The sequence below is a fragment of the Sphingopyxis sp. H053 genome, assembly GCF_001468225.1.
GTDB lineage: Bacteria > Pseudomonadota > Alphaproteobacteria > Sphingomonadales > Sphingomonadaceae > Sphingopyxis.
Genome location: NZ_LNRU01000003.1, coordinates 114,461 through 171,133, shown reverse-complemented (window position 1 = coordinate 171,133; position 56,673 = coordinate 114,461). Strand labels below are relative to the sequence as shown.

Annotated in this window: 50 protein-coding genes, 1 tRNA gene and 3 pseudogenes (1 of these 54 running past the window's edge); 19 read left to right on the top strand and 35 right to left on the bottom strand. The window is 62.0% G+C overall.

What is annotated here, in order from left to right; all coding sequences use genetic code 11:
* The 3 genes from ATE70_RS06635 to ATE70_RS06625 form a co-directional block, all read right to left on the bottom strand.
* On the bottom strand, positions 1-1,341 hold the 5' portion of the coding sequence (locus ATE70_RS06635) for an NAD(P)-dependent oxidoreductase (RefSeq protein ID WP_058537161.1). Its footprint begins 102 nt before the window's first position; only the first 1,341 of its 1,443 coding nucleotides appear in the window; the start codon lies at positions 1,339-1,341; its stop codon lies beyond the left edge, outside the window.
* A gap of 158 nt (positions 1,342-1,499) precedes the next feature.
* Positions 1,500-2,300, bottom strand: a complete 801-nt coding sequence (locus tag ATE70_RS06630; RefSeq protein ID WP_058537160.1) for an undecaprenyl-diphosphate phosphatase — start codon at positions 2,298-2,300, stop codon at positions 1,500-1,502.
* Positions 2,300-3,238, bottom strand: coding sequence for a complex I NDUFA9 subunit family protein (locus ATE70_RS06625; RefSeq protein WP_058537159.1), 939 nt, complete (start codon positions 3,236-3,238; stop codon positions 2,300-2,302). Before ATE70_RS06625 ends, ATE70_RS06630 begins: the two co-directional genes overlap by 1 nt.
* Before the next feature lie 201 nt (positions 3,239-3,439).
* Here ATE70_RS06625 and ATE70_RS06620 point away from each other — a divergent pair.
* Both ATE70_RS06620 and ATE70_RS06615 read left to right on the top strand, forming a co-directional pair.
* Positions 3,440-3,526, top strand: a tRNA-Leu gene (locus ATE70_RS06620).
* A 174-nt stretch (positions 3,527-3,700) separates the two neighbouring features.
* The gene (locus ATE70_RS06615; protein ID WP_058537158.1) at positions 3,701-4,936 is read left to right on the top strand and encodes a tyrosine-type recombinase/integrase; all 1,236 of its coding nucleotides are present in this window, start codon (positions 3,701-3,703) and stop codon (positions 4,934-4,936) included.
* Here the strand turns inward: ATE70_RS06615 and ATE70_RS06610 are convergent.
* Entirely contained in the window at positions 4,933-5,133 is a 201-nt protein-coding gene (locus ATE70_RS06610; protein WP_058537157.1) for a helix-turn-helix domain-containing protein, read from the bottom strand. The genes ATE70_RS06615 and ATE70_RS06610 overlap by 4 nt on opposite strands.
* 250 nt (positions 5,134-5,383) lie before the next feature.
* Between ATE70_RS06610 and ATE70_RS06605 the strand changes: the two genes are divergently transcribed.
* Positions 5,384-5,845, top strand: coding sequence for an RNA polymerase sigma factor (locus ATE70_RS06605; RefSeq protein ID WP_058537156.1), 462 nt, complete (start codon positions 5,384-5,386; stop codon positions 5,843-5,845).
* Between the two features lie 29 nt (positions 5,846-5,874).
* A complete protein-coding gene (locus ATE70_RS06600; protein ID WP_058537155.1) occupies positions 5,875-6,078 on the top strand; it encodes a hypothetical protein in 204 nt (67 codons plus the stop codon).
* Between the two features lie 195 nt (positions 6,079-6,273).
* Here the strand turns inward: ATE70_RS06600 and ATE70_RS06595 are convergent, their stop codons facing one another.
* Positions 6,274-6,519: a hypothetical protein gene (locus ATE70_RS06595; RefSeq protein ID WP_058537154.1), complete on the bottom strand. Its 246-nt coding sequence runs from the start codon at positions 6,517-6,519 to the stop codon at positions 6,274-6,276.
* 475 nt (positions 6,520-6,994) lie between these two features.
* On the opposite strand from ATE70_RS06595, the gene ATE70_RS06590 reads away from it, so the two are divergent.
* From ATE70_RS06590 to ATE70_RS06575, 4 genes are all read left to right on the top strand, one after another.
* Positions 6,995-7,318, top strand: coding sequence for a hypothetical protein (locus ATE70_RS06590; protein WP_058537153.1), 324 nt, complete (start codon positions 6,995-6,997; stop codon positions 7,316-7,318).
* The gene (locus ATE70_RS06585; protein ID WP_058537152.1) at positions 7,315-9,336 is read left to right on the top strand and encodes a type IV secretion system DNA-binding domain-containing protein; all 2,022 of its coding nucleotides are present in this window, start codon (positions 7,315-7,317) and stop codon (positions 9,334-9,336) included. Before ATE70_RS06590 ends, ATE70_RS06585 begins: the two co-directional genes overlap by 4 nt.
* Positions 9,333-12,263 (top strand): MobF family relaxase, encoded by a 2,931-nt coding sequence (gene mobF / locus ATE70_RS06580; RefSeq protein ID WP_058537151.1) that lies wholly within the window; start codon positions 9,333-9,335, stop codon positions 12,261-12,263. The genes ATE70_RS06585 and mobF overlap by 4 nt, the downstream gene beginning before the upstream one ends.
* Positions 12,264-12,376: 113 nt before the next feature.
* Complete coding sequence (locus ATE70_RS06575; protein WP_231732609.1) at positions 12,377-12,859, top strand: lytic transglycosylase domain-containing protein; 483 nt, start codon at positions 12,377-12,379, stop codon at positions 12,857-12,859.
* Positions 12,860-12,900: 41 nt separating this feature from the next.
* On the opposite strand, the gene ATE70_RS24165 is transcribed toward ATE70_RS06575, so the two are convergent.
* Positions 12,901-13,731 carry a transcriptional regulator domain-containing protein gene (locus ATE70_RS24165; RefSeq protein WP_082639814.1) on the bottom strand — a complete coding sequence of 277 codons (831 nt, stop codon included), beginning with the start codon at positions 13,729-13,731 and terminating at the stop codon, positions 12,901-12,903.
* 529 nt (positions 13,732-14,260) lie between these two features.
* Between ATE70_RS24165 and ATE70_RS06570 the strand changes: the two genes are divergently transcribed.
* Positions 14,261-14,662: a MarR family transcriptional regulator gene (locus ATE70_RS06570; protein WP_058540028.1), complete on the top strand. Its 402-nt coding sequence runs from the start codon at positions 14,261-14,263 to the stop codon at positions 14,660-14,662.
* 11 nt (positions 14,663-14,673) lie between these two features.
* On the opposite strand, the gene ATE70_RS06565 is transcribed toward ATE70_RS06570, so the two are convergent.
* Complete coding sequence (locus ATE70_RS06565; RefSeq protein ID WP_058537148.1) at positions 14,674-15,726, bottom strand: nucleotidyl transferase AbiEii/AbiGii toxin family protein; 1,053 nt, start codon at positions 15,724-15,726, stop codon at positions 14,674-14,676.
* Positions 15,719-16,327, bottom strand: coding sequence for a DUF6088 family protein (locus ATE70_RS06560; protein WP_058537147.1), 609 nt, complete (start codon positions 16,325-16,327; stop codon positions 15,719-15,721). The genes ATE70_RS06565 and ATE70_RS06560 overlap by 8 nt, the downstream gene beginning before the upstream one ends.
* Positions 16,328-16,535: 208 nt before the next feature.
* Here ATE70_RS06560 and ATE70_RS06555 point away from each other — a divergent pair, with 208 nt between their 5' ends.
* The gene (locus ATE70_RS06555; protein WP_231732608.1) at positions 16,536-17,060 is read left to right on the top strand and encodes a hypothetical protein; all 525 of its coding nucleotides are present in this window, start codon (positions 16,536-16,538) and stop codon (positions 17,058-17,060) included.
* Here ATE70_RS06555 and ATE70_RS06550 read toward each other — a convergent pair.
* From ATE70_RS06550 to ATE70_RS06540, 3 genes are read right to left on the bottom strand one after another with little or no spacing between them, the layout of a single operon-like run.
* On the bottom strand, positions 17,057-20,797 hold the full coding sequence (locus ATE70_RS06550) for a conjugal transfer protein TraG N-terminal domain-containing protein (protein WP_058537145.1): 3,741 nt from the start codon (positions 20,795-20,797) through the stop codon (positions 17,057-17,059). The two genes, ATE70_RS06555 and ATE70_RS06550, sit on opposite strands and share 4 nt — an antisense overlap.
* Positions 20,798-20,802: 5 nt before the next feature.
* Positions 20,803-22,224, bottom strand: a complete 1,422-nt coding sequence (locus ATE70_RS06545; RefSeq protein ID WP_058537144.1) for a conjugal transfer protein TraH — start codon at positions 22,222-22,224, stop codon at positions 20,803-20,805.
* A 52-nt stretch (positions 22,225-22,276) separates the two neighbouring features.
* The gene (locus ATE70_RS06540) at positions 22,277-22,813 is read right to left on the bottom strand and encodes a hypothetical protein (RefSeq protein ID WP_058537143.1); all 537 of its coding nucleotides are present in this window, start codon (positions 22,811-22,813) and stop codon (positions 22,277-22,279) included.
* Between the two features lie 100 nt (positions 22,814-22,913).
* Between ATE70_RS06540 and ATE70_RS06535 the strand changes: the two genes are divergently transcribed.
* Both ATE70_RS06535 and ATE70_RS06530 read left to right on the top strand, forming a co-directional pair.
* On the top strand, positions 22,914-23,165 hold the full coding sequence (locus ATE70_RS06535; protein ID WP_058537142.1) for an AbrB/MazE/SpoVT family DNA-binding domain-containing protein: 252 nt from the start codon (positions 22,914-22,916) through the stop codon (positions 23,163-23,165).
* Complete coding sequence (locus ATE70_RS06530) at positions 23,162-23,560, top strand: type II toxin-antitoxin system VapC family toxin (protein WP_058537415.1); 399 nt, start codon at positions 23,162-23,164, stop codon at positions 23,558-23,560. Before ATE70_RS06535 ends, ATE70_RS06530 begins: the two co-directional genes overlap by 4 nt.
* 47 nt (positions 23,561-23,607) lie before the next feature.
* Here the strand turns inward: ATE70_RS06530 and ATE70_RS06525 are convergent, their stop codons facing one another.
* The 7 genes from ATE70_RS06525 to ATE70_RS25390 form a co-directional block, all read right to left on the bottom strand.
* On the bottom strand, positions 23,608-24,492 hold the full coding sequence (locus tag ATE70_RS06525) for a conjugal transfer protein TraF (RefSeq protein ID WP_058537141.1): 885 nt from the start codon (positions 24,490-24,492) through the stop codon (positions 23,608-23,610).
* A complete protein-coding gene (locus tag ATE70_RS06520) occupies positions 24,492-25,091 on the bottom strand; it encodes a S26 family signal peptidase (protein WP_058537140.1) in 600 nt (199 codons plus the stop codon). The genes ATE70_RS06525 and ATE70_RS06520 overlap by 1 nt, the downstream gene beginning before the upstream one ends.
* A complete protein-coding gene (locus ATE70_RS06515; protein WP_082639811.1) occupies positions 25,063-25,965 on the bottom strand; it encodes a type-F conjugative transfer system pilin assembly protein TrbC in 903 nt (300 codons plus the stop codon). Before ATE70_RS06515 ends, ATE70_RS06520 begins: the two co-directional genes overlap by 29 nt.
* Complete coding sequence (traN, locus tag ATE70_RS06510; protein ID WP_440861251.1) at positions 25,937-26,941, bottom strand: conjugal transfer protein TraN; 1,005 nt, start codon at positions 26,939-26,941, stop codon at positions 25,937-25,939. The genes ATE70_RS06515 and traN overlap by 29 nt, the downstream gene beginning before the upstream one ends.
* A 107-nt stretch (positions 26,942-27,048) precedes the next feature.
* The gene (locus tag ATE70_RS06505) at positions 27,049-28,992 is read right to left on the bottom strand and encodes a hypothetical protein (RefSeq protein WP_058537139.1); all 1,944 of its coding nucleotides are present in this window, start codon (positions 28,990-28,992) and stop codon (positions 27,049-27,051) included.
* A 339-nt stretch (positions 28,993-29,331) separates the two neighbouring features.
* Entirely contained in the window at positions 29,332-30,417 is a 1,086-nt protein-coding gene (locus ATE70_RS06500; RefSeq protein ID WP_082639808.1) for a TraU family protein, read from the bottom strand.
* A 1,195-nt stretch (positions 30,418-31,612) separates the two neighbouring features.
* Positions 31,613-32,017, bottom strand: a complete 405-nt coding sequence (locus tag ATE70_RS25390) for a plasmid pRiA4b ORF-3 family protein (RefSeq protein ID WP_058799894.1) — start codon at positions 32,015-32,017, stop codon at positions 31,613-31,615.
* A 30-nt stretch (positions 32,018-32,047) separates the two neighbouring features.
* On the opposite strand from ATE70_RS25390, the pseudogene ATE70_RS25385 reads away from it, so the two are divergent.
* Together ATE70_RS25385 and istB are read left to right on the top strand one after the other, a co-directional pair.
* Positions 32,048-32,329: pseudogene (locus ATE70_RS25385) on the top strand (IS21 family transposase); the annotation flags it as partial.
* The gene (gene istB, locus ATE70_RS06490) at positions 32,316-33,044 is read left to right on the top strand and encodes an IS21-like element helper ATPase IstB (RefSeq protein WP_058537412.1); all 729 of its coding nucleotides are present in this window, start codon (positions 32,316-32,318) and stop codon (positions 33,042-33,044) included. The pseudogene ATE70_RS25385 and the gene istB, both read left to right, overlap by 14 nt.
* Before the next feature lie 175 nt (positions 33,045-33,219).
* On the opposite strand, the gene ATE70_RS06485 is transcribed toward istB, so the two are convergent.
* From ATE70_RS06485 to ATE70_RS06435, 11 genes are all read right to left on the bottom strand, one after another.
* Positions 33,220-34,044: an IS3 family transposase gene (locus ATE70_RS06485; protein WP_137868132.1), complete on the bottom strand. Its 825-nt coding sequence runs from the start codon at positions 34,042-34,044 to the stop codon at positions 33,220-33,222.
* Entirely contained in the window at positions 34,017-34,367 is a 351-nt protein-coding gene (locus tag ATE70_RS06480; protein ID WP_058457711.1) for a transposase, read from the bottom strand. Before ATE70_RS06480 ends, ATE70_RS06485 begins: the two co-directional genes overlap by 28 nt.
* Positions 34,368-34,551: 184 nt before the next feature.
* A complete protein-coding gene (locus ATE70_RS06475; RefSeq protein ID WP_058537136.1) occupies positions 34,552-35,496 on the bottom strand; it encodes an electron transfer flavoprotein subunit alpha/FixB family protein in 945 nt (314 codons plus the stop codon).
* On the bottom strand, positions 35,496-36,242 hold the full coding sequence (locus ATE70_RS06470) for an electron transfer flavoprotein subunit beta/FixA family protein (protein ID WP_058537135.1): 747 nt from the start codon (positions 36,240-36,242) through the stop codon (positions 35,496-35,498). The genes ATE70_RS06475 and ATE70_RS06470 overlap by 1 nt, the downstream gene beginning before the upstream one ends.
* 66 nt (positions 36,243-36,308) lie before the next feature.
* The gene (gene ndpC / locus ATE70_RS06465) at positions 36,309-38,336 is read right to left on the bottom strand and encodes a 6-hydroxypseudooxynicotine oxidase (protein ID WP_082639800.1); all 2,028 of its coding nucleotides are present in this window, start codon (positions 38,334-38,336) and stop codon (positions 36,309-36,311) included.
* Positions 38,337-38,470: 134 nt separating this feature from the next.
* Positions 38,471-38,854, bottom strand: coding sequence for a nuclear transport factor 2 family protein (locus tag ATE70_RS06460; protein WP_058799892.1), 384 nt, complete (start codon positions 38,852-38,854; stop codon positions 38,471-38,473).
* Between the two features lie 136 nt (positions 38,855-38,990).
* The gene (locus ATE70_RS06455; protein WP_058537132.1) at positions 38,991-39,488 is read right to left on the bottom strand and encodes a c-type cytochrome; all 498 of its coding nucleotides are present in this window, start codon (positions 39,486-39,488) and stop codon (positions 38,991-38,993) included.
* Positions 39,481-40,926: a flavin monoamine oxidase family protein gene (locus tag ATE70_RS06450; protein ID WP_058537131.1), complete on the bottom strand. Its 1,446-nt coding sequence runs from the start codon at positions 40,924-40,926 to the stop codon at positions 39,481-39,483. The genes ATE70_RS06455 and ATE70_RS06450 overlap by 8 nt, the downstream gene beginning before the upstream one ends.
* A gap of 61 nt (positions 40,927-40,987) precedes the next feature.
* Entirely contained in the window at positions 40,988-42,388 is a 1,401-nt protein-coding gene (locus ATE70_RS06445) for an aldehyde dehydrogenase family protein (protein ID WP_058537130.1), read from the bottom strand.
* A gap of 108 nt (positions 42,389-42,496) precedes the next feature.
* Positions 42,497-42,913 (bottom strand): RidA family protein, encoded by a 417-nt coding sequence (locus ATE70_RS06440; protein WP_058537129.1) that lies wholly within the window; start codon positions 42,911-42,913, stop codon positions 42,497-42,499.
* Positions 42,898-44,106, bottom strand: a complete 1,209-nt coding sequence (locus ATE70_RS06435) for an MFS transporter (protein ID WP_156419691.1) — start codon at positions 44,104-44,106, stop codon at positions 42,898-42,900. Before ATE70_RS06435 ends, ATE70_RS06440 begins: the two co-directional genes overlap by 16 nt.
* Before the next feature lie 1,626 nt (positions 44,107-45,732).
* On the opposite strand from ATE70_RS06435, the gene ATE70_RS06430 reads away from it, so the two are divergent.
* The 4 genes from ATE70_RS06430 (at position 45,733) to ATE70_RS06415 (ending at position 50,848) form a co-directional block, all read left to right on the top strand.
* Positions 45,733-46,872, top strand: a complete 1,140-nt coding sequence (locus tag ATE70_RS06430; RefSeq protein WP_058537127.1) for a tyramine oxidase subunit B — start codon at positions 45,733-45,735, stop codon at positions 46,870-46,872.
* Between the two features lie 60 nt (positions 46,873-46,932).
* The gene (locus ATE70_RS06425) at positions 46,933-47,349 is read left to right on the top strand and encodes a RidA family protein (protein ID WP_058537126.1); all 417 of its coding nucleotides are present in this window, start codon (positions 46,933-46,935) and stop codon (positions 47,347-47,349) included.
* A 66-nt stretch (positions 47,350-47,415) separates the two neighbouring features.
* The gene (locus ATE70_RS06420) at positions 47,416-48,714 is read left to right on the top strand and encodes an NAD(P)/FAD-dependent oxidoreductase (protein WP_058537125.1); all 1,299 of its coding nucleotides are present in this window, start codon (positions 47,416-47,418) and stop codon (positions 48,712-48,714) included.
* 46 nt (positions 48,715-48,760) lie between these two features.
* Positions 48,761-50,848 carry an oxidoreductase gene (locus ATE70_RS06415; RefSeq protein ID WP_058537124.1) on the top strand — a complete coding sequence of 696 codons (2,088 nt, stop codon included), beginning with the start codon at positions 48,761-48,763 and terminating at the stop codon, positions 50,846-50,848.
* Between the two features lie 13 nt (positions 50,849-50,861).
* Here ATE70_RS06415 and ATE70_RS25810 read toward each other — a convergent pair.
* From ATE70_RS25810 to ATE70_RS24160, 3 genes and pseudogenes are all read right to left on the bottom strand, one after another.
* A pseudogene (locus tag ATE70_RS25810) lies at positions 50,862-51,149 on the bottom strand (integrase core domain-containing protein); the annotation flags it as partial.
* A 12-nt stretch (positions 51,150-51,161) separates the two neighbouring features.
* Positions 51,162-51,797: a plasmid pRiA4b ORF-3 family protein gene (locus ATE70_RS06405; RefSeq protein ID WP_231732918.1), complete on the bottom strand. Its 636-nt coding sequence runs from the start codon at positions 51,795-51,797 to the stop codon at positions 51,162-51,164.
* A pseudogene (locus tag ATE70_RS24160) lies at positions 51,758-51,964 on the bottom strand (transposase domain-containing protein); the annotation flags it as partial. The gene ATE70_RS06405 and the pseudogene ATE70_RS24160, both read right to left, overlap by 40 nt.
* 28 nt (positions 51,965-51,992) lie before the next feature.
* On the opposite strand from ATE70_RS24160, the gene ATE70_RS06400 reads away from it, so the two are divergent.
* A complete protein-coding gene (locus ATE70_RS06400) occupies positions 51,993-52,178 on the top strand; it encodes a transposase domain-containing protein (RefSeq protein ID WP_058537122.1) in 186 nt (61 codons plus the stop codon).
* A gap of 292 nt (positions 52,179-52,470) precedes the next feature.
* Here ATE70_RS06400 and ATE70_RS06395 read toward each other — a convergent pair whose 3' ends face one another.
* The 3 genes from ATE70_RS06395 to ATE70_RS06385 all read right to left on the bottom strand — a co-directional run bounded on the left by ATE70_RS06395 (position 52,471) and on the right by ATE70_RS06385 (position 56,591).
* The gene (locus ATE70_RS06395) at positions 52,471-53,580 is read right to left on the bottom strand and encodes an IS110 family transposase (RefSeq protein ID WP_058537121.1); all 1,110 of its coding nucleotides are present in this window, start codon (positions 53,578-53,580) and stop codon (positions 52,471-52,473) included.
* Positions 53,581-53,803: 223 nt separating this feature from the next.
* Entirely contained in the window at positions 53,804-55,234 is a 1,431-nt protein-coding gene (locus tag ATE70_RS06390) for an NAD(P)/FAD-dependent oxidoreductase (protein WP_058537120.1), read from the bottom strand.
* 166 nt (positions 55,235-55,400) lie between these two features.
* The gene (locus ATE70_RS06385; RefSeq protein ID WP_058537119.1) at positions 55,401-56,591 is read right to left on the bottom strand and encodes an MFS transporter; all 1,191 of its coding nucleotides are present in this window, start codon (positions 56,589-56,591) and stop codon (positions 55,401-55,403) included.
* Between the last annotated feature and the right edge of the window lie 82 nt (positions 56,592-56,673).

Below are 56,673 nucleotides of genomic sequence, written 5' to 3'. Positions count from 1 at the left end.
ACCGCGCACAATGTCGCCCGCCGCGAAAACGCCCGGCAGGCTGGTCATCATCGTCTGGTGATCGACGCGCAAAGTGCCCCAGCGCGTGACCGACAGGTCGGGCGAGCCGAACAGGTGCGGCAGCTCTTCGGGGTCGAAGCCCAGCGCCTTGATCACCATGTCGGCGGGCACGTCGAACTTGCGGCCGGGGTCGGCTTCGGGGCTGCGGCGCCCGCTCGCGTCGGGCGCGCCGAGGCGCATGCCCGCAACCGCGACCTCTTTCACATGCTTGTCGGCGGTGAAGCTTTCGGGTGCCGAGAGCCAGACGAATTCGACGCCTTCTTCTTCGGCGTTCGCGACCTCGCGCTGCGACCCCGGCATATTTTCGCGGTCGCGGCGGTAGAGGCATTTCACCGACTTCGCGCCCTGGCGCACCGCTGTGCGGACGCAGTCCATCGCGGTGTCGCCGCCGCCGATGACGACGACATGCTTGTCTTTCGCATCGAGGCGGCCGTCATCGAACGCCGGAACCGCGTCGCCAAAGCTCTTGCGGTTCGACGCGATCAGATAGTCGAGCGCCGCGATCACGCCGTCGGCGGCATTGCCCGGCACGTTGATCTCGCGCGCCTTGTAAACGCCCGTCGCGATCAGGATCGCGTCATGCTTCTGGCGCAGCGCATCGAGCGTCGCGTCTTCGCCGACCGCGAAGCCGAGGTGGAAATGAATGCCGCCCTCGACCAGCCGGTCGATGCGGCGCATCACGACATCCTTCTCCAGCTTGAAGCCGGGGATGCCATAAGTGAGCAGCCCGCCGGCGCGGTCGTGGCGATCATAGACATGGACCTCGTGCCCCGCGGCGCGCAGATATTCGGCGGCAGTGAGGCCCGCAGGCCCGGCGCCGATGACGCCGACCGACTGGCCGGTCGCGGCGCCCGCGTGCAGCGGCTCGACCCAGCCCTCGGCCCAGGCGGTGTCGGTGATATATTTCTCGACACTGCCGATCGTCACCGCGCCATGGCCCGAAAATTCGATGACGCAATTGCCTTCGCACAGGCGATCCTGCGGGCAGATGCGGCCGCAGATCTCGGGCATCGTCGAGGTCGCGTTGCTGAGCTCATAGGCTTCGCGCAGCCGCCCCTCGGCGGTCAGGCGCAGCCAGTCGGGAATATGATTGTGGAGCGGGCAATGCACCGAGCAATAGGGCACGCCGCACTGCGAGCAGCGCGCCGCCTGTGCGTCGGCGTCGGGCGCGGCGTAGCGCTCGGCGATCTCGCGAAAGTCGCGCGCGCGTTCTTCGGCGGAGCGCTTGTCCGGATAGGATTGTTCACGCTCCACAAACTGGAGCATGCGATCGGAAGCCATGCAATATCCCCTTCGTTGAGAGGCGAATTGCATGGGCGAAATTGGCCTGTCACGACCAAATTGCGAGTTAGGACAGTATTGCTAACCTAAAAGGAAGGTGATTTTTCCCCAAAACGGGTTCGCGCAATTATCTTTCGTCAATTGATACCGTATCGGCCCTATCTCATGCCGAGCCAGATCAACGCCGCGACGCCCGCGATGATTCGATACCAGGCGAAGGGGGCAAAGCCGTAACGCGTGACGACCGCGAGGAACGCCTTGATCACCGCCCAGGCGACGACGAACGAGACGAGCGAGCCCACCGCGATCAGGCTGAGGTCGTTGGTCGTGATCGCGTCGCGATGCTTGAACAGCTGGAGCACGGTTGCGCCGGTCAGCGTCGGGAGCGCGAGGAAGAAGCTGAACTCGGCGGCGGTCTTGCGGTCGACCCCGAACGACATCGCACCGAGGATCGTCGCGCCCGAGCGGCTGACGCCCGGGATCATCGCGATGCACTGGACCAGCCCGACGAGCATCGATTGCCGCGCCGACACATTCGCGACGCCGCCGACGTCCTTCGTCTTCGCGAAACGCTCGACGAGCAGGATGGCAAAGCCGCCGATGATCAGCGCCCAGGCGACGACGACGGCATTTTCGAGCAGCAGCTCGATATAATCGCCAAAGGCGAGGCCGAGGATCACTGCGGGGAAAAAGGCGAGCAGCAGGTTACGCACAAAGGCGATCGCCACCGGATCGCGCCGGAAAAACCCGGTGAACATCTCCCAGAACAGTTTCCGGTACAGGACGACGATCGCAAGAATCGCCCCCGGCTGGATCGCGATGTTGAAGATCGCCCAGCGCGCGGCGTCGTAGCCGAGCAATTCGGTAGCGAGGATGAGGTGGCCCGTCGAGGAGACGGGCAAAAACTCGGTCAAACCCTCGACGATGCCGAGGATGATTGCGGTCAGCCAGATGCCCATTATCGCGAAGCGACCGCGGCGAAACGCCCATGGCGGCGATATTGGACGAGCCAGCCCTCGGTGACCGAGGCGAGCGAGGTCGGCGTGACGCCGAGCTCGGCCAGCCCCACGGCGCCCTCGGCAACGATATTGTCACGCTGGAGCATCAGCCACTGATCCTTGGTGATCGGCGCGCCGGGCGCCCAGCCGAAGCCGCTCGCGAGCGACGACGCGACGAAATCGGGCACGTCGACGAACAAGGGCGAGCGGCCGGTCGCATCGGCGACCCAGCGCAGCAGCTCACCCATCGTCAGCACCTGTGGCCCGCCGAGTTCGAAAGTCTTGCCCGTGGCGCCATCGCCCAGCGCCGCGACCACCGCATCGGCGACGTCGCCGACATAGACCGGCTGGAACTTCGCATTCGGCGCGATAACCGGAACGACCGGCGCCATGCGCATCATCCCCGCGAAGCGGTTGATGAAATGGTCCTCGCGGCCGAACAGGATCGACGGGCGCAGGATTGCGGCGTCGGCGAAGCCCGCGCGAACCGCCGCTTCGCCGTCGCCCTTGCTGCGGCCGTACGCCGAGGCGCTTTCGGGATCGGCGCCGATCGCCGAAACATGGACCAGCGCGCCGGCGCCCGCAGCCTTGGCGGCCGCGGCAACATGGCCCGCGCCGTCGGCCTGCACCGCCTGCATGTCGCCGAACGCGCCGACGAGGTTGATGACGGCGTCGCTGCCCTGCACGGCGCGGAGGGCGCTGGCGGGATCGCGAACATCGCATGCCACGAACTGCGTCTGGCCGAGCCCGCCGAGCGGCTTCAGGAAGGTCGCGGCGCGCGGCTCGCGCTGCGCGATGCGGACACGCGCGCCGCGCGCGAGCAGGCGCTGCACGACATAGCGGCCGAGGAAGCCGCCGCCCCCCAATACCGTGATCAATTGCCCGTCGAGTTTCTGCATGTCGTCCGCCTGTGATCGATTCTCTGGATGGCGCGTGGCGCGCCGACGGCCTTCCCCATGCCGCGAAGCGGGGAGGGGAGCAAGGGGCGAGGACGGCATTGTGACGCGAAACCGACGGCTTTGCGATAAAATGCACCTCGGCTCGTCCGATGCGGTTGACAAGCCGACATACGCGCCGCTAAGCGCCCGCTCCTACCCCGTGCCCAGATGGCGGAATTGGTAGACGCACCAGCTTCAGGTGCTGGCGATCGCAAGGTCGTGGAGGTTCGAGTCCTCTTCTGGGCACCATTTGACCTTTCCGGCAACGTCCGGTAACGTCCAGTAAGCGGCTGGTTTTCCAACGCTTTTTAGCTGAGAATCGCTGAATGGAATCCGGGCTGATCCAGCCAGGACCATCAGCATACCATCAGCTTTGATGGTCTTTTTGATGGTTCTGGGCAGCCCCCAGAAGGCAGAACCATCATGTCACTCAGCTATGTTCAGATTTCCAACGCCAAGCCTCAGCCGAAGGCTTATAAGATGACCGACGCCGATGCGCTGTACCTCACGGTCCAGCCGAATGGCTCGAAACTGTGGCGAATGAACTATCGCCACCTCGGCCGTCAGAAGACCTTGTATTTCGGAGCGTGGCCCGAGGTCAGCCTCGCCGCAGCGCGCGAGCTGCGCGACGCGGCCCGCAAGAAGATCGTCGCCGGGATCGACCCCGCGGCGGAAAAGCGAGTGGTCCGTATCACGCGCAAGATTTCCGCCGATAATAGTTTCAAGGCTATCGCCGAAGAATGGTTCGCGAAGAACGAGCGCGAGGAAAGGGCACACGCAACGCTTCGCAAGATTCGCTGGCTGCTCGGCATCGCCTATCCCATGATCGGCAATCGGCCGATCGCCGATATCACGCCTCAGGAAGCCTTGGCCGTCCTCCGCAAGGTGGAAGCTACGGGGCGCTATGAGAGCGCGCGGCGTATGCGGAGCGTCCTCAGCAGGGTGTTCCGCTACGCCATCGCAACTGCTCGAACTGATCGGGATGTCGCCGTAGACCTTCGGGGTGCGCTGACGACCCCGAAAGTCAAACATCACGCAGCCGTGACGACGGCCAAGGAGGCCGGAGAGCTTCTGCGCGCGATCGATGGCTATACGGGACATGAGATCACCGCGCTCGCGCTTCGGCTATCGCCGCATGTGTTTGTCCGTCCCGGAGAATTGCGAAAGGCGGAATGGGCAGAGGTCGACGTGGATGCGGCGCTTTGGTCCATCCCGGCAGAGAAAATGAAGATGGGGCGGCCGCACCGGGTTCCCTTGTCGCGACAAGTCCTCGAAATCCTGGAAGAGCTTCATGCGCTGACCGGTCACGGGCGGTATCTTTTTCCCTCGTTTCGGACGATCCAGCGCTGCATGTCGGAAAACACGGTGAACGCGGCGCTGCGGCGACTCGGATATAGCCGTGACGAGATGACGGCCCACGGCTTTCGGGCGATGGCCGCCACGCTGCTCAATGAGATGGGTATCTGGAATGCCGACACGATCGAGAAACAACTGGCGCATCTCGATGCGTCCCAGGTGCGCCGAGCCTACACGCGCGGCGAGTATTGGGACGAACGGGTTCGCATGATGCAGCATTGGTCGGACTATCTCGATCAGTTGCGCGATGGCGCCCAGATTTTGCGGCCAGACTTCCGCCAAAGCGGGCACTCTGCGCGCTAGGTCCGAGTGAGCGTCTTGAGGCTCTTATAGGGAATCAATGTGGATCGGCCGACCTTGACGGTCTCGAGGTCGCCCGATTCTATCAGCTCATATATCCTGGACCGGCTGATGCCGGTGAGTTGGACCGCGGTAGAAATCCGGACCGTCAATGGCTCGATCACGACCGCTTCTGGCTGGTTGGGAGGGGGTTCTGGCATCGACCATGCCTTCGTTCGCTGGTTTCTTCGCGGTCGTGAACTCAGCCCCGCTCCGATCTGTGCATCCGACCGTGACAATATTTTCTCGGTTCCGTCACGCGATCAACGATGAGGGCATGATCTTGCCGCCGGGAGGCATCGACGTGCCGAGCGCTCAAGTCGAGATAGGTGGAGGGGAGGTGGATGGGCGGGGCTGAGGGAGGCGGGCAATGCGCCGCCGGACCCTCGGCTCCAGCCAAGGATATATCACATGGGAACCAACCATCTATACGCGCTGCTCGTCGATCTGCGCGACCAACTCATCGACTATGCCAGACTGGTTGGTGGCCTCGGCCGCCGACGGCGACGCCGCGATCTTATCGCGCGCGTGCAGGCGATACTCAGCGCCGAGGTCGACAGCACCGCGCCAGCAGAAATCATGGGGGCTGCTTCGCACAGCTGGGCGCATGACGGGCAATTGAGCATCCCCGATCGAATTTCATTGGAGATCGATCCCGAACGCCTCGCAGTCGCCATCGCCGAACTGCCGCTATTTGCTCGCGAGGTGTTCACATTGCACTGCCGCGATCGCCTCGATTATTCGTCGATTGCGGCACGGCTCGCTATTTCCGAGGATGCGGTGCGCCGCGAACTTGCCGCAGCACTCGTCGCTCTCGATCGGGCGCTATATCCCGATATCCAGCCGAACAATGATGCCTCGCCCATTGCCTGAGGTGCCCAGGTCATGCAGGAAGGATTGCCATGCGCACCGACATCTCCCACCTTCCCGCCCGTAAGCGCGCAGGGTTCGTCCGCAACGGACAGATTGCGCGATTGCAGCCCGTCGATGCGGTCGTCGCCGAAGGAACGGGGGTGCAGTCACAACTCGTGCGGGTGCTGAGGTCGGTGGGCGTTCAGCCCATGCTGCTATCACTTTACGATGGCCCGGCTCATTGGGCGAGCTGATCGAAGGGCGGGGCCGTTCCGGGATCACCCCCGGAGTGGCCCCGCCCATTTTCTTTTGTCGCGCTTTGTTTCGCCGCCCTCAAGGGACCGGGCCAAGGCCCGGTTCCGTCGGGCAGCGATGCGGCGCCCAGGGGCGCCGGCCTCCTGTGCGCGGCTCCGCCGTGCTCGTCGCAGGGACATCCCTTCGGGATGGCTTCATTTGTTCGGGGCTATTCCCGGCAGGGCTTTGAGGGCCGCAATGGACGCTGTTCCACCGGCGCGAATAGCAAGGTCGACGACATCCCGAAACTCGCGTTCCGTGAGTCCCTCGACGGGCAGCTCCATGACGATCAGGGAATATCTGCCGCGCAGGGCGCGGCGGGCATTTTTCACTTCTTCCGCGACCTTGCTCTGACGCAGTTCGAGATCCGCAAGGCGTTCGCGTTCACTCTTCTTGGGCATGACCAGTTTCCTTCACTTGGTCTGCCCACCGTCCGCTTTCCTATGAAGGGATCCCCCATGATGCAAACGGCAAATGATATGGTCGGCGTGCCGCCGACAAGTGAAGAGGCCCCCTATCGGGGAGCCCCGCGCCTTCCGGCACGAGGCCAATCGCAGCGACGGGTCGCTGCGGAGGGGCGGACGCACGCCTTTGGCGTTTGTAATGCACCCTACGCACGGGTGCTGCGGCTCGGGTTTCCACGGTAAAACAACGCTTTGAAGCCGCCCTGCCAAGGTGGCTCGGTCGGCGTCACTTGGCGGCCGCGGCAGCCAGAACCGGCAGCATCCGGCTACCAGCCTCGCCAAGGCGCTGATAAGGCTTGGCATCTTCCGGCAGCCGCGACAGCCAGCTTAAGCTATTGGAAAATAGCCCTCTCTCGGCTATAGTAGCTCTGCTTCATGTCCTCTTGCCGAAGCTCCAACCCAGGAGCTTGCCGTGGCAAGATTGACCATACGTCTCGACGACGCCTTCTATGATCGGCTGGTCGCCGATGCCGATTCCGCTGGCATGCCGACCGCGACCTATGTCCGCGATGCGCTCGAGCAGCTCGATGGCGCCGACCCCTTCGGCTTCCATGCCCGCTTCGACGAACTCCATTCGACGGTCATCCAGATGCTGGCGATCGTTGCAAGCGATGTCGGCGCCCGCGCGCCCGAGAGCCTCGCGAAAGGGATGGAGGACACGCGCCGCCTGCTCCTCGATCGGGGGCTGGTTGCGGCTGAAGATCTCCCCGGTGCGGGGGGAGGGAGGCGGGCATGAGCATCTTCCGCAACGACACGCTTGGGAGTTGGACGCGGGGCGGCCAGGCGATCGTCCACAATGTCCGCATGACCACCCAGGTTTTCTTCCAGACGGTGCTTGCGGGGCTCGCCATCTGGGTCATCGGCGCCGCTTGGTATGCGTTTGAGAAGTCGGATGAGTATCAGCGCTTCGTGTTGATGAAGCTCGTAGAAGCCAGCTTCAAGGCAGACGCTGCTCCGGGGACCAACGACCCGGTCCTCTTCCGAACCCCCTCTGGGCAAGAATATTGGACCTCGGCCGACTGGCTGCTCGAATCTATGGTCGCCAAGGAAGCGCTGAAGAAGCTCGAAGCCGATCTCATCGGCGGCGCTGTGTTGGCGGGCCTGTTCGCCCTCGCGGCGCTCATCGTCGCCTGGTTCTATTTCACCCGGATGGGCAGGGGGCTCGGTTCCAACGAATATATCCGCGGCGCCCGTTTCGGGACTGCCTGGCAGGTGCGCCGGGCGCTCTGGGGTGAGGACAAGGGCAGCTTCACGATCGGCGGCATCGATGTCCCGCACGCGTTCGAGCCTGAGCATGTTCTGATCTGCGGCGCCCCCGGAACGGGCAAGACCAACATGATCGTCAAGATGCTCGAAGGCATCCGCGCCAAGGGCAAGCGTGCGATCGTCTATGATACCGCGGGGACCTTCGTCGAGAAATTCTACCGGGAGAAGAAGGACATTCTCCTCAATCCGCTCGACGAACGCAGCGCGGTCTGGTCGCCCTGGGTCGATGTCCCGAAGGACTATCATTACGACCAGATTGCGGAATCGACGATCCCCGACAAGCATGGCGATCCCTTCTGGCCAAAGGCGGCGCGCGGCACCCTGGTCGCGGTGTTGCGCAAGCTCGCGGCGCAGGGGCGCACCTATGTGTCGATCTTGCTGCGCACCGTCGTGCGCTCCCCGCTCAAGGAGCTCTCGGCCTTCGCCGCGGGAACCGATGCGGCGGCGTTCATCTCGACCGAGGGCGAGCGCACCTCGGCGGGCGTCCAGGCCGAACTTGCTTCGGTCATGCGTAGCTTCGCCTATCTTGACGATACCGAGGACGGGCTTTCGATCCGCGACTGGGTAACCACCGAGGGCGATGACAGCTGGCTGTTCATCACGGTCAAGGCCGACCAGCTTCCTTCGCTTCGGCCCCTGATCACCGTGTGGCTCGACATTGCGATCAGCGCGATCATGAGTCTGAAGCCCAATCGCGATCGCCGCCTCTACTGCGTGATCGACGAACTCCCCAGCCTGCAGAAGCTTCCCTCGCTATCGGATTTTCTCGCCCGCGCCCGTAAATATGGCGGTTGCGGCATATTGGGGTTCCAGTCCTATCCCCAGCTCCGGGCGACTTACGGCAAGGAGGATGCCGCCGCCATCACCGGCTATTGCTCGACCTGGGTGGCGCTCCGGGCGAACGACACCGACACGGCGGAGCATGTCTCGAAGAACCTCGGCCAGGTCGAGCAGGTCGAGGCCAATGAGGGGATGAGCTACGGCGTCAATGACATGCGCGACGGGGTCAATCTCAGCCGCATCCAGGTGACGCGGCCGCTCGTCATGCACACCGAGGTCACCAACCTCCCGAACCTCGCGGGCTATCTCCGATTCGGCCGCAATCTGCCGGTGATCCGCTTCGCCGACAAATATAACAGGGTGCCCTCGATCTGCGACGCGTTCATCGAGCGAACCCGCCCACCGCTCCGTTTCGCCGCGCCGCAGGAAGCGCCGGCTGCGGAAACGAACAAACCTGTCGCGCCCCGAAAACGGTCCGGCAAGCAGGTGGATAATAGTGCGAACCCAGAACTGCCGCTCAAGTTGCAGACGGGGCCGGGTCGGGGCCGGGAATCGGGCGACAAGGGCAGTAGGGGTGCGGAAGGGCAGGGCGCCACGCCGCCCGCATCGCCGCCGGCAGCCTTCGAAATCATCGCGCCGCCCTGGACGCATAATCTCCGCCAGCATGGCCGCCCGGGCGGTCGCCGCAGACCGGCGAAGCCGGCATGATCCATCCGGTCCGCCTCTACGGCAAGCCCGGCAATATCGCGCGCTATTATGCGATAGGCGATTATTACACCAAGGGCGGTGACGAGCACTCGGAATGGGGTGGCAAGATCGCCGCCGACCTCGGGCTCGAGGGTGCGGTCGACCGCAAGACATTACAGAGGCTGCTCGCAGGCAAGGTCGGTGAGCAGCAGCTCGGTCGCCACCGCGAGGACGGCGAAATCCAGCATCACCCCGGCTGGGACTTCGCGGTCAATGCCCCCAAGTCGATATCGATCATGGCGCTGGTCGCGGGCGACGAGCGTATCATCGCCGCGCACGAACGCGCCGTCGGCACGGCGCTCGGCTGGCTCGAGGAGCATGCCGAGCTTCGCCGCCGGATGGACGGCAAGGTCACGCACGAGACGACCGGGCGGCTGCTGTTCGCGCGCTTCACGGAACATGCCTCGCGCGAACTCGACCCGCATCTCCATACCCATGTCGTGGTCCTCAATATGACGAACTGCAGAGACGATGCGCAGATGGTCAGCCTCGAGACGCGCGCGATGTTCGCCGAACAGATGACCGCGGGACAAATCTACCGGAACGAGCTCGCGTATCGGCTTCGGGACCTCGGCTATGCGATCGACTTCGATCCGCGCAGGGGCCTGTTCGAGATCAGGGGCGTGCCGCCTGATCTCATCACCGAGATGTCGCAGCGGGCGGAGCAGATCAATGCCCATGCGAAGGAGCATGGGCTCGAAGGCCAGGCGGCGCGGACGGCGGCCTTCTATCAAACCCGCCCGGCCAAGCAGAAGGTCGGTCTTGAAGCGCTGCACGCGCAGTGGAACGCCCGCGCGCACTCGCAGGCACCAGAGCTGGACGCGCTGCGCCAGGCTGCGGATGAACGAGGGGAGCGCGAGCATTCCGCCGACCTTGCAGTCGCGCGGCGCGCGACGCTGTTCGGACTTCGCCAATCCGAGACCCGCGAGGCGGTCAACAATCTCGGACGCCTTCTGCGTACGGGACTCGCGTCGCACGTCGGCGAGGTGCGTCTCGGCGACGTGTTGCCACTGCTCGCGCAGCATGAGGAACGGCGCAAGCTGCTGAAGACGCGGAATCAAACCGGCGATGCGGTCCTGACCCGCGGTCGAACCTCGGTCCGCACTGCGCGGCTCGAGATCGCGCTTTCGACCCATCTCTCGCTCAGTCTGGACGATGCGGTGCCGCTCGCGGACCGCGATCGCATTGGCGCTGCGCTAGATGGCTCGATCCTCAACGACGATCAGCGCCGCGTGCTATCCGAACTCGCCTTGTCGCGCGACCGCATCGTCGGTGTCCACGGCGTGGCGGGCTCGGGCAAATCGACGCTCGTCAGGGAACTGAAGGACGCCGCAGGCGCCAGCTGGACCTTCATCGGGCTCGCACCGACCTCGTCCGCCGCGGCGAAGCTCGGTCAGGATGCCGCCATCGATTCCCGGACCGTCGCGATGCTGCTCGCCGGTGGCGGCCATGACATCGACGGTCGTCATGTGCTCGTCGTCGACGAGGCGGGCCAGCTCGGGAATCGCCAGGCGCTGCGCCTGCTCCAGATCAGCCATGACACCGGCGCCCGGATTATCCTCCTCGGCGACAACAAGCAGACCGGCGCGATCGAACAGGGCAAGGCCTTCTGGCTGATGCAGCAGCTCGGCCTCCCAACGAGCGAGCTTCTCCAGGCCGTACGCCAGCAAACCCGGACGATGAAGGATGCCGTCGCCGCGGCGCGCGCCGGCGACTATGCCCGTTCGCTTAGCCATCTCGACAAGGTGGTAAGCGGGGAGGGCGGGGCCGAGCTTGCGAAGAATTTGGTCGCCGAATGGACACGCCTCAAACCCGAAAGCAGGGCAAAGACGAACATCCTCGTCCTCGACAACGCGACCCGACTGATCGTCAACACGCGCATTCGCGAGGCCCTGCGGAAAGAAGGTGTCGTCGCGGCCGAGGATACGCGCCTCCAGATGCTCGCCCCGTCGGGCATGACCGATCAGGAAAAGCGGTTCGCGCGCTTCTATTCGGGCGGGCAGGTGGTGACCTTCGCGCGCGATGATGCGGGTCTCGGTATCTCGCGCGGTGCCGAATATCGCGTCGACGGGATCGAACGCGATGCCCGGGGTCGGCAGCTTGTCCGGCTGGTCGACGAGAATGGCCGCACCATCCGCTGGAATCCGCGCACGGGCCGCGCCGCCCAGGTCAATGTGTTCGTCGCCGACACGCGCGACCTTGCGGTCGGCGACCGCATCCAGTGGCGCCTCGCGGCGAAGGAGCTCGACCTCAAGAATGCTGAGCGCGGGACGGTCGAGCGGATCGACGGTAACCTCGCGACGATCCGGTGGGATCGCAAGGCAGAGGCGCAGACCATCGACCTGTCGGCCCACAAGACTTGGGACCATGGCTATGCCGAAACCGTCTATTCGTCGCAGTCGAAGACCTATGACCGCGTCTATGTGCTCGCGCCGGTGAACTCGGGTCTCGTCAATGGTCACAATTTTTATACCGCCATCACCCGCGCTCGGTTCGGGGTGAAGCTTTGGACCGAAGACCCCGAACGTCTCGCCGAGAAACTAGCCCTTCGGTCCGGCGAAAAGACGTCAGCCCTAGAAGGCCTCGGGCGACTTCTGCGCGACAGTCAGAAGGCGTGCAGCGAGCGGCACGGCATCCGGCTCGACGGCGCGCGTGACGAGATGATGCGCCGCCGCGTTGAACGCGCCGAGCAACGCGCTGCACGCGAGCGAGGGTGGGAAGAGATACTCCGGCCAGCGAGCCTAGCCGAGCGGCTGGCGGGACGCGCCCATAAGATCGCCGACCGTTTCGACGGCTATCTCCGCGGGGTGCTCGCGGACCGCCCACCGGCTGAGCCTGAGAAAACGCCGTCGCCATCGCGCGAACCCTCCCGAGGACATGACCGATGAACGGCCAGGTGCTTGTCGTGACTGACGCGACTACGGCCGCAATCGCATGGCTCGCAACAGCCGTGCGACCAGGTGCTGCGCGCGGATACCGCACTGGGGGAGGCGTAAGGAAAATGCGGACTTGTCTTCTCCTGCTTTCTGCGCTCGGAACGGCGAACAGCGCCTTGGCGGGTTTGCCCAACGCCGCACGCGAAGCCGATGTTGCTGTCTGCATCCGTCAGGCGGCCAAGGGGCATAAATGGCTTGAGCGTACCCTTTGGGGACTGCGCGATCAGGAGGGCGGCTGGATCGGGGCAGCAGTCGCCAACACTAACGGCACGCATGATCTCGGGCCGTTGCAGGTGAACAGCTGGTGGGTTCCGAAAATTGCGGCGCTGGTGAAGCGACCGGAAGCGCATGTCCGATATTGGCTTCAGAATGATGCCTGCTTCAACGCCGAAGCCGCGCGCTGGATCTTCCTGTCCGGGCTTGCCGTCACCGGCGACTATTGGAAGGCGATCGGCGCCTATCATAGTCCAACGGCCTGGCGGCAGGCGCGCTACGCCAAAGGTGTCGCTCTGCATCTCCGAAAACGGTATGGAGACGCGGTGTGGTGAACTCTTGCTCCATGTCAGCGATACGGCTTCGTCCGGGCTCTTCACTCGAACCAAGGGCCGCTGAGCGGGTGGGCGAGGCGATGACGGGCAATCCGCACCAGCCGCTGCACGCGAAGCCGATAGGACGCATTTTCTCGTCGCCAACGCTTCGGCGCGATGGCATCCTTGAACAATTCTCGCGCTATATCCTGCTCGGTCGCACCGGTCAGGATTGCATCTCCAACCCGTAATTCCAATATCCATCGGGAAGCGCGGCGCTCGCGTGGAACCAGCGAGGCGGGAAGTCGGCCTTGTTCTGAAAGAGCCAGGAACTGGCGAAGCGCGTCCAGCTTGGATCTTGCCGATTCCACTCCGTGTAACTGATACTCGATCAAGGCTGGGCCGCCGAGCAGCGTTCCCCCATAGACATCGAGTCTGATGGCCCAGCGACCATCGCTGAACAGCCAGTGTTCGGCACGATCTGCGTCGATTTCGACGGACACGAAAGGTGCAATCGCGCGGATGTCGAAGAGGTCGGCGGAGGGCGCGCTTCTGGTTGCGAGGCGTCCCTTGAGTACTTTCGGGTCCATTCTGGTGCTCCAGATCGGCCTTGCCTGGGGGGAGGCGAGAGCTGGATCGACCCAGCCGAGGAGGCCAATGTCTTTCGGTGCATCGATGGGTAGGGATTCACGCGCGGCCCAGAGTGAGCGATAGATTTGGTTTCGCCTGAGCCATTCCCAGGCGAAGGCGCGGCGATCACAGCGCAGCAGCGCGTCATATCCATCGGATGCGCGCCAATCGGAGGCCGGCAAGTTGCAGGAGAATGGAAATGCGCGCTTGGGCCGGTTGATATATAGAGCATCGCGACGCTGTGGAGGTGCCTCCAACCCCATCACGCCTCATCCGCCTCGGGCGAACTGGTCGTGATGACGGATGGATGGCGGATATATCGCCGGCGCAAGACGAAAATCGAGCGACGAAGCGCGCGTGTTCGCCGAGGCGGACCTATGGTTTGGATGGCGTGAATTCACGATCGACCCCGAATAGGCAGCGCATCTAGCGCCTTTGACCTATCTCATGGGTCATCGATATCGTTCGCCGCTACCCCCGGAGTTTCCGGTGCGAATTTCCGGGGGCAATCAAATTTTGTTCACCGTCGTCAAGCAGTTCGGCGCATCACTTCCATTGAAGCACCAACCCGCAACTCGCCCATTTCATCATTCGATTGTTTGTGAAGGCCAAGCCTGCCGCTCAATACTCGTGCGGCCCCGCAATTTTTTGCTTCATATTCGAACCGAGAGGGGATCGATTTTTGACAGTCGCATTTTCGAGCCTCTTCAAGCCCCGTCCCTCGTCCCAGCTTGTCTACCGCGCTGAACCTTCGGTTTTTCGCGCAGCCAATACCGGGATTTGTTCGGGCGCATGTCGATCGAAGAGGCACATCCAGATGGCGCGATGCAGGATGTCACATTCCGGCGGCTTTGCTTTTGTCGCATGCTTCTTGCCGAACGACGGATCATTGCCCGATATCTCAAGAAATGCGACTGGAGCCACGCGGAATGGATCATGTTGCTGGAACTCTATATCGCGGATGCGGCCGACAAGCCGCTGTCGGTTTCGAGTCTGGGATATGCCAGCGGTGTTTCGCTCCCGACGGCAACGCGGCTTGCCGTCGGTCTGGAATCAAAGGAATTTGTCGATCGTGACCGCGACGCGTTCGATGGGCGCCGGATCAATGTAACACTTGCTGCTCGCGGACGAGCTACAATGCGATGCATCCTTGATGATTGCGGAAAACTTCGAGCGTTAGCGCCCGAAAATTAGCTTTCAATCCTTCAGGCGCTAGCGTTGATGGTGGCTTCAATCGCTTCCAGCCCTCCGAGGAGATCATCGAAACGGGGCGGCGCGTTCATGAACATCTCGGACATCGCGTCATAATCTTCCGCGAGCCTATCGCGAACGAGACCGGTTGCGGCAATCCGTAAGGTCCCCAGTCGCGCGGTCTCATACGAGGCTGACTTGTCGGCAAACATCAGGCTTTTGTTGCGCACCACCTGTGGGAGCAGTTCGGGACGGGCGAGAGCCGCTTTTGTAACGCCGGCCCGATCGAGCATCAGCACGTCATAATAATGGCGCGACATTCCATCGCGTAATTTGCCGTTGTGGTGAAGGGCATGGAGGATCGTGATCTTCTCCCAATAGGTTCGTTCGACCGCCAGCGTCGGCACCTCGGTAACTGCATCGGGCAGCTCTTCGGGAAAGTCTTCGGCAAGATAGGGTGAAATCGGACGCAGTTCGAATGGCTCGGTTTCTCCCCGCGCCCCGAACTCGAGCTTGATGCGAGGCTTGATATAGCCGCTCCCATTCGCGCCGCCATAATTCTCTCCGTAGGCAAGACCATACCCCGATGTCGGAGGATAAGTGAAGAGCAAGGTCTGCCCGTCCTTGTCTTCTGGATCGAGCTCAAGCCTCCAACCTTCCGCCGTTCCCAGCCCCACCTCGATTTCGCGCGCCAGCAACGGGTGCGCGAGCGTCTGTACAAAAGCTTGCGCCGCGGCCTTCAATGCCTTTGTGCGACGGTCTCGCTCCTTTCCGCTGATATCATCCTGCATGGGGGAGAGAACATCGTCGAGCTTGGGGGCCGAGCGACTAATGGTTAGATCGACATCTTCGGAAAACCGCTCGATGATACCGTAGGCCTTCGATAGCGATGTCCCTCCCTTGAAGGTCAACTGGCCGGCAAGATCGGGGCAGGCCACCAGGCGCCGGAGAATCCAGCAAACCCAGAAGTCCTTTTCGATGATGATGGCGGTGAGATCGCGCCGTGCCGCCGCTTCTGCGATGAAGGCCCGCCGGTTAGCGACATCGCTGCGCGCGAACTCATCCATGACGCGCTGCTTCGATCTTGAGTACGATATCCGCCATCCAGCCGGACATCTCGGGCCGGGCTTGAACAAGACGCTTCATGGAATTGTCGTCCAGGCGTGCCGCGAAGTAGCGAACCTTGTCGTCATCGACACCGCCCTTCCCGAGATGAGCAAGCGCCTGCAGAACCGTGTTGGCGGCGTCGGAGCCATTGTCGAGAACCGGCGCCCTGCTGTGCTTGAGGGTGAGGCTGCGCCCGCCAGCGCGTTTGACTCGGGTCCGACCTGTTGTGGCATAGCTTGCTTTGGCGGGAACTTGCGTCGAAAACCCGAGACTGTTCGCGGCCGAAGCGCCGGAGGGCGCCAGCTTGTCGCCACTTTGGACAGCAAGCGCGTCGGCGACGCGTGCCGGATCGGGACTGAGAAGGCCGAGCTTGTCATGTTGGCGGGGATAGTCATAAAGACCGCGGCCGATACGGCGAATATTACCGGCATGCGCAAGGCGCGAAAGCGCCATGTCGACCGACCCGCGAGTGCCGAAGTCGATGAAATGTCTGGGCGTAAAGACCCAGCCGCGGCCTTTGCCGCGCACGCGCTTCATGATCCGATCAGCCATGGCAGGCATTGAGCCCACTCCTTTCTGTTAGAAAATAGCATATAAGTTTCTAACAAGCTATAGTCGATTAGTTCCGCAATTTTCACCGTTCCAAACGCTGCGCGTGGTCAAGCATCCATTCCGCTCAATGTCAGGCCCATAAGGAGAGAGGGTGATGTGTTGGCGTTCGGAGGGGCAGCGAAAGAGGGGCATGCTCTGCCCGACAAGGAGGACGCAATTGTTCAACCTCAACGCCACTTTGGATTCCGTTGCGCGGCCACGCATGGTAAGCTCGCCAGAGAGGAGTGCTATGCAGGCCAATCTGTCTTCCGAGCCCTCAAAGGCCGAAATGCCACCGCCAGTGCTTGGTGATTGGCTTTGGAAGCCTTGGTACGCCAAAATCTGGTGGGCAGCGATTCCGCTTTACTGGGCAATCACGATGGCCTCGCTCAAGATTCCAGCGCTGGCGTCGTTTTTTGAGACCGCGCTTGTCGGCTATCTCAATGTTCTGTTCTTCCCGATGACGGCGCTGCTCGTGCTTGGCTTCGGATTTGTCCGTGCCCGGCTCGATGCACCTACGGCGGATCGCGGAGATCCTTTAACCGATGAGGAAATCGACGAACTGGAGCGCCTGAGGGTCGAACAAGAGATGCTGTGGAATCCACCCGATCACTTGCGCCCCGTCGGCGACATTTACGACCCATTTTCGGGAACAAGCTATATCGGCAACCCCCTCAGCCCCAACAACGGGTCGCGAATTTAGCGTCTCTTATAGCTGCTATCGCCGTCGAACGGACCGTTTGCCAAGTCAGTTGAAAATCGCCCTTTGTCGAGGATCGTTGATTGTTCCAAGGACGTCATGGGGCCGGTGATGTCGGCCGTCCCACGCGCGGAGTCTGCCTGACCAAGATAGCGATTTCGCAGACCTGTTTCTCCGAGCACTTGGCGGTTTAATTCCCGCGTAAAGGAGGCTTCCGGATTTGCAGAGCGCGCTGCGGCGCGCTCGGCGTTTGCGATCGCTGTGCGTACATCATAGTTCATGATGTCCAGCGATGCCTGAGCACTCTCGTTGCTGATTCCCACGTCGCGGCTCGTAAATCCAACGCTTGCGCCAACCTTCCCCGATCGTCCGGTCTGCGACCGCGCACTTCCTTTCTGCCCGCCGCCGCGGGAGGCATAGTCGCTGCTATGTGCGCTTGCCCCCATATCGCCGCCCACTGTCGTTCCCATTGAGACCTGATCCTGCGCAGATCGTGATATTGACCGCTGCCACCCCGTCTGCGCGACGATCGCCGACACATCGCGCTGCAGCGTGTCGGCGACCTGCGGATTGAGGCGCCATTCGCCCTTGCTATCCATCTCGAATCCGCCCTTCAGCCAGTTGGCCATCATCGCCTGACCCTCGTCTCCACTGCTCAGCATATGCTCGATCGTATCGGGTCCGGCCTGCTTGCCAGCCTCATACTTGGTGCTGGTGTCGCTCCGCGCCGATTGCGCGAACCCGGTGCTGCTCGACACAAGGAGGTCGTTATCGGCAAAGCTGAACCGCGCGCGGCCGCCTGCGGCGATCGCGCCATATTGGCTGTCGTTGATCAGCCCGGCCCGGTGAAGTTGCGCGGCAACCTCCGGCGAAACGTTGAGATTAAGGTCGCCATTCTGCGACATTGCGAGCTGACGCTTCGTCATCGTGATGCCCTCGGCGCGCAGCAGGCCCTGCATGCGCGACAATCGCTCATTGTCGACGATGCGCGTCAGCCGCTCGTTGCGTGCGCGGTCGGCGATGCCCGCAGCGCCGCTTTCGGCCATATCGACCTGATTGCCCGCTGTGCGGCTGAGCGCCCCGATGAACGCATCGAGCTTCGCTGCCTCGCGCGTCGACACGCCGGCGGCCGCTGCGCCTTCGGCATAGCCGAAATTGTCGCTCTGCCTCCGCTGCTCGCCGATGCGGGCCGCGCCGCGGACACCGCCATGGCCGACCTCGCGCTGGGCATCGAGCTTGCCCGACCGCTCGGCAAAGTCATAGCCCGCCGCCTCTCGCGTCCGGCCATAGACGCTCGTGCCTTCGCGACCGGCCTCGGCGGTCGCGCCGTCGGCTGTGCCGAGCTGCACCGACGCGTTGTACATTTCGAGGGCGCGCATGACATGGGCCTCGTTGCGGCCCGTCGAGCGCGAGAGTGAGGAGATCGCCGTCGAGCGCGCCTCGCCCGACAACGTGTTGATGAACCCGATGCGTCGCGAGGTTTCGTCGACGGAGAGGCCGAGCATGGCTGCCGCGTTCCGTTGACCTTCATTGTTGCCGGTGCGCCATGCCTGTTCGGTCTTGACATTGCGCCGCTCGATCCCTGCGACATTATCGCCGGCGTAATCGCGGCGGCCTTCCATCGCGCCGACATTGACCTGTGCACCGGTGAGGTCGTTTCGCAGCATCTGTTCCTGCTCGAAGCTGTTGGCGATGAGCTTGGCGAAAGTCGGGTCGGCCGACGCCTGTGCGATCACGGACGACGCCTTGAGATCGGCGTCCTTGCCAACATAGCCATGGCGCTCGAAGTGCCGCCGCGCCCCCTGGAACATCATGTCGTAGGCGCGGGTGTCGCCGAATGCCTTCCATTGCACCATGTTCTGCGTGAAAGCCGCGAACGCCCGCTCACCCGATTGCCTCTCACCGAAATAACTGGTGCCGAGGCCGCGGAGCGCATCCTTCTCGGCAAAATTGTGAATCGCGGAGGTGGTCGCGTTGGCGCGCACGGCTGCGGCGGTGGCAGGGTGCGAGAGGTCGCGGCCGACGAGGGCAGGGGCGAGGCCGCCAAGCTCGCGCGCGGCATCGGTCGCGCCGAGCGCGAAGCCCGTCGTTCCCGCTGCGCCGGGCGTGCGATCAGCCAGATAGCCGCCGGCGGCGCCGAACGCGCGGTTGCTGCCGAGCGTCGACCGTTCCCCGAAGTCCCCGAAGCTCGATACCGCGCTGCGCCGCGCCATCGTGCCGGTCGCGGAGGCCTGCGCTTCGAGCGCCTGCGCGCGGCCTTCGTGCGTCATGATCGGCGTCGCCGCCGCAGTCCCCTGGCCCTGGGCGCCGAGCGCGCCGCTGGTGAAGGAGGTGAAGACATTGCCCGAGAAGCGGAACACGGTGAACACGAAGGCGCCGGCCAGCCCCGCCGCCGCGGTGCGAAAGCTGCCGAAGATCGCGAGCGCCTTCATCGCAGAGGAGGGCGCGAGCATCCAGGCGTTGGCGGCGACATGGTTGGAGCGCATCTCGGCGAGCACGTCCATCGCGCGGCCGAGGGTGAGTTGGTAGATACCGGCGTCAATCACGCCCCACATGGCGACGAATACGAACAGGCCGAGCGCGAAGCTCGCCACGCGCAGGTTGATCGGGGTCAGGATGAAGAGCAGCGCGATCGGCATCATGAACAGCATGATCCCGAACACGGTCGCCCGGATCGTCGGCATCCACTCGTTGGCGGTCGACATGGTCGCAAGACCGCTCGAGACGACCGCGCGGTTGGCCATGACCCTTGCCGCGGTCGCCGGGCTGTCCTCGAACAGCACGTCGCCGACCGCGTTCCCGAGATTGATGTTGGACATCAACTGCTGGAGCGTCAGCGGCGTGCCGAGCATCTTGTCGCCGAGCGCGCCGAGGTTCGAGCGGCAGCGCTGAAGCTGGCCCGCGTTGCTCACATCATAGCCCGTTCGCTCGCACACCTGCCGACTGTAATCCTCGAACAGCGCGGGATCGGATAGCCGGTCCGAGATATAGGTCCAGGCTTCGGTGCAGCTCACGGTCGTGCCGCCCTTGTCGGTCGCGGTGAAGACGGTGCTGAAGGTCGCCGGTCCCGCCATCGCGGCGAATGCTGCGGGAAGATCGTTCGTGGTCCGGAAGAGCTGGTCGTCGTCGATGCCATAGGCGGGCGACACGCGCGCGACCGGATAGCATTGCCGCACATAGTCCTTGATCGTCGCATCAAGGAAGCTGTCGGTCATGGGACCGCGCGGGGAGACGGCGTTCAGGAACAGGTCGAAGCTGTGCCCCCCCGCGCCGAATTCCAGCTTGGCATTGGGATCGATCGTGTTGTCGTCGATCGTCTCTGCGATCGCTCGCTCCATCATGTTGGTGACGCCCGCGACCAGCACGATCAGGTTCGGGACGTCGCCGACGGGCTGATAGGCGTTGCGGACCCGGTCGTAGACATGGACGGTGCCCGTCGTCGCGACGAGGCCGACGAAGAGCCCGACGCCGACAAGCGTCTGGAAGCCGAAAGCCACGATGCCCATGCCGTTGCCGCGGACGCTCGCGAGCAGCGCGCCGAGCGCGATCCCGGCAACCGCGATGATGAAGACGAGCGTCTCGTAGCGCGGGTCGGCGAAGATCATCGAGACGAGGCGGAAGGCGTCGACCGTCTCGTTGAACCCGTCATAGGTGTGGAAGCTCGTTTCGAGGGCGAACGCCGCGGTCGGCGCCAGAGCGGTGAAGGCGGCGAGGAGCGCGGAAAGGGTGTGGGCGCGCATGGCGGTCAGCGATTGCGGTTGGCGGCGGCGCCGGCGGCGTCGCGCGCGTCACGGTCGCGCTGTCGGACGAGACCGGAGTAATTGGCGGAGAGGTTGGTCTGTTCGAGGGCCGCCATGTAGGATTGGCGCATCTGTGCGCGTTGGCGCAGCACCTCGTCGCGCAGACCCTGCAACTGCTCGATCCCCTTGGTGAGAATACGCGTCTGGCAGATATTGGCATTTCCGGCGTCGGCCGCGCCCGCGGCCGTGGTGCCGCGCTCGGCGTTCGATAGCGCGAAGTCGATCGAGCGGGTGAGGTCGTTGAGCATCTGGTAGGCGAGGGTGAGCGCGACCAGTTCATCGGTATCACCGATCACGCTGTCCTCGACGCCTTCGCGCACACCCCATTCGAGCATCCGGTAGACCGGTAGCGTCTTCACATTGGCGACGAACTGGCGTTCCTCGGCCGTCAGCGCCGAGCGCGTGCGGATCTTCGTCGCGATCGCCTGCATGCGCTCGCGCGCGAGGATCAGCGCGCCGCGGCCCGGCCCGTCGATCTGGCAGTCGGCGCCGGTCGGCGGCATGTTGAGCGCGCGCGACTGGACGCGCCCGGTCAGGAAATCGTCGACGCCTTCGGTCTCCTGGCGCGGGCAGGCGGGGATCGCCGAGAAGAGCGGCACCTTGTCGGTCGTATCCCAGCGCATATAGACGTCGCCGACCCGCGCCCGCATGACGCCGGTCCACTCGCCGGCGCCGACGCGCGCCGTGGCGTGGGCGAGGAGCGAGCCGGTACGGAAGATGTCGGTGACCTCCCACGGGCAGTTGGCGAGTGCGCCCTTCAAATCCTCGGTCGGGTTGTTCTGGTTCGCCTGGATCTTCTCGCGGCTCTGCTGATAACTCTTCGCATAGCCTTCCTTGATCGACTTGTAGCCGGTCATCTCCTCGATGATGCCCGACATATTGTCGTCGCCCTTGGCGATCTGGACCATGCGGTTGGCGAGGCGGCAGTCGTTGACCTGGATCGAGTTCAGGAAGTTCGTCGCCGCCTCCATCTTCGAGATGATGTTGCCCATCTTCTCGTCGAGGGTCTCGAGGAGATACTGGAACGCCACCGCGGGCGCGGCCTGCAATATGCTCTCGAGTTTCTGGACGAGGTAGTCGGGATCGAGGAAGGACATGCCGCCGAGGAACATGTCGATTCCGCCGCAACCCGCCTTCACCTTGGGGAGAGTCAGACTCATCAGATAATCGTTGTGGACGTCGACGCGGCCCGAGAGGCCGCCGGCTGTCACATAACCGCGCGCCTGGTCCTCGAAGCTGCCGGGCGACGTATAGGTGACATTGTCGAACCAATGCTCCGCCCAGCTCTGCGCCGCAGCGGGCGTCGCGGCGCTTGCCGAGGAAAGGGCTAGGGCGATCAGCGGCAGGCGAAAGCGGGCGGTCGGCATGTTCGACGTCCTTTGGTCTGGTGCAGGTAAGGGAAGAGCTGAGTTGCCATGCTCAGCGCCTCGGGCGGTTGGGCGGGACGGCGCCAACGATCCCCGTGAATTTCGAGAGCGCGCGAACGCCGACGGCAGGGCGAACCCCGGTCAGCATCTTGGCGGCCAAGTATAGGTTACGCGCGAGGTTCGGCGCATGGTCGGTCCCGATGGCGATAGGAATAATGCGGTTCTGATCGGCCGCCGGGCGCACCCAGGTGACGGGATGACCGATCCACGGCAGCCCGAGTCGGCCCGAGCGCAGCATTGCTTCCTGTTCGCCGATCGCGCGTACCTCCCAGCCATAGCGAGCGCGAAGACCGGCGAGTTTCGCCCAGAGGTCCGCGCAAGGCGCACAGCCGGGCGCCGTGCTCATCTCGATGACGAAGATGCCGCGTTGGCCTCGCAGCGTCTCGGCGAGGTCCGGGGGGAAGGCGCGTGTTATGGGCACTCGGCCCAGCCAGTTCCGCATCTCCGCCATCGTCGCGACCGGGTGGACCGCAGCTCGTGCAGCAATCTCGCGACTGACCATTTGGGCGCCTGCGGGCGAGCCGAGCATGATCGCCACACTTGCTGCCAGGAGGATGTTAGTCCGCCAGAACCCGCCTTGCAGGTAAGGGTAATTTACCTTACATTGAAAGGCGGAAAGGGTATTACGTATGAACGCAGTCACGATCACGACGAAGGGGCAGATCACGCTGAGGAAGGAGTTGCTCAGGCATCTCGGCGTCCACCCCGGCGACAAGATCAGCCTCGAGAAACTGCCCGACGGTCGGATCGCAATTCGGCCGATGATGAAAGCCGGCAAGATTTCGGAGGTTTTCGGGATGCTCAAGCGGGACGGCCAAAAGCCGCTCTCGATCGACGAGATGAACGAGATTATCGCAAAAGGATGGGCTGGCGAACGGTGAATATCATTGCCGACACCAACATCCTCGTTCGCGCAATTGCGGATGACGACAAAATTCAAAGCCCGATCGCCAAGGCGCAACTCGATGGGGCTGAACTCGTCGCGCTTACGCTGCCGGCGCTTTGCGAACTCTGCTGGGTATTCCTTCGCGGGTACAAGGTGAGCCGAGAGGACTTGGCCGGATCGATCCGGGTCCTGATTTCTGCGGACAATGTGAAAGTGGACGTGCAAGCCGTCGAAGCCGGGCTCGCCATGCTGGATGCGGGCGGAGACTTTGCCGATGGCGTCATCGCCCACGATGGCCAATGGCTCGGCGGTGAAACCTTCGTCAGCTTTGACCGAGGCGCCGTTGGTTTGCTGCAGAAGCACGGACAGACCGCAATAATCCCCAAATGATTGCATGTCCGCGCTGGGTGCGTTGCAAACTGTTGTAATAGCCCCCGTCATCGCCGCGGCTCCATTCCGATCCCAACGAGATCGCCCCTGAGCACGCGCGGGTCGGTCGCTGACACTGGCCCATTCGACAGCGCGTCGAAGAAGCCGTCTTCCTCGCCCGCGCCGGTCAGGAACTGCTCGGGCCGAATGTCGCCGAGCAACAGCCGGACCGCCTGGTAGGTCGTCTGGGTGAGATTGGGATAGGATTCGACGCCGCTCGCGATCACCATGCGCTGCGCGCTGCCGCGACGGATCACCATCGTCGTCGGAGTAACCTCGACCCCAAAGCGCTGGCCGAGTTCGGGGCGCTGGTCGATGTCCATCTGCGTTACCTGCCAGCCGGTCTCTTCGCGGAACCGCTCGAGGATCGGCCATTGCACGCGGCAATAGCCGCACGAGGCGCGCGAGAACATCACCAGCGCAAACTGTCCGGCATTGGCGCGCAGATAGTGGCGCCGGATCGCGTCTTTCTCGGCTCCCATTGCCGAACGTGCGTCGCCGACCATGGGGTTGGCCGACTTGGAATTAAGCTCGGGATTCTGAAGCAGGGCGATCTGCGTGACGCCCGCGAACGCCCGCGCTTTCCTCCGCGCGAAGTCCTGCAACCGCCAGAAGTCCGCGACCGCATCGACGGAGAGCACCGTCGCGGCATAGTCGCGCTGCTGTTCGATCAGCTTGCGGATCTTCGGTGGCGTCCAGGTCGCGAGCTCCGCCATTGGCGGGATCGTGGGTTTTACGAGCGCGTCGGGATCGGGCTCGCTCGGCTCCGGCGGCGGCGCTTGGTACCACCAATAGCCCTGTTTCAGCTCGGGCGCGCGGGAGGAGGATGGGTTTTGCGCGAGCGCGGCGGTTGTGGTGGAGAGGGCGATGCTGGCGAGAAGGAGCGCCCGCATCACAGCACCTTCACCACGCGAGAGAGCCGCGCGATCGAAACCGGGCCATAATAGCGGCTGTCGAACCCGCTCGGATGCGAGGAGCCGACATAGATGGTGCCGGGCTTGATCAGCCCATTGTCCGGGCGCCAGTAATCGAGCTTCTGGCCATTCCGCCCATAGGGCTTGGTCACTCCCAGCAATTTGCCGTCGCAATAATACCAACCATCCATTGCGTCCGGCGCGATCATGGAGGGTTTCTCGATCAGCGAGATGCGCTCGCTTGGCATGCAGAGCGCGCGCTTCGTCACGTTGATCGGCTCGGGACCGGCCAGCGGATGCGACAGCTTGAACATGACGAGGTCGCCCTTCGTGATCGGGCCGGGGTTCGACCGCACCGCCCAGGCGTCGATCGACGGCGACATGACGAGCGTGATTTGCTGGACGGCCCAGCTGGCAAACAAGCCGAGCGGGATCACGAGCGCACAGGCTTTCCACAGCCGGTCGGGCCGCGTCGGCTCGCCGAGGCCTTCGGCACCGAGCGCCACGGCCGTGCGCCGCGGCAAATTCTTGAGGCCGATGGCCAGCTGCTTACCGGCCTTCCAGGCGAGACTGAGCATCGCGCACCTCCTCCTTTCCACCAAGACGGGCGATTCCTTCGAGCAAGCCAGAGAGCGCGGCGTCGCCGTAAACGACGCGGCCCGCGCGGGGGCTTTCGTCCTCGCGCTCGCAATAAGGGAGCACGGGATCGCCGGGGATCATCGCAAGCGCGGGAACGCGCGTGACGCCATGCTGCCGGAACACGAGCGGATCGACGATGAGCTGGACGTCGCGCATCGCGCAGGCCGGGCCTTCGCAGCCGGGATCGAGCCGGAGGATTTCGGCGGTCAGCTTCGCCATCGGCGCGACCTTGGTCATCCCGCCCGGCATTCCGCGGAACGCGATCACGCCGCGCGCCTTCTCGAGCTGAGCGGCATAGGTGCGCAGCGTCGCCGTGGGCATAGAGGAGGAGGCGAACAGCACCGGCACCCACCCCGTCGCCGCTGGTGCAGGACCGGCGTCGGCGACGGCCTTCATGTCGGGCGCTTCGAGGCCCAGCGCCTGTTCGAGGCGCTTCGCCATCGCTGCGCGCTCAGCGGCGAACCGGTCCTTGCCCGCTTCCATCGCCTTGCGGGCGCGGGATTCCATCGCGGGAGAGGGCGCCTGGCTCCGCAGCACTTCGAAGGCGCGGCGGCGCTCGGCTTCGGTCGGCTTGGGCAGTTCGGACGGCCCCGCCTGCGGTTCCGCCTTGCGCCGTTCGATGGCTCTGCGCAGCCGGTCCATCGCGGCATCGCCCTCCATCTCTATTCCGACGCGCGCTGATGGAGGAGCCTTTTGGTCGGGTGCCCCCGGCGATATCTGCGCTGCCGCGAGGCTCGCGAAACCCATCGCGCCGCCGATCGTCAGCGCGATCGCGAAGCGCACGTCAGCGGCCGATGGCCTGGTAATAGGCATCGATACGTTCCTTCATGTCGATTTGAATGTCAGCCTGCGCGCGGGCCTCGATCTCGGAATAATATTCGGACAGGTCCATCTTGGAGAAGTCGAGCGCCTGGAACTCCTCGGGCGTGAAGCCGCGGCAGTTCGGCGTTTTCACCGGACCCCAGCCATCGGGAAATGACTTCAATTGCGGGCGGCCCTGTTCCTGGATGATGCGGCCGAGCTTGGTGTTGAAGCAGCAATGGCTCTTCGACTTCTGGATGCAGATGCCGAGAATCTTCGACGAGCAATAGCTGCCGACCTCGACGCACATGCCCGAGCTGCGCAACATGCCGACTTCCATGTCCTGCTGGTCGCAGGACGAGAGCAGGAACTCCATCATCACGTTGATCGCGAGGCTGATCGCAATCGACGTCGGATCGATGCCGATGACGAGGGCATTGGCCCCGGCGCTCGCCGCCTGGCTCGCTGTCGCGCCCGCCTGGAATGCGGCATAGGCAGCCTTGGCGCCGGTGAACACGCCTTTCGCGATCGCGATCTTGGTCTGAGTCGACGCAATCGACGAGCCCATGCCGTCCTTGACGATCTTGCCCTTGTCCTTGCAACAGTTCGAGAAAGTCGTCTTGAGACCCGCGGGACGGCAGCGAAGCGCGCGTCCGCCGAAGATCTCTATATTGCCAAGACAATTGCCCTCGGCGTCGACGGGACCATCGGCGGGCGCGCCGGGATCGTCGATCACCGGCTCATCCTCGATCGGGCTCGCCGCGGTGTCGATGCAGGCGTTCGGGGTGCAGGCGGGAACGCCGCCGCTCGCGGGCGTCTCGCACGGATATTGCGTACCGAGCGGGCACGACCACGCGCCGCCGGGCTCGGGCGCGCACCAAGTACGCTCAAGTGGGCATTGGTAGCCGCCGTCTGTGGTGCCTACGCAGATCGCAGTTTCGCCGGGGCCGTCGGCTTCGCCACTGCCGTCGAGATCGACGGCGCACATATGCTGCGCGTACGCCGGCGGCGCGGCGAAGGCGCTGCCGATCAGGACGCCCACGATCACCAAGGCGATCAGCACCGCGCGGTGCGGCCAGAGGATATCGCGCCAACTCATCGCGCGGTCGCCGTGCAGGCGAGGTCGGCCCCGGCGAGCCGGACCGCCTGCATCATTACCACCGCTTCGGGGAAATCATCGAGACAGCCGCAGGCCGAAACGATCTGTTCGCCGGGGCCTGCCGGGCAGACATTGTCACTCGCGCAGGCGTGATAGAAGGTGTCCCAGCCGGTCGGGTTCGTCTGCTGCGCGCCGACGACGCCTGCCGGAGCAGCGTCGGTGTTGGCCTTCGGCTTGCGCGTCTTGCAGATCGCCTCGCAGCGCGGGACCGACCCACGGTCGGGGAGGGCGAAGGGGCGGGTAGAAGCGGCCATGCCGCCGTCCGCTGTCCGCACGCGGTCGGCGAGAATCGTCTCGGTCGAATGGTCGATGATATAGGCGCCGCGCGACAAGTCCGGCTCGGACAGCGCGCCATTGTCGACGACGCATTTATAGGTGCGCTCGCGGCGGAAGAAGTCGCGGGTCAGCTGAACGGTGCAGGACCCGGTGCCGAACAGGCGTGTTTGCGGCAGCGGCCTGAGACCGGTGCCGACGCCATTGCGGAAGGTCTGAACCGCGTCGACCGTCTCGCTATCGAGGCGGCATTTGGGATCGGCGCCATAGCCTGCGCAGAGATCGACCAACCGCTCGCGCGGCTCGCAACCGGGCGAGACGCGGATCTCGACGTCGACGAGACCCCATTGGGTGGTGAGCGGCCCGCCACCGCCACCGCCCCGGACGCGCGCCGACACGGTCGTCGGGCCTGCCCTGAGATCGGCCGTGAAATCATAGGGCGTATAATTGCGCGCCGCGCCGCCATCGGTTCGGCAGTCGCCAGAAGGAAGGCCCGTCGTCAGCCATGGGCGCGGCCCGGCGGAGCCGACGATCCGGCCGTTGATACGGCCCTGGACCCAGTCGTCGGCGCCCATTTCGACGATCCGCGCGGAGACGAGCTTCGCGGGATCGCTGACTTCGAAGCGTGCTGTGAAGATCGGCGGCGAGCTGCTGCAATCGCCATCGCCGATGATGCGATAGCGGCGGCATCCCTCGCCGCAGTCGCGTACCGAGTAAATGGAGCCCGACGCCGAGACGATGTCGTCGTATGTCAGGGGCAGGAAGCTAATCTCGCGCTCGATCGTGCAGGCGCGGACCTGTTCTGCGCGGCCCGTTCCCGCGGGCGAACCGGCGAGCGACTGGAACAGGCTGTTCGCCTCGGAGGCGGCAAAGGCATCGCCCTGGATCGCCGTGGGGTTGGCGCGATAGGCCGTCTGGGGAAGGGTGGGGTCGGGGCTGCATGCCGTCGACTGCGCACCGACATATTGGATGAGCGGACCGTTGACGCGCGCGTCGGCGACGCCGATGCGCGGGTCGTGTGTCGAGAGCGCGCCGATCGCGCCGCCGCCGAGATCCTTCAGCACCGACGGCAGATTGCCCATGACGAGGTTCGCCCCGCAGCTATTGTTGATGCAATAACAGCCGGCGAGTTCGGGCATCTCGACTTCGGTCAGCTTGAGGTTGCCTCCGGCATCGACATCCCACTGGAAGGTGCGGCAACCGTTCCAGCTTCCGGGCTGGCACGAGATCACGCCGTTGGCGCAGATGCCCGACACCGCGACCGGCAGCGTCGAGACGCTGTCGAAATTGCCGTCGATATCCTTGTCGCGCGCGATGCGGACATTGGCGATGTCGCCGCCCGCGCCGGGCTGGATCAGGAGTTCGAGGAAGTTCGCTGTCTTCTGGCAGGCGAGGTTCGGTGTGAAGGTCCGGCTCTTGTCGACGGTCGCGATCAGCCGTCCGCCGAGGCCCGGGTTGATGTAGTTTTCAAGGATCGCTTCGCTGTCGCCGCTCTTTGCGCGCGCTGCTTCTGCCACGGCGCGTGCGCGATCTTCGACCGTTTGCGCCGATGCAAGGCCGGGGAGTATCACCGAAACGGGCAGCAGGATAAGGCACCGCGAGCTCATGAGCGGCCCTTCTCGACCGTGCGCGAACCCAGGGGCACGCGGAAGAGGTCTCCCGTCCGGAACGCGGCGGATCCGGGCGGGAGTAGCCGAAAGGCAGCCTGGCCTTCGAAGGACGTCAGCACGGCCTTCGCCCGGGGACGCTGCGGGACCTGATCGTGATGATCCGCCAGCGAAGGCGCTACGGCCGCTTCGGCGGAAGTTGGAGCGGCGCCCGAGAGGGGGCAGGGCGCCGCTCCCGCCTCGCGCGCCTGCCGGCAGCCACCGGGGCTGTGGCGGGCAGACCGGGCCGATTCCCGGCTGCGCGTGGGGCGATCGGTGTGCGCCGGAACCGACGCGGGATCAGGGCGTCGAGATGCCGGCACAGCAAATCGCTTTCTCGAAGAGCATGAACTGGGCGTTGTCCTTGCCGGGCGCGTGCTTGGCGCTCGTCCAGAGCGCGCCAGGCCGGCCGATGTTGACGCACTTGCCGCCCTTCACCGGCTCCATCAGCTGGAGCTTGTAGCGGCTCTTGGTCCAGATCGGCTGCGGCTTGAACGAGCAGCCGTCCGCCGAGTGGATCGTCAGCGCGCCGAGCCGCCCCATCATGAAGGTGCCGCGCGCGGCGAGGCCGGCCCAGGCTTCTATGCGGTCGCCCATGTGGATGTCGCCCGCGATCGGATAGGTCGATCCCCAGCTTCCCATGCACCAGAAGAGCGGATCAACCACCTTGCCAGCGGCGGCCGCGGCGCTGTCCGCCATGCAGGCGAGTCCTGCGGCGGGATTGCCGAAGAGAATGCCCTCGGGCTGGATGATCGCGCCGAACGTTCCCGACTGCCAGGTCGGCAGAAGCTCGGTCATCATCGCGACGTCGAAGCCGTCATCCTCGATGCAGGGCAGGTCGGTGAACATGTCGAGCATCTGCCAGACCGGAGCCTTGTAATAGTGCATCTGCGCGAAAAGCTTGGTGGTGTTGGTGCCGTCCGCGATTGACGACTGGCTACCCTGCAGGCGCCCGCCGGTCGGCATGATGTCGGCGCCGAGCGCCATCATGCAGCCAGGCTCGGTCACGATGTCGATCATCCGGTTCGGCGTCCAGAAGCTCACCTTCACGCCGAACCAGAAGGTTGCGCCCTTGCGGCAGGCACATAAGGGTTTCGAGGCCGATTGGGCGTCGAGTTCCTTGCTGAGCTTGTCGTGGCTGCCGATCCGCACCCCGCCGATGGTGATCGGGAAGATGCAGTTCCAGCGCACCTTGGTGATCGGATTGAAGATGGTGTCGCTCGGGCATTTGGAGGCATGGGCCGGAACCGCCGAAAGCGCGATTCCGGCGACGAGGGCTGCCGAGAGCGCTGCCAACCGAGTGCGGCTGGACCGCTGCTGCGCCGCGACCGCTGCGAGCCGCGCCTCGCTGGGTAATGGTGTGGCATGCGCGCGGCGAGCAGGCATAGGATCTCCGTTGCGCCGCGAACGGGCGCCTGAAGGTCGGCGAAGACGGATGGACGGCGTTTGGCCTGGCTATCCCGCCGGGAACTCGACGCCGTCCGATCTAAGGGATGCCCAGGGTTGATTGAGCGTGCAACGCGTGGGGCACGAGAGTGCCGAGGGAAGGCAAGGATGTTCCGCTGGCCGTTACCGAGCACGCCAAGAGCTTCCCCTAAAATAAAAGGCTTAGCTGTTATGGATGCGATGACGTTTGAACTCGATTTAAGCGTCCGGGACCCGCGCCACGATCGTCAGGTCGGGATACTGCCTACCTAATCGGACTTAAGTCTTCCGGGAACAGGCAGCGCTGCGCTTCCGTGCGCGCCGGCACCTCTTCGCTGAGGAAATCAAAACTGCGCAGGCGCCCGACCAGGCGGCGGGGCTGAACGTCTCGCTATAGGGCGACATCGCCGATCCGAGCGACGCGCAGCCCGCAACGAGCAACGGGAGAATGCATAAAGCTCCCAACCCTCCTTGCCGGAGGATGCGGGCGTTGGACATGCCTTGGGTCATCGTTCCTCCATCCCACGGCAGCGCAGGAGCAATAGCTGCGCAAAGCGCAGGAAAATGGGATTCAACCGCTCTCGAAGCCGGGGCGGTGACTTGGACATGGGACTATCGCCGGCGCGTGGGCAAGGCGGGGGGTACGAACCTTCCGCTCGGAGGCATGCGCCTGCCTATGCACGGGTTTCGTTATCTCGTTCAGGCTACGCCAGCAGGCGTCAACTGCTGACCGCTCTATAAGAAACGCCATCCATCACTGATCGCAATTGAAAAAAATCTTTCGTTCGCATTTGCAGCATAAGCGGGAGATTCCCGTATCTTTTCTGCCTTTTAGGCATCCTCTCCCAAACTTTAGGGGGCCAGCGCAAGCTGACCCTTCTTTTATGGAATATCGGGGATCGCTCCATCAGACTGCTTTGCGCCTCTGCACGACCACCCCCCCTTTCGCGGGACTGGAGCCAAAACTGAGGTATCGGAAGATACACGGACATTGAGCAAGACCGCGCGGTAGGTCGATCATGGAGCTGCTTCAACGAAGAGCATGCCATGACTATTGTTACGACCGACGCCCCTGTCACCCCTTTCCGCCAGCGCATGCAGCATGATATGATGATGCGCGGCTTGGGTGTAAGCGTGGTCAGGAAACCGCCATCGATTAGCTGTCGCGGGATTTAGCGCCGGCGTAGGCGGCTATTCCCTGCGCCCGTCGCTTGGCGAGCTTCGCCGTGCGTGCGTTGATCTCGTCGAGGCTGATATCGGTAGGATCGAAGACGCTGCCATACCATTGCACCATGGACGCGCGCTCGGGATGGCGCGGCTTGGCCATGGCATTGAGGAACTCTTCGAACCCCGGGGTTCCGCCGACGTCTTCGGGTGGGGCACGGCGTTCGCCATCGACAAACCGCGGGTAATCGATGCCGGGAATTGCGGGCGTGATCTCTTCGATCTCGATGCGATGGCGCCAGTCGTCCCCGAAATCATAGGTGTAGGTGAAGCTGGTTATGCCGCGCTCGATGAGCTTGCCGATGCGCATATTGGCGGCGTCGCGGGTGCGGATCATGAAAGCATCGTCATCGTCGAAGCGGATGCCATACGGCGAAGGCTCGGTACCGGGGACGAGGCGGATCGCAGGTTCGTGCGGGTCCTCTCGGCGGTGCTCACCGATGGCCTGGAACCGGTTGAGGCTGCCGTGCGCGAAGCGCTGGCAAGCGGCACGGCCAGCGACGAGCTGATCCTCAACATCCTCTCCCGGCGCCGCGAGCCGGCGATGCCCCACAGCATCGTTACCTCGGAAGACCGGATGCTGCGGCATCCTCCGCTTGCCGACTGCGCGCGCTATGATCTGCTGCGAGGCTATGATGCAGCGGCATGATATGATCGGCACGATGCGCGGCCTCGGGCTCAAGGGCATGGCGGCTGCGTTCGACGAGGCCGTCACCACCGGCCTCCAGCGCAAGCGCACCACCATGGAGATACTGACCGATCTGCTTCGCGCCGAGGCGACCCACCGGGATGCCGCTTCCATCCGTTATCGCATGACGGCCGCCAGGCTGCCCGTGGTGAAGGACCTGGAGCGGTTCAGCTTCGAGGGCACGCCGATCAATGAGGAGCTGATCCGCTCCCTTCATGACGGTTCCTTCCTCCCGCCTCGCCGCAATATCGTGCTGGTCGGCGGCACGGGGACAGGAAAGACCCACCTCGCCATCGCGATCACCGCCAATGTCGTGCGAAGGGGCGCTCGCGCCCGCTACTTCAACACCGTCGATCTGGTGACACGCCTCGAAGAGGAGACCCGGATCGGCAAGGGCGGGACCCTGGCGGCGCAGCTGTCGCGGCTCGATCTGATCGTGCTCGACGAGCTTGGATATCTACCGTTCGCACGCTCGGGAGGGCAGTTGCTGTTCCACCTCATCAGCAAGCTCTATGAACGCACCAGCGTCATCATCACCACCAACCTCGCCTTCGGCGAGTGGCCAACCGTCTTCGGCGATCCCAAGATGACCACGGCGCTGCTCGACCGCGTCACCCATCACTGCGATATCGTCGAGACCGGCAACGATAGCTGGCGCTTCAAAAACCGCAGCTGACCGCCACCTTCGGCGCCTTCAAAAATCTATCTTGCGCTGCGTGCGCCTCCGGTCGGGCTACGCCCGCCCTCCGCCGCACGCAGCGCAAGGCCATCCTCAACAAACCATCATCATATCCCAAAAGGGGGTCCCTCTTCGACGCCGATCTGGAGTGGGCCCCTCGGGCCGGACAGGGTCACGCAGCTGATTTGACCATGGGCCGGGAGTGTTGCTGCTCGAACTGCGCAGGGCTGACATAGCCGAGCGCGGAATGTAATCTGCGTTGATTATAGATGTCGTCGATGAACCTGGGAAGCTGGCCGGCGACATCATCGAAGGTTTCGAACGCCATGGGGTAAACCGCCTCGACCTTGAGCGTCTTCATGAAGCTTTCCGCCTTGGCATTGTCATAGGGGTTGCCCCGCCGGCTCATCGAGCCGACCATCCCATGATCGGCGAGCATCGCTCGATAGATGCGGGATGCGTATTGGCTCCCGCGGTCAGAATGATGCACGCATCCTGATCGCGGGCGCCGTCGTTCGATCGCCACTTTCAGCGCCGCCACGGCGAGCCGGGCGTCAATCGACCTCCCGATGGCATAGCCGACCACGCGGCGCGACCAGGCGTCCAGGATGATCGCGACATAAGCAAAACCACCGATGATGGCGACATAGGTCAGGTCCGCCACCCAGAGCTGATCGGGGCCATCGAGGATCATGTCCTTCGAGTGATCCGGAAAGACTGGCAGGTCATGGTCGCTGTCGGTGGTTGCGGTATAGCGCCTGCGGCGGCGCGGTTGCAGGCCATGCTCGCGCATCAATCGCTTGATCCGCTTGTGGTTGGCGATCACGCCCTGATGGCGAAGCGCGGCCTGCACGCGGCGCCAGCCATAGGCTTCGAACTCATCGCAGATCGCCGCGATAGCAGTCAGGAGTTCAGCATCGCCGATCCGCTCGGTCGGCACGTGGTAGAATGTCGATCTTGCGATGCCCATCAGCCGACATCCTCGCGCGATCGACATCCCGCCGGGCCGGTGATCACGGATGTACTGGCGCTTCTCGGCCGCGGTGCGTCGCGAAGAGCCCCCTTTAAAAACTCCAGTTCCAGCGCCTGTTTGCCGACAAGGCGTTCGAGTGCGGCAATCCGGGCCTCATATTCCTGGATCAGATCTGCCGCTCGCGCATCTTCATCAAGGGCGCCGGCCTCGTACTTCTCCACCCAGATGCGGATCAACTGCCGGGAAATATCGTGCCGCTTGGCAAGGGCGTGAAGCGTCTCGCCGCTCAGAAACTCCTGCGCGACCTGACGCTTGAACTCGACGCTATGGGATCGGTGTCTTGCCATGGGCTCTTCTCCAAAAGCCCGGCTACACGGTCAATCCAACTATGCTTCCTTGTCCGGCCCGAGGGGCCCACTCCAATCGGGGGTCCCTTTTGCGCGCCGATTGACAGACATGGCAGCCCTTTCCGATCCGAACGCAGCTTGCAGTGCTAGACGCGATCCCCGAAATTCGCGGATCGCGGCCAGATCACTTCTTTTCCTGGAGTGTATGCGTCAAACGGGGAACCGCGTCGAACAAATCCGCAACCAGGCCAAGATCGGCGATCTGGAATATCGGCGCGTCTTCGTCCTTGTCGATTGCTATGATCGTTCCCGAATCCTTCATTCCTGCAAGATGCTGGATGGCGCCCGATATCCCGATGGCGATATAGACGTCCGGAGCGACTATTTTGCCGGTTTGACCGATCTGATAGTCATTGGGCACATAGCCCGCATCGACCGCTGCGCGGCTGGCGCCGACCGCTGCGCCAAGCGTATCGGCCAGCGGGAAGATCGTCGCCTGGAAGGTGTCCGCATCCTTCAGGGCGCGACCGCCGGCGACAATGACCTTGGCCGACGTGAGCTCTGGACGTTCGCTCAAGGCGATTTCGGCGGCTACGAAGCTCGAGAGGCCGGCATCGCCGCTGCCGACGACGGCCTCGATCGGGGCCGAGCCGCCTTCCGGCGCCGCCTTGATAAAGGCGGTGCCGCGCACGGTAATCACCAGCTTGGCGTCGGAGCTTTCGACGGTCGCTATGGCGTTGCCCGCATAGGTCGGACGGGTGAAGGTTTTGGGGCCGTCGACCGAGAGGATGTCGGAGATTTGCATGACGTCGAGCAGCGCGGCGACGCGCGGCGCGATATTCTTGCCGTTGGAGGTGGCCGGCGCCACAAAGGCGTCGTGATGGCTCATAAGGCCCACGATCAGCGGCGCGACATTTTCTGCGAGCGCGTTGGCATAGGCGACGTCATCGGCAACATAGACCTTTGCTATGCCGACGATTTGCGACGCGGCGTGGCCGGCGGCAGCACAGCCCGATCCGGCGACGAGCAGATGGACTTCACCGATCTGCGACGCGGCGGTGACGGCGGCCAGGGTGGCGTCCTTGATGGCGGCGTTGTCGTGTTCTACCCAAACGAGAATTTTCGACATCAGGCTACTCCGAGTTCCTTGAGCTTGGCGACGAGGGTGTCGACGTCGGGCACCTTGATGCCCGCCTGGCGTACCGGCGGCTCGGAAACCTTGACGGTCTTGAGGCGGGGCGCGGTATCGACGCCGTAGTCAGTGGGCGATTTGGTGGCCAGCGGCTTGGACTTCGCCTTCATGATATTGGGCAGCGAGGCATAGCGCGGCTCGTTGAGGCGCAGATCGGTGGTGACGACGGCAGGCAGTGCGAGGCGAACGCTTTCGAAACCGCCATCGACCTCGCGCGTGACCAGCAGATGTTCGTCCTCACAGGCGACCTCACTGGCGAAGGTACCCTGCGGACGCCCCATCAAGGCCGCGAGCATCTGGCCGGTCTGGTTGCAGTCGTCGTCGATTGCCTGTTTGCCGAGGATGACGAGGCCGGGCTGTTCCTCGTCAGCAATGCCCTTGAGGATCTTTGCAACGGCCAATGGCTCGACCGCATCGTCGGTTTGAACCAGGATCGCTCGGTCCGCTCCCATGGCCAATGCCGTGCGCAGCGTTTCCTGCGCCTTGGCCGGGCCGACGGAGACCGCCACGACCTCGCTCGCTACGCCCTTTTCCTTCAGGCGGATCGCTTCTTCGACCGCGATTTCGTCAAAGGGGTTCATACTCATCTTGACATTGGCCAGGTCAACGCCCGTGCCATCGGCCTTGATCCGCGGCTTTACATTATAGTCGATCACCCGCTTCACGGGCACGAGGATTTTCATCGAAGTCTCCAATATGTTGCGGCTTACACGTCCCGGATTATGTTGAACCGGGTTCAGTCGGCCTATTCAGTCTGCGTGCACGCCAAACTGCATGCCGGCCTTTCGCCCATCGCGGGTGGCCTGAGCGATCTGTCCGGGGCCAAGGCAATCGCCGACGCGCTCCACCGACGGTATTTCCCCGGCGTCGCGTTTTTTGACCAGTTCGTGATAAAGATTGTCGTCGGAAACCTGGCCCGTAACCAACACCACCGCATCAGCAGACCGGGCCTCTTCGGCACCGGTGAGCAGGCGGCTGGTTGTGACTTTACCCTCGGAAATGCTGACGATCGCAGTGCCGACGACAATTTCGATGCCGATTTCGTTCATCGAATTGATGACGTGAACAAGTTCCAGCGTGTTCAAGGTCCAAGGCGCGGGATCGCTCGCAGTCGTCACATAAGTAACCTTGCAGCCGGCCAAGGCTAGGCGTTCGGCGACGACCGTGGCCATGTAGAAATAATCTTCGTCATATACGACGACTTTGCCGGTTGGCATGTTGCCGTTCAATATATCTTCGGGATTGAAAACATGGGGCAGATCGCATCCCGGTATCGGCTCGTCGTGATTGCGGCCAACTCCGTCGCTGCGCCACGTTGCCCCTGACGCTACAATGACGTGGTCAGCCTCGAATCCGGCGACGTCCTCTGCCGTCAGCCTGCTGTCGAGATACATGTTCGCATTCGCCATCGTCTGAAGCTGCCCGACGCGATAGTCGACCACGCGCCCCCAGGCGCTCAGCCGTGGCATCTTGCGCTCGCGCACAAGGCGTCCGCCCCATTCGGATCCTGCATCGGCAATCGACACCTGATAACCGCGCTTGGCAAGCGTGTGGGCAGCCTCCAGACCGGCCGGACCCCCACCCACAACCAGAATGTTCTTGTCGGGATCGTCCGCGGGGGGCACATTTTCGGGATGCCAGCCCATCAGATGCTCTTCGCCTGCTGAAGGGTTTTGCGTGCAGCGGATCCGCACGGACGTCATGACCTCTGCGGTGCAAGCGTTGCACCCGATACATTCGCGAATATCGTCGTGGCGCCCCTCATCGATCTTGTTCGGCAAGAATGGGTCGGCAATCGAGGGGCGGGCGGCGCCGATCAGATCCAGAACGCCGCGCTTGATCTGGCTTACCATGGCATCGGGGGACGTAAAGCGGCCAACACCGACCACCGGCTTGTTCGTCACCTTCTTGACGAAGTCTATAAACGGTTCCTGCTGGCCTTCTTCAAAGAAGCGGCTGCTGCCACTGTCCCACGGCCAATCGCTGACGTTGACATCCCAAAGATCGGGAACATCGGCTAGCGCTTCGATGACCCGGCGGCCGTCTTCCTGCGCGGTGATGTTCGATACTCTTCGCCGATCCTCCACGGCGAAACGAACCGCAACCGCACAGCTGTCTCCGACCGCATCCTTCACGTCGCACAGCGTTTCGCGGAGCAGGCGCAGACGATTCTCGAACACGCCGCCATATTCGTCCGTTCGCTTATTCGTTCGGGTGTCGAGAAAATCCTGCAACAACGACAGATTATGCGCGCAATAGACATAGACGATGTCGAATCCCGCTGTCTTTGCGCGGACGGCGGCATCGCGATACCAGCGCCGGAAATCAGCGATATCCTGCTTGTCGATCGTTCTAGCGGAAATCGGATTGTTGAAATAATGCGGGAACTTGGCCGTTGGAGACAGCGGATGCTCGCGATAATAGGCTGCCGGTCCCGACGCGCCGGCATGAGCCAGCTCGACCCCGGCCAGCGCACCATGTTCCTTCACCGCCGCAACGATGCGCGCGATTGGCGCGATATGCTTGTCATTATACAGGCACGGGTCCGGAAGGGGGGCGTGATCCGACGTTTCGTGGATCATCGTCTCTTCGATGCAGATGACTCCCCAGCCGCCTTCGGCCCGCGTTTTTCGATAGGCGACCATCTCGTCCATCGACGACATCCCCATGCTGATCGCATGTGGGACGACGTAAAACCGGTTCTTGGTCCTGACCGGTCCGATCTGTACCGGCTCAAAGAGGATATCGTAGCGTGGATCTCGCATAAGTCGCTCCATCGGCGCGTTGGTCAGTCAGGGATCGCCCGGATGCCGGTTTCCGGCGTTCCGACAACCAACCCCGCCCTGAACGGGATCGGCGAAATAAAAATAGCCCGGCTCCGGCATGTTTCCCGTCGAGCAGTTGGGCAGGTTCAGGCGACCTGCCGAACTGCGATTTCGTTCGCCTTGCAAAAAGCGTCCTTCAGTATGATTTTTCCGTCGCGGACATGGAGTATATCCAGACCGTCGATCGAAGATTGTGTTTCGTCAGGCGCAGTTATGAGCAGAGTCCAGGTCACCAGTCCCATCGATTGATCTTCGTCGATCATCGTCGCCGTGACCTCATAGTGCGATTTGCTATCCGATACTGCAAATCCGGGCGCGAGTGCCTCGCCAACGGCGGCGCGTCCCTTATGTTCGATGCCGTTGGGGTCGATATAGACGGCAGTATCGGAAATGAATTCCAACATCGCCTCATAATCCCCGACGTTGAATGTTCCCATGAACGAGCTGACGATTTCTGATAGGCTTTTCATGCTCAAAAAATTCCTGTCGGTGCGCTACCATAAGAGGAGCTGAAGATTCTCTTCGGAATCTACGGATCGGGATAACGCCCCCCCCGATCGCGCAACTATTGGCACAGGGGAGCTTCGTTGCGCGAAGGGGGAGGCGTTATTTCGCTGGAATGCTCGCGAGATATGCGATCATTGCCTTGCGATCGGTTTCCTTCGCGAGCCCGCCGAAGGCCATCGAGGTACCAGGGTAAGCCGACATGGGGTCCTTCAAGAATGCGTCGAGCTTTTCGGGCGTCCAAGTGCCGTCGGCATTTGCAAGCGCCTGCGAATAGGGAAAGCCCGCCGCGCCGCCGATCTTGCGGCCAACTACCGCAATGAGTTGCGGTCCTGCCGGTGATGGCGTCGCAGGGTCAACCGAATGGCAGACGGCGCAGTTGCTGAACAATTTCTTGCCCGCCTCGACCTGGCCCGCATCGGTGGCCAGCGCAGCATAGCTGTCGGTCGAGGCGGCCGGGGTAGGGGCGGGTGTCCCGACGCCGGATTCCGCGCCGCTGCCGTCGCTTTGTTCGGATGGCTTCGAGCAGGCAGCCGTCCCGACCAGGACGAGGCCGGCCAAGAACGCCAGTCGATATTTGCCGATATGAGCATTATCCATTTGTCGCATCCTCTTTTGCAAGCTTTTCGGTCACTTCCCGGCAGGCACGAATTCCGCTTTCCACCGCGCCGTCTATGTACTCGTGCCAGCCGTCGGCAGTAGCGGAGCCGGCGAAGAACAGGCGGCCTTCGGGTTTTGCCATGTCTTTGAATTTTTTGAACCATCCGACCTTGTAGGCTGGCCATGCTTGTTTCGAGAACGGATCCTTGACCCAATTATATGGTGCGATGTCGGTGATTTCCGCATCGGGATGGATCTTTCGCAGTTCCGCACCGACAGCGTCCAGATCGTTCATGTCAATCAGCGATTGCCGGCCCAGCGTCGCCTTCAGAATCGTGCCGTCGTCACCGAATTCCTCGGTCTGGATTGCGTTTAACGGGTTTGGATCATCGCAAAAGGCAAAGGTGTTACCGAGGTTCTTTTTTACTTTCATGTACATCGTGGCGCCATCGGCACTATCGCCATGGGCGATGAATTCCCGCTTGGCGGGCGACAGTCCTGGCTTGAAGTTGATGTCTGGATAGACAGAGGTAGGCAGAGTGAAGACAGCAGCTCTTGCCTCGAATGTTTGTCCGTCGGCAGTCCTGAGGGTGACGCCCCTGTCGCTCTGTTCTACTTCTTTGACCACAGTGCCGAGCCGCACATCGGCCTTGCTGTCGTCAAGGATTGCCTTGGCCAATGCCGCAGTTCCGCCATTGGCGATATGCCAGTGCTTTTCCGAGTCAGTGAAGGTGAAAGGATCCCACGCTGCGAGAGCGAAAAGTTTGACGAAACTCGCATAGCTGAATGTTGATAGCGGACCACCGGCATAGAGTACGAGTTCTGCGCTCAATGCCGCTTTCGCCAGCGGATCGAGGCCGAGCGATGCAAGGTGCCGAGCCGCCGAGATGTCATCGATCTTCAGCACTTCGGGGTTGGCGAAGGGCTTGTATGGTTGTGGAAACAATGTGCGCGAGTTGGCGCAGAATCTGTTGAACGCGTCGTTGTAAAGCGTGTCGAACTTCGCGGGCGGCACATTGTGGACGGCTCCATCCGACGTCATGATATAGGATGCGTCGAGATCGTAGAGAGGCACTTCTTCGAAGTCGAAGCCGTAGCGCTGCATTTCCGTGAAGACATGCGGCTGTACCCAGTGGACGGACGATCCTCCCAATTCCACCGGCCGGCCGAGAAACTCGCTGGTGAACGTGCGCCCGCCGATGCGCGGGCGCGCTTCCAGCACGACCACGCGCCAGCCCTTGGCGGCAAGGTCGCGCGCGGCCGTGATGCCGGCATAACCCGCGCCGATGACGGCGACATCATAGGGGCCGCCTTCGCCGCCGCCGTCGCGTGCCTCGCGTCCGGGATTTTCCTTTGCACAGCTCGCCAGCGCAACTGCGCCGGCTGCCGCAGCGCCGAGCCTCATCAGCGAACGTCTGTCGACAGGCTGGTTCGCCATGGCGTTCTTCTTATCTGTGGTCACGACATTTCCCTCTTCCCTTATCCGATAGCCAATTTCGTCAGGCCGCCGCGTTGATTACTTGAAGGCGCGTGAATTCACGGACGCCTTCAATACCGCCTTCGGTTCCGACACCGGACTGCTTCGCGCCCGAAAAGGGAATGTCGGGTTGAATGGCGACGTGCTGATTGATCCACACCGTTCCGGCTTCAAGATCGCGGGCGAGCGTGCGTGCCCGATCGACATCACGCGACCAGATGGAAGCTCCGAGGCCGTAAGGGCCGGTGTTGGCCCGCGAGATCGCCTCCCTCTCATCCGAAAAGCGAAGCACCGGCACGACGGGGCCAAATTGTTCATCGGCGACCAACCTGGCCTCGTCGGCTAGATCGGCGATTACCGTCGGCTCTATGAAAAAGCCGGGCCGATTGGTGATATGACCGCCCGTCAAAACCCTGCCTTGGGCCGCCGCTTCTTCGATAATCTCGCGAACCTTGTTGAACTGCATATTGTTCTGGATGGGACCGATGGTGACCCCGTCCTCGTCCCCCGCGCCGAGCTTTAATGCTCTGGCCGCCGCGACCAGCCGCTCACAAAAGGCATCGTAAATCTCGTCGGCGACATAAAGACGCTTGGGCGCTGCACAAATCTGACCCGCGTTGAGGAAGGCGGTGGCGGCGAGGCCCTGGGCCGCGCGCTCCACATCGGCGTCCTTGAGGACGATGGCCGGGTCATTGCCGCCCAATTCCAGCGTCACCCGCTTCAATGTCTCGACTGCGCCCTGCATGACGCGTTTGCCGGTTCCGGTCGATCCGGTGAAGGAAATCTTGGCAATGTCGGGATGGCCGGTAAGACTTGGGCCGAGATCATTTTCGTCGGCAATGACATTGAACACGCCCCGTGGAAAAATCTCGGATGCCAGTCGGCCCAGCTCAAGGCTCGTCAGCGGCGTGGTCGGGGCAGGCTTCAATATCACCGTGTTCCCCGTCAGTAGGGCAGGGGCGAATTTGTTGCTTGCCAAGATCAACGGATAATTCCACGGCGTGATCGCGGCGACGACGCCCAGCGGGCGGCGATCAATCTGGTAGCTGCCATTGACATGGCTTCGCGTTTCGGCAGACAGTTCGACGCTGGCGTAATAGCGCATCCCCTGCACCGTGGCGCCGATTTCGAACCGCGCCTCGGGCAAGGGCTTGCCCTGTTCCTTGACGAGCAAGCGCGCAAAGTCCTCGGCCTCTTCCTCAAGCCGTTGCGCCAAAAACAGGAGGCAATCCCGACGCTCGCTCCAGGATGTTGCTGCCCAAGCGGGAAAGGCGTGGCGCGCCGCCGCCACGGCGGCATTGAGCTGGCCTTCGTCCGCAACCGGGGCCGCCGTGAACGGTTGGCCCGTCGCGGGATTGACGACATCAATCGTCCGCGCGCCTGCCACCAGTTGTCCATCGATGAGCATTTTATAAGCGTTCATGGTTCACTCAATTCATATATCAATTACACGAGATCGCATGCGCGAACCCTAGACTCTTGGGCCGCCTTCTGGGCCGCTTCGGGCCAGACCGAATGACATCATCACCCCTCATGCACGAACTGGCAGATAAGCAATGGCCGTGACCTCGACCTGGATGGCGCGCTCGATGAAGCCGGCGACCCGCACACCAACCACCGATGGACCTTTGCAGCCCAGGTAGAAGGCCTGCCTGTATGGAACCAGCCGCTCGCTGTATTTCTCGGCCGAGCAGCCATAATAAATCGTTTCGCTCACCACGTCGGCGGCCGTGCCGCCGTGGGCCGCGAGTACACGGTTCATCTGCTCGTAGACGACCTTGAACTGCATGGCGGCGTCATCGGGATGGAGGGCGTTGCCTTCGTCGTCCACGGCAAAGAGTCCACCGATGAACAGTAAGTCTCCGGCGCGCACGCCGACGGACATGCAATATCCCTTTTCCATGTCGGGGATCAGGTGGAACGACTGGGGTTTCATGGCAGAGGCCATGGGTACAAGTCCTCTTGTGGTCGGGGGTGAACACGAAGGGGAAGGAAGGACGAGGTCGACAACGCAATAGCGACAAGTAGCACCGCGAGAAGTGCAGGGACTGGGGGCACGGCAAAGACAGCAGGCGGCGTGGCGCGGCTTAGCGCCAGCACACCAATCGCTGGACCGATCGACTGTGCAGCAGCGTTCACGATATATATCATTCTCGTGTATCGTCGTTCGGGGTCGTTCTGGGCGATTAACGACATGTAATATGCGAGGCCCATGCACCAGGCGGAGGCGCAGACTCCAAAGGCCAAGGCGAACAGCACCGTCGTTTGTGCACTATAGATGCCCACCAGCGAACCAAAGAATATCAGGGTTGTCATGCTGATCCACTTGAGATGGCCACCAGCGACGCCGAACATGGTCGGAATCAGGCTGCCGGCAGCCGCGAAGAGGAAACCCAGAGCCAGCGCATTGGTGGCATCGCCCCGGGCAAGCCCGTTCGCGAAGCCAAAGTGCTCGATAAAGACGTATATGACATTGATGCTCACACTGAAAAGGAGAAGCGCGATCAGGGCGGTTTTGCCGACCGTCTGCGGGCAGTGGGGCGCGCGAGGCGTGACTGCCTCCCCGTGAGGATTGACCGGCCCGCTCAGTTGGCGCGGCAGAAAGAGCGCGAGCAGTCCGCCGAAGCCGAGCCACAATGCGCCCGAACCGAGCGCAATAGCATCGCCGTAAGCAATGCGCAGGGCGTCAAGCAGCCAAACCGCCGCCGCGGACAAGAGCATGCCTGCCGCCAGGCCCGCACTATAGGCTCGCAAAGGGACGGTCGCCTGCGCAAGAACGCAGGCTGTCACGGTGGTGCTCAGCATAGCACCAAAACCCGCAAGGAATCGGACCGCGCATAACACGGCATAGCTATCCGCCGTCGCGGTAAACGCGTTGCTCACTGCTGCGATGAGCAAAGCGATGAGAACAAGGCCCTTCCAGCCAAAACGGGGCATCAGGACGAAGCCGACGGCTGCACCCAGCAAGCCGCCGGCCTGATCCACCGTCTGCACGACGCCCGCTGCGCTCAGGCTCACCTGAAAATGGTCCACATACATGCCAACGAAGAAGGGGGCGATGTTGATAAGTATGAGCGAAAAAGAGTAGAGTAGGCCTGCGATTACGAGCGTTTGCTGTGGACTATCGCCAAGTCCGGACATCGTGTTCGCCTTGTCCCCCATCTCGTTCACGCCTGATTCGGCACAGCAGCACCGACTTCGGCAGCCGCCAACACGTCGGATTCTATCCCGTCGCAGTTTGATCCGGGCCAGGCTTCGACCAGATAGTGGACAGCGAACTGCTTGCAGCTCGGCGGTTGGGCAAATGAATTGTTCGCGCGGCCAGTCTGGGGATAAGTGACGGCCCGTCCACAGCCAATCCCGCCGACGCTGCAGCCGCCACGCCCGGGCCAACGAGATTTGTCCGCATGAGGCCGCGAACCGCTCGTCAGGACGTTTATCGGGCCGGTCGCGGCGTACATTTGTTCTCCCTGGGTCGTGCGCGAGATTGGTTGCGGCTTCAGTGTGGAATCGAATCGACCGCACGCTCCTTGAATTCGTAGCAATTTCGTCACTGTTCGCAACTAATTTATGCGATTGATGATTTTTCTATCGGGAAGATATATGGCGCGACCGGCGAGGCTGTCGCGATCTATAATCTGGACTAACTGTGTGAAATAACACCATTAATATACGATTTTGGGGTGCCCGGAAGTTTGCGGCAACAGGTTTGTTCTCACGGTCTCATGAGGCCGAAAAAAACTAGCATAATTCTGTCAAAAGATAATTTATTGCGTCTTTGTTCGGCTGGACTTCTCTGTGCGGTAAACTTCATTTGCCGCTTTTGCGTTTGCCGCGACGCGAGGGCGGGTCCAAGGGATGAGGATGCACCTTGGCCACGCGAGCAGGTGGCCCTCGGATTGGCGGGCCGCCCTCCCGATTGTCAGGGAAGGCGCATCCTGATTTTGGCAGGTCCTTGGATGCGTACTCCAGAAATGGGCTCCGCTTGGTTGGACGCAAAAGTTGTGCAGCAAATCCGCGCAGATCGTCATCACGCAACGATGGTCGGAGCGGCGCGAGAAGCGCTGACCGGGATCACAATTCAGATCCATGGCTTTGCGGAACAACGGTGTTGCGGTTTTTCAGGAGTTCGCGCAGCTCATCCCAATCTTTCCTCCTATTACGCGTGAGCTCGCCGTCGGAGGCACAAGGTCGGCCGTCTGCTGCTCCATGCGGCAGCCATGCCAAGGGGATGCCGCAGGCCGCCTACCGGTCGAGCGTCGACTTTTAGATTGACAGGCTTAGAAATTCGTCGTTTGTATAATAAACTGAGAATCCGGTTGGTCGTTACGGCCAAGCGGCTCATTTATATGCAGGTCTATGGCAATCGTTGATTCATCGTAACGTCTAGCTCCAATTGAGGGTAATAGCGAAGCCCGTTGTAATCCGACGCTGGGCACGGACGAGGCGATGAATCAGAAGATTCAGGGCTATGCCGTCGGCTCCCTGTTTCCTGTAACAACAGACGCTTTGCGCGGAAAAGGGGAGGGTTGCTCATGCCGGCTGGTCTGGCTCTCGGTTGAAGGCGTCGATACCCGACGGTTTAATCGCTTACCCGATCATGGAGCGCAGAGGCGGGCTGGCTCGGCGGTATTCACCAGTTAGAGAAATTTGTTCAACGCAAGCTTGCATGACTCTTGCTTGGGGCCGTTGTTGAAGGTCAGGGAAGTGATGTTCGCTCTGGGCCGATGTTCGAATGACAATTTAGACAGTTAAGAAGGTGGACTCATGACCGGAACAGCAAAAATAGATTTCTTGTATCTGTCAGAGCAAGACATGATCAAGGCCGGTGTTACCGATATGGCCATGTGTGTGGATACGATGGAGGAAATGTTCGGCCTGTTGTGGCAGGGAGACTATCGTATGTCGGGATCAAACAACGATTCCCACGGGGCGATAATTTTGTTTCCGCAGAACTCGCCTTTTCCAGACATGCCAAAGCCGACCGCGGACCGCCGTTTCATGGCGATGCCCGCCTATCTTGGCGGCCGCTTTCGGACTACCGGTGTCAAATGGTATGGATCTAACGTCGAAAACCGGGAAAAGGGTTTGCCGCGGTCCATCCTTATGTTTGTGCTCAACGACGCCGATACTGCTGCGCCGCTTGCCTTCATGTCCGCAAATCTCCTGTCGGCATACCGGACCGGGGCGATCCCGGGAGTGGGGGCGCGGCATCTTGCGCGAAAGGACTCCAAGGTTTTCGGGCTGGTCGGCCCAGGTGTCATGGGCAAAACAACGCTCATGGCAGTGTCTGCTGTCTGCCCCGAACTTGACACGATCAAGATCAAGGCGCGCGGTAAATCGAGCCTTGATAGCTTTCTCGATTGGCTAAAGGCCGACATGCCTCAGATCAAAAACATAGAAGTGGCTGACTCGATTGAGGCGGTCGTTCGCGGTTCCGATGTGGTCAGTTACTGCAATACAGGCGTAGCAGGTGATCCTTCGACTTATCCTATCGTCAAGCGTGAATGGGTGAAGCCAGGGGCGTTTCTGGCCATGCCATCAACGTGTGAGATTGACGAGGCAATGGAGGCCAAAGACGTCCGAAAGGTTCTCGATAACACCGGTCTGTACGAAGCCTGGTTTGATGAACTGCCCAAGCCGGCCCATAACGCGGTGCCAATGATCGGCGTCAAGTTTATGGATATGATCGCCGAAGGTCGGATGGTGAAAGAAGATCTGGAGGATCTTGGTCGCATCGTCGCCGGCCAGGCCCCCGGCCGACAGAATGACGATGAAATCATCATCTTGTCTGTTGGCGGAATGCCCGTCGAGGACGTTGCCTGGGGCACCGTCGTTTATCGCAACGCAGTCGCGCGCGGCATCGGCCAGTCGCTCAATCTTTGGGACACGCCCGTTCTGCGGTGACGCAATGGACTGAATGCGCCTTTTTGGTTCCCAAGGCCTCTGCTCTGAGTTGGAGATAATATGGTTGAGATTGTAAAGCTCAAAACGGGTTCACGATATGAGGACGTGGCGAGCTACTCGCGGCTGGTATCCGTCGATAACTGGATCTTCGTTTCAAACACCGCCGGGCGCAATCCTCTGACTCAGGAGATTCCCGAGGACGCCAAGGAACAAACCGAGCAGGTCCTGGCGAATATCGAACGGGCGCTGCAGGCGGTCGACGCCGGCTTGGGCGACGTCGTGGCCTCGCGTATCTTCATTCAGGATCCTTCCGACACGCCCGCCGTCATGGCCAAGGTCGGCGACCGTTTCCGCGGTATCGATCCCGCGATGACCCTAAGCTGTCCGCCGCTCAGTTCAAAAGTTTACAAGGTCGAGATTGAAGTCACCGCTTATCGAGGGGCTTCGAATGGCAATGTAAAAGTGAAGAATCTCTAGCATTTGTTCGGTTATCCGTCGCGCTGCTGATATTATCATCTTTCGGTTCACATCAAGGATAGCCTCGTGGCACCATATATCGCGCCTGTTCTAACTTGTGACGACTTCCCGTCTTCGGCTCCTGTAGTCATCATCGGGGGCGGGATTGTCGGCCTGGTCGCCGCACTGACGCTCAGTGAGCGCGGTATTCCGGTTGTCGTGCTCGAGAAGGGAGTGGTCGCCGGTGAGCAATCGTCGCGCAACCAGGGGTGGATCCGCAAGACGAGCCGCGCTCCGGCCGATGTGCCCCTGGCGGTCGCATCCGACCACCTCTGGGCGGGGATGCCGCAGCGATTGGGATTAGATGTCGGCTATCGGGAAGCCGGCATTCTCTTTCTGGCCAGAAGCGAGGCGGAGATGGAGCCTCATGAGGCCTGGATCCGCTCTGTGGAACCTCTCAATCTCGACTCGCGCCTACTGTCCCGGGGTGATATCGATCAATTGGTTCCTGGGGGACGGGCCAAATGGGCGGGTGGCATCTATACCCCATCCGATGGACGCGCTGAGCCGTCGCTCGCGGCGTCAGCCATTGCGAGCGCCGCGATGGCCAAGGGGGCGGTCATCGTCGAGAATTGCGCGGTGCGCTCGCTCGTCCGCTCTGCGGGGCGGGTTACGGGAGTCGTTACCGAACGCGGCGAAATCAGCTGCGACACGGTCCTGTTGGCGGGCGGCTTGTGGTCGCGACGCTTCTTGGGCAACCTCGGCATCGGCTTTCCGACACTGCCGCTTACCGTTTCGGTGTCCCGCACCGCTCCCATGGAAGGGCCCACTGAGATAGCGGTTGGCGGACCGGATTTTTCGTTTCGCAAGCGCGCGGACGGCGGTTTTGTGATTACCCAGCGCAGCGCTGTTAAAGCACCGATCACGCTGGATCATTTGCTCATCGGGCATAAATACTTCTCTTCTCTCCGGTCGCAAGGTCGTTATCTGCGTGTCGCGTTCGGGCGTGACTTCATTGACGACCTTGCCTTGCCTCGTCGCTGGAAATCCGAAGGCGTTTCACCCTTTGAGCGTATGAGGACGAAGGACCCTGCGGTTGACCAGCGCGCAATCGGTGAAGCCTTCGTCGCCCTCCGCGCGGCCTGGCCTGTGTTCGAAGACGCCGAAATCGCTGAAGTCTGGGCAGGAACAGTGGATGTTACGCCCGATTCCTTGCCGATAATCGATCATGTTTCGGGCATACCGGGACTAGTCGTCTGCTCCGGATTTTCGGGGCACGGCTTCGGCACCGCGCCGGCGGCGGGCGAGCTTGCGGCGGATATTCTGACGGGTTCGAAACCGATCATCGATCCGAAGCCCTATCGTTTCGCGCGTTTTGAGCCGTAGGGCCGCTGATCTGCGCGAAGTTCGAACCGAAAATAGGGACGTTAGCATGGCACATGATCCACGGTACGACATTCTTTTCGAGCCGGTAAAAATTGGACCTAAGACGACTAAAAATCGCTTCTACCAGGTTCCGCACTGTACTGCGCTAGGGACTTATTCTCCGCACGCGACTGCAAAGTTCCGCGAGATAAAGGCGGAGGGCGGATGGGGGGTCGTGAACACCGAGCTTTGTATGATCCATCCGTCATCGGATTCTTCCCCCAGTGGTGGGGAGCGGCTCTGGTCCGACGATGACAAGCCTGGGCTTCGGCTTATGGTCGAGGCGGTTCAAAAGCACGGCGCCCTTGCAGGGTGCGAATTGACCCATCAGGGAGCCCTCGCCGGAAACCGCATGTCAAGAGAGCGCCCGATGTCGGCCTCACCCCGGCCGGCAATGGATATACCGGCCATCGTCCGGCAGATGGACAAGCAGGATATTAGCGATGTCAGAAAATGGCACCGCGCGGCTGCTCGGCGCGCACGCGATATCGGATTCGACATCGTATATGTTTACGCAAGCCACATGATGGGCTTGCCCGGCGACTTTATTACGGAGCGTGTCAATCGGCGAACTGATGAATATGGCGGCGTTATCGAGAATCGCGCCCGACTTTTGCGCGAGCTGATCGAGGATACCAAAGACGAAATCGGATCCGACTGTGCCGTTGCCGTCCGTTTTGGTGTGGATGAAGGCATTGGCGATGCGGGCTACACCTGTAGCGGCGACGGTCGGCGGGTCGTTGAGATGCTGGCTGAATTGCCCGATCTGTGGGACGTCAATGTTCAGAACATCAATCTCGATGTGATGACTGCCCGGTTTGCCGACGAAGGGTGGCAGGAGCCTTTCACGGCCTTTGTGAAACAGGTGACAACCAAGCCGGTGGTTGCTGTCGGGCGATACACGTCGCCTGATCGCATGGTGTCGCTCATCAAAAATGGGTTGGTCGATCTGATTGGCGCAGCGCGTCCGTCGATTGCCGACCCCTTTCTGCCAAGGAAAATTGAAGAAGGCCGCATCGACGATATTCGCGAGTGTATAGGCTGCAACACCTGCCTTTCGATGCAATATATGGGCGGCGGAATTCGTTGCACACAAAACCCGACAACCGGCGAAGAGTGGCGGCGTGGCTGGCACCCGGAGCGTGTTCCGGCGAAAATGTCCGATGAACGCATCCTCGTAATTGGGGGCGGCCCGGCAGGACTCGAGGCGTCTCTCACGCTGGGAAGGCGCGGCTATTCTGTTGCGCTTTCTGAACGGAGCAATTTTCTGGGTGGACGCTCCGTGCTTGAATCGACGCTGCCCGGCCTGTCCACCTACCGGCGCGTCGCCGATTATCGAATTGGTCAGCTTCATAAGCTGGCGAATGTCGACATTTACATGGGAAGCGAAATTCAGGCTTCTGATGTGAGCGATTTCGACTTCACAACAATAGTCGTCGCAACAGGATCTACATGGGACCGCGACGGAATCGGCAAAGCAAACAGATTTCCCGTCAACGGTTGGGACCAGTCGCACGTCATCACTCCCGACAAGGTGATAGCGGGACACGCGATTGAAGGACCGGTCGTTATCTATGACGATGAAGGCTATTATCTTGGAGGTGTCATCGCTGAGAAGCTAGCCAAGCAAGGTCTGGACGTTACACTTCTTACACCTGATCCAGAACCTTCCCCGCTGCTTAAATATACATCGGAGCGAGAGACGGTCCACCAGACGCTGCTTAACGTCGGCGTGAAACTGGTTACAGCCAAACATCTGGTAGAGATCGGCGCTGAAGAGGTGGAGGTTCGCTGTAACTATACCGGCCAAGCAACTCGATTGCCCGCTGTGACGGTGGTTATGGTCTGTCTGCGCTCACCGAACGACGGCTTGCTTCACGATTTGCGTACAGTTACTGCGGACACGCCTCCAAAGTTTTCTGTCCACGCGATCGGTGACTGCTTCGCCCCGGGCACGATTGCCGATGCCGTCCACTCAGGTCATCGGGTGGGCCGAGAGATGGATCAAACGCCAATCGGCGATATCAACTACCTGATCGAAAAGCCTTTCGTCCGCGATGCGACCGCTTGGGACCGGCTCGCTAGCGGGCGCTGACCTGACCCATCTTTCATCCAGCTGCAACTAGAGGCCGAGGGGTGTTGTCGCGCATAAGCGCAGGCAAAGCAACGGGCGGGGTTAACCCCGCCCGTTGCTTTTCGAGTTCGGCGGCGAACGCCGCCGGGGTGGCGTAGCCGAGCGAGGAGCGCGGGCGCTCGGTGTCGTAATCTTCGACCCAGCGGGCAAGGATCGTGCGGGCCTGACCGATCGTAAAGAACAGCGTCTCGTTGAGCAGCTCGTCGCGCATGCGACCATTGAAGCTCTCGACGAACCCGTTCTGCGTTGCATCATTTGGTGAAGGCTGCGGGTTCTATGACTTTGGTGTAGCGTGGGCTTTACGGTGGGGTTTTCGTTCCCACGCCAGACCGATATCCGTGAGGCGAATTGCGATGTCGGCGATATCGATTTTGTCGGGATCGAAATCGCCGCCCCATTCGAGCATGTCTTCATGCTCGGGATGGTCCGGATCAGCGAGTGCTTCGAGATACTCGGCATAGCCGGGAGACCCACCGACGTCCTCGGGCGGGCATCGGCCGGTGGCGGCGAGGAGCGAGGGGTAGGGAAAGCCCGGCACACGCGCTTCGATCCGTTCGACGGTGACGGCATGGTCCCAATTGTCGCCAAAATCATAGATATAGCGGAAGGTTTTGCCGCCGCAGTCGTCGATCGCGGAGAGCAGGGTGGTCTTGCGGGCATCATTCATGCTGGAAAGATAGTCGGGATCGGGAATGCCGAAGGCGGCGTCGCCGGCGAAACGGAACTCGTAGAGATGGGTGTCGGTCCAGCCCATGGCGATCTGGATGACCGTGTGAAGCCGGTCGAGATTGATCGACAGCGGCACCTCGATCCGGCGCATGACCTTCGGCTCGATATCCCTGAGGACGATCTTGAGGCGGGCGATAAGCGTCATGCGGCGACCTGAAGTGCGGGCTGGCGTGTCCGCCATCCCCGGGAGAGAAGCTCGTGGGGACGGTTTTGCGCGATGCTCGCGATGCGGTCAAGGACGTCGGCGAGCCAGACCTGCGGGTCGATATCATTATCATTGAGCTTGGCGGTGACGATGAGTGAATAGAGATCGGCGGCGCGCTCACCGCCGCGGTCGGAGCCGGCGAACCGTCATGACTTGCGGTTATGGAAAGGTATGCATAACCGCAAGAACGCACTGTTTGCCGGCGCCGACGAGGGCGGCGACAACCGGGCGATGATCGCCACGCTCGTTGAAAACTGCAACACCAGCGGCATGGACCCACACGACTGGATGACCGAGACGCTCAGCAAACTCGCCATTGGTCACCCAGCGAATAACGTTGGAAATCTCATACCCTAGGTCGACGTGGGCTGAGAACAGCGCTCTGATGTCCGCTTTCAACCTTTAATGCGCGCGCCATCGGCCGCGTAGTCGCGCGGCGCCGGGAGATGGCCGCGTACAGGTGGGGGCGGGGCCTGAAGGACGTCGGTGATCAAGCTCTGATACGCGGGTTGGATACCGCATTTCCGTGTATGCGTCCCGGAGCTGATCCGAACTTACAACGGGCGTCGGCTAAGCCGGCCACAAAGCGTGTGACGGATATTCCCCTGCTGTGGTCCCGCCCCCGCTTGTACGCGGGAGCTGCATTCCGTCAGGCTGGCTGCACCTCCCTGGCAACAGCCCACATGAAGCCTGCAAGTTCACGGGCGATTGCCGTGCAAACGATCGGGGTTTTCTTGCCCTTGGTGATAAGCGCCCGATATCGGGCCGTCAGTCGGCTTTGCGCCTTCCAAGCGATCTCGCGGACCTTCGGCGTGGTTTGATCGAGACGATACAGCTTGGCTTTTCCGACACGCGGCGGTTGACGGTACGTCCAGGCGCTTTCGACATGCATATGGCGAACACGACCGTTGCCCGCCTTTGTGATCCCGCCGCGGCGAACCGTGTCGCCGGAGGATCGCTCTCCAGGCACCAGCCCCAGATAGCCCATCAGCTGGCGTGGGTTGTCGAACCGGCGCATGTCGCCGATTTCGGTCACGAACGTCACGGCGACGATGAGCTCGACACCCCGTAGCGCCTGAAGCGCACGAACGACAGGCGCCAGCGACCAGCCTGGCAGGAACTCCTCAATCGCTACCTCGATACGTCCGATGCGTTCTTTGGCGACCCGGACCGCATCGACCAGTTCCTGCAGTGCAATTTGATGAGCGGGATGATCGAAGTGCTGCTCCTGGAGCCAGCGAAAGTGGCGGGCACCCCACGTCGTCTTGCGCGGAAAGATACGGCCATGCTTCAGCATGAATGCGCTGACCTGTTGCCGGTGAACCCGCTGGGTCTCGACCGCCGCGGCGCGGGCGCGAACGAGATCGCGCATCGCCTCATGCCCCGCATCGGGCACCCACACCGCCGTCAGTTCGCCGGCTCGCAGCAGCCTGGCGAGCATCATTGCATGGCGCCGATCCGTCTTCACCCGGTCGCCTGCTCGCTTCGGGATCAGCGATGGCGCCACCACCATGCAGGAATGACCGAGCTCGATTATCAGGCGGTAAAGCCCATATCCGGTCGGTCCGGCCCCATAACAGAAATGCACTACCCCATATTTGGCGGTGATCCGCCGCAAGATGCACTTCATCGCATCCAGCGACGCATCGACTTCCCCAATGAAGCGCACTTCGCCACCGCGCCCGCCATCAGCAATCGCAATGGCATTCCGGGCCTTTGCGACATCGATTCCGATGAAAACTTCTGTAGGATGTTCCACGGTTCGTCCTCCTCGTGTGAGGATAGGCCCGGCCCACCCGAGCAACCCTCGGATCACAAGTGTAGGGCGAACCAACACCTTTCACGAAACGGACATACGGTCTTACGGTTCAGCGCGGCTTGATATATGCGATATGGTCACGGCTCGAGGGGGAGGGCGTTTGCCGGTCGCGATGCGGCAGCCGCGTCTAGCTGACAACATGCTGCTTGTCGCAGACAGAGCCCTATTCTTGGAGGTCGCCGTCAAATCCCTCGAAAATTGACCCGCGAATCTGCTTACGCACTTTGCGCTTGAGAATAGACCAAGCAAGCTGTTTGCCGATAAAATCCAGCGGCCAAACCGGCCAGTTCTTGGGCTTCCGATCAACAATCCAGAAATCGGTGAGGTCCGTTGACCGTTCCGCCAACATATCTGCGACCGTCTGGCCATGCAGGTGGTTGATGGCTAGACCATGCCCCCAGCATCCACCGATATAGATAACGCGTTGATCACCGATACTCGTCAAGTGAGGAACCATGTCACGCGTGGCCGACATGTGTCCACCCCAATTATGCTCCAATCTGACGCCCCCAAGAGCCGGGAATATCCGTTTCAGATGAGCGAGCGAGACGTCTCCCCCCTTGGCGCTGACCGCCGGTTCCATCTCATTGCGAACGGGGTGACCGCCATAATAAATGAAATAGAACTGGATACGATGGTCGGCGGTAGGCGCCATATAGTGAAACAGATCAAGCGAGCTCTCGATCGCATTGCCCTGTTTCCAACCAATTTCCGCCCACAGCTTGTCCGAAAGACGCTCCGTCACCGCGCCGCGCGCGAATACCGGCGCCTGGTATGGCGCGAGCTCTCGGCCGACTGGCCCTTGCAGTTGGTGCGTGAAAGCGTTTGTGGCAATCACCACCTTGCTCGCTCCAATAGAGCCGCCCGGAGTCATCACTCGCACACCGCCCGGCCGTCGCTCGATATGTGTCGCGGGGGTGTTTTCATAAACCGTAACGCCCGCCGCTTCGGCCAGTCCCTTAAGGGCGCGCACTTGTTTGCAGGGGTTGAGCAAACCAAGGTCCGTGTCGAAAATGGCCGCTTTGAAGTTGGTATTCCCGTTATAATGGGCCTGCACGTCCGGTGCGGTCAGCCATGAGACCGTATCCACACCGATGTCTTCATAGGTGGAATACAGGTCATGGAGATCGTCCACCCAGCGGTCGTCAAAGGCCACCCGCATAAGACCGGGCGCGCGATAATCGCTTTCGATGCCATTTTGCTCGATGATCTCGCGCGTATAAGCAGTTGCGCGCCGACAATATGCGAAGGCCGCCCTGGATCGCTCGACGCCATATGTCTTGCGGATGGACAATTGGTCCATCCCGAACTGGGGCATGATCCAGCCTGCCGCGCGGCCGCTCGCTCCGAAGCCGATGATCTCGCTCTCGATCAGGACGACCTTGCCCAAGCCGCTTTTTGCGGCATGCCAGGCCGATGAGAGGCCTGCGATGCCACCGCCGATGACGAGGATATCGCATTGCAGATCGGTATCCAGGTCACGATTTGGAGAATAATCGCCAAAGTCGCGGATCCAGAAGGATTTTCCGGCATGCGGAGGCGATGTACGGCGACCGGGCCGGCAAGCCGTGGAAACTTCAGATACCGCTGCCATTAGAGTGTCGCCCTCAAATCGGAGGAATCGAACATCTGTCTGCTGCCGAAATCAAAGATCTCTGCTGCCACATCGACATCCTCACCGCTCGAACCTGCCACTTCATCTTTCCTTTCCGACGTCGAACAATTGGCCTGCCGTACAATGGCGATCCGCCAACTGTGACCTACGTTTTCAGCCGATTATAGAGCGACGCGGCCAGATTATGCGACTGCCGCGATGTATAATAAGCCACGAGGATCAGGGCTCCTACCGCGGGTATCGGAGCAATCAGGAACACAGCAGCGATAGGGTATCCAATCAGGATCAGCGCACCTATTGCGGGGCCGAGCGATTGAGCGGTGACGTTCACGATATATATGGCCCGCGTATAATGTTCTTCCGGATCATTTTCTGCAACTACAGACATGTAGTAAGCAAGTCCCATATTAAATACCGAAAGATATATGGAAAAGGCGACAACGTATAAAGTAACGTTTGTGGCGATGTAGAAGAGCCAGAGAGATATGATAAAAAGAGCAGTAGTAATAACCAGCCACTTTATCCGCCCGCCAGCAGCGCCGAATATGGTCGGCATCAGGCAGCCGGCCACCGAAAATATACAGCCGATCGCGAAGGAACTGGCTATTGCGCTCGGCTCCAGTCCGTTGTCCAGGCCGACCCGTTCGGTAAAGCTAAACCCCACATTGGCGCTTATGGAAAAGAGCAGCAGTGCCAGGAGGCCGACCTTGCCCAGCACTCTAACGTTTGACTGCTCCAGATCGGCGCCGAAAGCACCGGCCTTATGCGTCCTGCCGCGCAGCTCGCGAGGAAGAAGCAGCGCCAAGCCCGCGGCGACGAATAGCCACAGAGCGCCTGATGCGAGGCTTGCGCTGTAGCCAAAATCGGACCTTATGGCATCCAGCACCCAAATTGCGACGGCGGAAAGAAGCATGCCGAGCGTTAGCCCTGCCCCAAATGCGCGGTCCGGAACACGCGCCCGCGCGAGCGCGCACGCAGACACCGTAGTCAGCAAGACCACCCCGAATCCCGCGACGAACCTGATCAGGCACAGAAGAACATAGCTGTCGGCCAATGCCGTTGCCGCATTGGCGATCGTCGCCACGAGCGCCGCGAAAAACGCCAGCGTCCGCCAGGAGAGCCGCGGCATGAGAAAGAAGCCGAGGACGGCCCCTACGATGCCCCCAGCTTGATCAATGGTTTGTACGAACCCGGCCTCGCTCAGACTTATATGTAGTGTATCGACGTAAAGCCCCACAAAGAACGGCGCGATATTGATCAGAATAATCGAAAGCGCGTAGAGGACGCACGCTATTGCCAATGTCCTTGCCGGACGCACGCCGAGCTCGCGATCCATCCCTTGCACCTTTCCCATGCGGTTCAATAAACCGCCCGCCACGCGCGAGCTTCCGGGCCGGCCCGGTTGCTCGTCCTTATAA

Excerpts from the sequence above, each read along its gene's own strand:
- ATE70_RS06540 (WP_058537143.1), bottom strand. The coding sequence starts at position 22,813 with ATGCTCGGCTCGCCCGCAGGCGCCCAAATGGTCAGTCGCGAGATTGCT.
- ATE70_RS06550 (WP_058537145.1), bottom strand. The coding sequence starts at position 20,797 with ATGCGCGCCCACACCCTTTCCGCGCTCCTCGCCGCCTTCACCGCTCTG.
- ATE70_RS06615 (WP_058537158.1), top strand. The coding sequence starts at position 3,701 with ATGTCACTCAGCTATGTTCAGATTTCCAACGCCAAGCCTCAGCCGAAG.
- ATE70_RS06625 (WP_058537159.1), bottom strand. The coding sequence starts at position 3,238 with ATGCAGAAACTCGACGGGCAATTGATCACGGTATTGGGGGGCGGCGGC.
- ATE70_RS06455 (WP_058537132.1), bottom strand. The coding sequence starts at position 39,488 with ATGGATAATGCTCATATCGGCAAATATCGACTGGCGTTCTTGGCCGGC.
- ATE70_RS06385 (WP_058537119.1), bottom strand. The coding sequence starts at position 56,591 with ATGGATCGCGAGCTCGGCGTGCGTCCGGCAAGGACATTGGCAATAGCG.
- ATE70_RS25390 (WP_058799894.1), bottom strand. The coding sequence starts at position 32,017 with ATGATCCGCACCCGCGACGCCGCCAATATGCGCATCGGCAAGCTCATC.
- ATE70_RS06470 (WP_058537135.1), bottom strand. The coding sequence starts at position 36,242 with ATGAAAATCCTCGTGCCCGTGAAGCGGGTGATCGACTATAATGTAAAG.
- ATE70_RS06480 (WP_058457711.1), bottom strand. The coding sequence starts at position 34,367 with ATGGCAAGACACCGATCCCATAGCGTCGAGTTCAAGCGTCAGGTCGCG.
- ATE70_RS06505 (WP_058537139.1), bottom strand. The coding sequence starts at position 28,992 with ATGAGCTCGCGGTGCCTTATCCTGCTGCCCGTTTCGGTGATACTCCCC.
- ATE70_RS06430 (WP_058537127.1), top strand. The coding sequence starts at position 45,733 with ATGACCGGAACAGCAAAAATAGATTTCTTGTATCTGTCAGAGCAAGAC.
- ATE70_RS06520 (WP_058537140.1), bottom strand. The coding sequence starts at position 25,091 with ATGCTCAGTCTCGCCTGGAAGGCCGGTAAGCAGCTGGCCATCGGCCTC.
- ATE70_RS06575 (WP_231732609.1), top strand. The coding sequence starts at position 12,377 with ATGCGGACTTGTCTTCTCCTGCTTTCTGCGCTCGGAACGGCGAACAGC.
- ATE70_RS06630 (WP_058537160.1), bottom strand. The coding sequence starts at position 2,300 with ATGGGCATCTGGCTGACCGCAATCATCCTCGGCATCGTCGAGGGTTTG.
- ndpC (WP_082639800.1), bottom strand. The coding sequence starts at position 38,336 with ATGGAGCGACTTATGCGAGATCCACGCTACGATATCCTCTTTGAGCCG.
- ATE70_RS06525 (WP_058537141.1), bottom strand. The coding sequence starts at position 24,492 with ATGCGGGCGCTCCTTCTCGCCAGCATCGCCCTCTCCACCACAACCGCC.
- ATE70_RS06400 (WP_058537122.1), top strand. The coding sequence starts at position 51,993 with ATGCATAACCGCAAGAACGCACTGTTTGCCGGCGCCGACGAGGGCGGC.
- ATE70_RS06445 (WP_058537130.1), bottom strand. The coding sequence starts at position 42,388 with ATGAACGCTTATAAAATGCTCATCGATGGACAACTGGTGGCAGGCGCG.
- ATE70_RS06595 (WP_058537154.1), bottom strand. The coding sequence starts at position 6,519 with ATGCCCAAGAAGAGTGAACGCGAACGCCTTGCGGATCTCGAACTGCGT.
- ATE70_RS06565 (WP_058537148.1), bottom strand. The coding sequence starts at position 15,726 with ATGGATGAGTTCGCGCGCAGCGATGTCGCTAACCGGCGGGCCTTCATC.
- ATE70_RS06435 (WP_156419691.1), bottom strand. The coding sequence starts at position 44,106 with ATGTCCGGACTTGGCGATAGTCCACAGCAAACGCTCGTAATCGCAGGC.
- ATE70_RS06475 (WP_058537136.1), bottom strand. The coding sequence starts at position 35,496 with ATGTCGAAAATTCTCGTTTGGGTAGAACACGACAACGCCGCCATCAAG.
- ATE70_RS06560 (WP_058537147.1), bottom strand. The coding sequence starts at position 16,327 with ATGCCTGCCATGGCTGATCGGATCATGAAGCGCGTGCGCGGCAAAGGC.
- istB (WP_058537412.1), top strand. The coding sequence starts at position 32,316 with ATGCAGCGGCATGATATGATCGGCACGATGCGCGGCCTCGGGCTCAAG.
- ATE70_RS06425 (WP_058537126.1), top strand. The coding sequence starts at position 46,933 with ATGGTTGAGATTGTAAAGCTCAAAACGGGTTCACGATATGAGGACGTG.
- ATE70_RS06485 (WP_137868132.1), bottom strand. The coding sequence starts at position 34,044 with ATGTCGATCGCGCGAGGATGTCGGCTGATGGGCATCGCAAGATCGACA.
- ATE70_RS06440 (WP_058537129.1), bottom strand. The coding sequence starts at position 42,913 with ATGGCCTCTGCCATGAAACCCCAGTCGTTCCACCTGATCCCCGACATG.
- ATE70_RS24165 (WP_082639814.1), bottom strand. The coding sequence starts at position 13,731 with ATGGGGTTGGAGGCACCTCCACAGCGTCGCGATGCTCTATATATCAAC.
- ATE70_RS06570 (WP_058540028.1), top strand. The coding sequence starts at position 14,261 with ATGTCGATCGAAGAGGCACATCCAGATGGCGCGATGCAGGATGTCACA.
- ATE70_RS06405 (WP_231732918.1), bottom strand. The coding sequence starts at position 51,797 with ATGGCGGACACGCCAGCCCGCACTTCAGGTCGCCGCATGACGCTTATC.
- ATE70_RS06535 (WP_058537142.1), top strand. The coding sequence starts at position 22,914 with ATGAACGCAGTCACGATCACGACGAAGGGGCAGATCACGCTGAGGAAG.
- ATE70_RS06585 (WP_058537152.1), top strand. The coding sequence starts at position 7,315 with ATGAGCATCTTCCGCAACGACACGCTTGGGAGTTGGACGCGGGGCGGC.
- ATE70_RS06460 (WP_058799892.1), bottom strand. The coding sequence starts at position 38,854 with ATGAAAAGCCTATCAGAAATCGTCAGCTCGTTCATGGGAACATTCAAC.
- ATE70_RS06605 (WP_058537156.1), top strand. The coding sequence starts at position 5,384 with ATGGGAACCAACCATCTATACGCGCTGCTCGTCGATCTGCGCGACCAA.
- ATE70_RS06450 (WP_058537131.1), bottom strand. The coding sequence starts at position 40,926 with ATGGCGAACCAGCCTGTCGACAGACGTTCGCTGATGAGGCTCGGCGCT.
- ATE70_RS06500 (WP_082639808.1), bottom strand. The coding sequence starts at position 30,417 with ATGCCTGCTCGCCGCGCGCATGCCACACCATTACCCAGCGAGGCGCGG.
- ATE70_RS06515 (WP_082639811.1), bottom strand. The coding sequence starts at position 25,965 with ATGCCTATTACCAGGCCATCGGCCGCTGACGTGCGCTTCGCGATCGCG.
- mobF (WP_058537151.1), top strand. The coding sequence starts at position 9,333 with ATGATCCATCCGGTCCGCCTCTACGGCAAGCCCGGCAATATCGCGCGC.
- ATE70_RS06390 (WP_058537120.1), bottom strand. The coding sequence starts at position 55,234 with ATGGCAGCGGTATCTGAAGTTTCCACGGCTTGCCGGCCCGGTCGCCGT.
- ATE70_RS06545 (WP_058537144.1), bottom strand. The coding sequence starts at position 22,224 with ATGCCGACCGCCCGCTTTCGCCTGCCGCTGATCGCCCTAGCCCTTTCC.
- ATE70_RS06600 (WP_058537155.1), top strand. The coding sequence starts at position 5,875 with ATGCGCACCGACATCTCCCACCTTCCCGCCCGTAAGCGCGCAGGGTTC.
- traN (WP_440861251.1), bottom strand. The coding sequence starts at position 26,941 with ATGTGCGCCGTCGATCTCGACGGCAGTGGCGAAGCCGACGGCCCCGGC.
- ATE70_RS06610 (WP_058537157.1), bottom strand. The coding sequence starts at position 5,133 with ATGCCAGAACCCCCTCCCAACCAGCCAGAAGCGGTCGTGATCGAGCCA.
- ATE70_RS06415 (WP_058537124.1), top strand. The coding sequence starts at position 48,761 with ATGGCACATGATCCACGGTACGACATTCTTTTCGAGCCGGTAAAAATT.